At 60.0% G+C, this 56353-nt stretch carries 50 protein-coding genes, 4 tRNA genes, 2 pseudogenes and 1 riboswitch (1 of these 57 cut by a window edge); of the genes and pseudogenes, 26 read left to right on the plus strand and 30 right to left on the minus strand.

Annotated elements, in window-relative coordinates:
* Positions 1-60: 60 nt before the first annotated feature.
* Positions 61-137 (minus strand) — tRNA-Arg (locus C4J93_RS20085).
* A 322-nt stretch (positions 138-459) separates the two neighbouring features.
* Between C4J93_RS20085 and C4J93_RS20090 the strand changes: the two genes are divergently transcribed.
* From C4J93_RS20090 to C4J93_RS20100, 3 genes are all read left to right on the plus strand, one after another.
* On the plus strand, positions 460-687 hold the full coding sequence (locus tag C4J93_RS20090) for a hypothetical protein (RefSeq protein ID WP_124430302.1): 228 nt from the start codon (positions 460-462) through the stop codon (positions 685-687).
* Between the two features lie 11 nt (positions 688-698).
* Complete coding sequence (locus tag C4J93_RS27490; RefSeq protein ID WP_124430303.1) at positions 699-878, plus strand: PA3371 family protein; 180 nt, start codon at positions 699-701, stop codon at positions 876-878.
* Between the two features lie 382 nt (positions 879-1260).
* On the plus strand, positions 1261-1587 hold the full coding sequence (locus C4J93_RS20100; RefSeq protein WP_003193592.1) for an Arc family DNA-binding protein: 327 nt from the start codon (positions 1261-1263) through the stop codon (positions 1585-1587).
* A 100-nt stretch (positions 1588-1687) separates the two neighbouring features.
* Here C4J93_RS20100 and mgtE read toward each other — a convergent pair whose 3' ends face one another.
* On the minus strand, positions 1688-3130 hold the full coding sequence (mgtE, locus tag C4J93_RS20105; protein ID WP_065892684.1) for a magnesium transporter: 1443 nt from the start codon (positions 3128-3130) through the stop codon (positions 1688-1690).
* A gap of 417 nt (positions 3131-3547) precedes the next feature.
* On the opposite strand from mgtE, the gene C4J93_RS20110 reads away from it, so the two are divergent.
* Complete coding sequence (locus C4J93_RS20110) at positions 3548-4879, plus strand: IS4 family transposase (RefSeq protein WP_372238146.1); 1332 nt, start codon at positions 3548-3550, stop codon at positions 4877-4879.
* A 35-nt stretch (positions 4880-4914) separates the two neighbouring features.
* On the opposite strand, the gene C4J93_RS20115 is transcribed toward C4J93_RS20110, so the two are convergent.
* The 7 genes from C4J93_RS20115 to ltaE form a co-directional block, all read right to left on the minus strand.
* Positions 4915-4991: transfer RNA gene (locus C4J93_RS20115), tRNA-Arg, on the minus strand.
* A gap of 73 nt (positions 4992-5064) precedes the next feature.
* Positions 5065-5141 (minus strand) — tRNA-Arg (locus C4J93_RS20120).
* 108 nt (positions 5142-5249) lie between these two features.
* Positions 5250-5340, minus strand: a tRNA-Ser gene (locus C4J93_RS20125).
* A gap of 62 nt (positions 5341-5402) precedes the next feature.
* Entirely contained in the window at positions 5403-5591 is a 189-nt protein-coding gene (gene csrA / locus C4J93_RS20130; protein ID WP_003175645.1) for a carbon storage regulator CsrA, read from the minus strand.
* A gap of 174 nt (positions 5592-5765) precedes the next feature.
* A complete protein-coding gene (locus tag C4J93_RS20135; protein ID WP_124430304.1) occupies positions 5766-7007 on the minus strand; it encodes an aspartate kinase in 1242 nt (413 codons plus the stop codon).
* Between the two features lie 97 nt (positions 7008-7104).
* Positions 7105-9723 (minus strand): alanine--tRNA ligase, encoded by a 2619-nt coding sequence (gene alaS / locus C4J93_RS20140; protein WP_124430305.1) that lies wholly within the window; start codon positions 9721-9723, stop codon positions 7105-7107.
* Between the two features lie 146 nt (positions 9724-9869).
* A complete protein-coding gene (gene ltaE / locus C4J93_RS20145; protein ID WP_124430306.1) occupies positions 9870-10874 on the minus strand; it encodes a low-specificity L-threonine aldolase in 1005 nt (334 codons plus the stop codon).
* Between the two features lie 190 nt (positions 10875-11064).
* A riboswitch (FMN riboswitch) is annotated at positions 11065-11234 on the plus strand.
* Positions 11235-11348: 114 nt separating this feature from the next.
* Here ltaE and C4J93_RS20150 point away from each other — a divergent pair.
* Positions 11349-11858 (plus strand): 6,7-dimethyl-8-ribityllumazine synthase, encoded by a 510-nt coding sequence (locus C4J93_RS20150; RefSeq protein ID WP_124405042.1) that lies wholly within the window; start codon positions 11349-11351, stop codon positions 11856-11858.
* 114 nt (positions 11859-11972) lie between these two features.
* Here the strand turns inward: C4J93_RS20150 and astE are convergent, their stop codons facing one another.
* The 7 genes from astE to C4J93_RS20185 form a co-directional block, all read right to left on the minus strand.
* Positions 11973-12977 (minus strand): succinylglutamate desuccinylase, encoded by a 1005-nt coding sequence (astE, locus tag C4J93_RS20155; RefSeq protein ID WP_124430307.1) that lies wholly within the window; start codon positions 12975-12977, stop codon positions 11973-11975.
* Between the two features lie 11 nt (positions 12978-12988).
* Positions 12989-13273, minus strand: coding sequence for a topoisomerase II (locus C4J93_RS20160; protein ID WP_124364046.1), 285 nt, complete (start codon positions 13271-13273; stop codon positions 12989-12991).
* Positions 13274-13299: 26 nt separating this feature from the next.
* Entirely contained in the window at positions 13300-14646 is a 1347-nt protein-coding gene (gene astB / locus C4J93_RS20165) for an N-succinylarginine dihydrolase (protein WP_124407964.1), read from the minus strand.
* 150 nt (positions 14647-14796) lie between these two features.
* Positions 14797-16266, minus strand: a complete 1470-nt coding sequence (gene astD / locus C4J93_RS20170) for a succinylglutamate-semialdehyde dehydrogenase (RefSeq protein WP_164485294.1) — start codon at positions 16264-16266, stop codon at positions 14797-14799.
* Positions 16263-17288 carry an arginine N-succinyltransferase gene (astA, locus tag C4J93_RS20175; protein WP_124430309.1) on the minus strand — a complete coding sequence of 342 codons (1026 nt, stop codon included), beginning with the start codon at positions 17286-17288 and terminating at the stop codon, positions 16263-16265. Before astA ends, astD begins: the two co-directional genes overlap by 4 nt.
* Positions 17289-17348: 60 nt before the next feature.
* Positions 17349-18368 (minus strand): arginine/ornithine succinyltransferase subunit alpha, encoded by a 1020-nt coding sequence (gene aruF, locus C4J93_RS20180; RefSeq protein WP_124364050.1) that lies wholly within the window; start codon positions 18366-18368, stop codon positions 17349-17351.
* 187 nt (positions 18369-18555) lie between these two features.
* Positions 18556-19776 carry an aspartate aminotransferase family protein gene (locus tag C4J93_RS20185; protein ID WP_124364051.1) on the minus strand — a complete coding sequence of 407 codons (1221 nt, stop codon included), beginning with the start codon at positions 19774-19776 and terminating at the stop codon, positions 18556-18558.
* A 302-nt stretch (positions 19777-20078) separates the two neighbouring features.
* On the opposite strand from C4J93_RS20185, the gene C4J93_RS20190 reads away from it, so the two are divergent.
* On the plus strand, positions 20079-23120 hold the full coding sequence (locus C4J93_RS20190) for a dermonecrotic toxin domain-containing protein (protein WP_124430310.1): 3042 nt from the start codon (positions 20079-20081) through the stop codon (positions 23118-23120).
* 7 nt (positions 23121-23127) lie between these two features.
* A complete protein-coding gene (locus tag C4J93_RS20195; protein WP_124430311.1) occupies positions 23128-25989 on the plus strand; it encodes a hypothetical protein in 2862 nt (953 codons plus the stop codon).
* A 9-nt stretch (positions 25990-25998) separates the two neighbouring features.
* Here C4J93_RS20195 and argR read toward each other — a convergent pair whose 3' ends face one another.
* The 6 genes from argR to C4J93_RS20225 form a co-directional block, all read right to left on the minus strand.
* Complete coding sequence (gene argR / locus C4J93_RS20200) at positions 25999-26979, minus strand: transcriptional regulator ArgR (RefSeq protein ID WP_124371611.1); 981 nt, start codon at positions 26977-26979, stop codon at positions 25999-26001.
* Positions 26980-27186: 207 nt separating this feature from the next.
* Positions 27187-27951: an ABC transporter ATP-binding protein gene (locus C4J93_RS20205; protein ID WP_046069190.1), complete on the minus strand. Its 765-nt coding sequence runs from the start codon at positions 27949-27951 to the stop codon at positions 27187-27189.
* Positions 27952-27978: 27 nt separating this feature from the next.
* Positions 27979-29091, minus strand: a complete 1113-nt coding sequence (locus C4J93_RS20210; RefSeq protein ID WP_124430312.1) for a succinylglutamate desuccinylase/aspartoacylase family protein — start codon at positions 29089-29091, stop codon at positions 27979-27981.
* Between the two features lies 1 nt (position 29092).
* Complete coding sequence (locus tag C4J93_RS20215; RefSeq protein WP_124371614.1) at positions 29093-29791, minus strand: ABC transporter permease; 699 nt, start codon at positions 29789-29791, stop codon at positions 29093-29095.
* Positions 29788-30477, minus strand: a complete 690-nt coding sequence (locus tag C4J93_RS20220) for an ABC transporter permease (RefSeq protein ID WP_078738713.1) — start codon at positions 30475-30477, stop codon at positions 29788-29790. The genes C4J93_RS20215 and C4J93_RS20220 overlap by 4 nt, the downstream gene beginning before the upstream one ends.
* A gap of 92 nt (positions 30478-30569) precedes the next feature.
* A complete protein-coding gene (locus C4J93_RS20225; RefSeq protein ID WP_124430313.1) occupies positions 30570-31355 on the minus strand; it encodes an ABC transporter substrate-binding protein in 786 nt (261 codons plus the stop codon).
* Positions 31356-31397: 42 nt separating this feature from the next.
* Between C4J93_RS20225 and C4J93_RS20230 the strand changes: the two genes are divergently transcribed.
* Positions 31398-31655, plus strand: coding sequence for a hypothetical protein (locus C4J93_RS20230; protein WP_124364057.1), 258 nt, complete (start codon positions 31398-31400; stop codon positions 31653-31655).
* 385 nt (positions 31656-32040) lie between these two features.
* On the opposite strand, the gene acs is transcribed toward C4J93_RS20230, so the two are convergent.
* The gene (gene acs / locus C4J93_RS20235) at positions 32041-33996 is read right to left on the minus strand and encodes an acetate--CoA ligase (protein ID WP_124368069.1); all 1956 of its coding nucleotides are present in this window, start codon (positions 33994-33996) and stop codon (positions 32041-32043) included.
* Positions 33997-34394: 398 nt separating this feature from the next.
* On the opposite strand from acs, the gene C4J93_RS20240 reads away from it, so the two are divergent.
* The 8 genes and pseudogenes from C4J93_RS20240 to C4J93_RS20275 all read left to right on the plus strand — a co-directional run bounded on the left by C4J93_RS20240 (position 34395) and on the right by C4J93_RS20275 (position 40530).
* Complete coding sequence (locus tag C4J93_RS20240; protein ID WP_124364059.1) at positions 34395-34664, plus strand: DUF2790 domain-containing protein; 270 nt, start codon at positions 34395-34397, stop codon at positions 34662-34664.
* A gap of 483 nt (positions 34665-35147) precedes the next feature.
* Positions 35148-36398, plus strand: a complete 1251-nt coding sequence (locus C4J93_RS20245; protein ID WP_124364060.1) for a ribonucleotide-diphosphate reductase subunit beta — start codon at positions 35148-35150, stop codon at positions 36396-36398.
* A 311-nt stretch (positions 36399-36709) separates the two neighbouring features.
* A complete protein-coding gene (locus C4J93_RS20250) occupies positions 36710-37288 on the plus strand; it encodes a Bro-N domain-containing protein (RefSeq protein WP_124430314.1) in 579 nt (192 codons plus the stop codon).
* 99 nt (positions 37289-37387) lie between these two features.
* Complete coding sequence (locus C4J93_RS20255; protein ID WP_124430315.1) at positions 37388-38101, plus strand: HNH endonuclease signature motif containing protein; 714 nt, start codon at positions 37388-37390, stop codon at positions 38099-38101.
* Positions 38102-38174: 73 nt separating this feature from the next.
* Entirely contained in the window at positions 38175-38822 is a 648-nt protein-coding gene (locus C4J93_RS20260) for an HAD-IB family hydrolase (protein ID WP_124365199.1), read from the plus strand.
* Between the two features lie 81 nt (positions 38823-38903).
* Positions 38904-39038, plus strand: a pseudogene (locus C4J93_RS27495) (MFS transporter); the annotation flags it as partial.
* A 54-nt stretch (positions 39039-39092) separates the two neighbouring features.
* Positions 39093-40040 (plus strand): hypothetical protein, encoded by a 948-nt coding sequence (locus C4J93_RS20270; protein WP_124430316.1) that lies wholly within the window; start codon positions 39093-39095, stop codon positions 40038-40040.
* Between the two features lie 109 nt (positions 40041-40149).
* Positions 40150-40530, plus strand: coding sequence for a helix-turn-helix transcriptional regulator (locus tag C4J93_RS20275; protein WP_124405056.1), 381 nt, complete (start codon positions 40150-40152; stop codon positions 40528-40530).
* Between the two features lie 75 nt (positions 40531-40605).
* Here the strand turns inward: C4J93_RS20275 and C4J93_RS20280 are convergent, their stop codons facing one another.
* From C4J93_RS20280 to C4J93_RS20290, 3 genes are all read right to left on the minus strand, one after another.
* Positions 40606-42147 (minus strand): amidase family protein, encoded by a 1542-nt coding sequence (locus tag C4J93_RS20280; protein ID WP_256660097.1) that lies wholly within the window; start codon positions 42145-42147, stop codon positions 40606-40608.
* 110 nt (positions 42148-42257) lie between these two features.
* Positions 42258-42995: a hypothetical protein gene (locus C4J93_RS20285; protein ID WP_177412801.1), complete on the minus strand. Its 738-nt coding sequence runs from the start codon at positions 42993-42995 to the stop codon at positions 42258-42260.
* A 107-nt stretch (positions 42996-43102) separates the two neighbouring features.
* Complete coding sequence (locus C4J93_RS20290) at positions 43103-44161, minus strand: MBL fold metallo-hydrolase (RefSeq protein WP_124430317.1); 1059 nt, start codon at positions 44159-44161, stop codon at positions 43103-43105.
* Between the two features lie 121 nt (positions 44162-44282).
* Between C4J93_RS20290 and C4J93_RS20295 the strand changes: the two genes are divergently transcribed.
* The 3 genes from C4J93_RS20295 (at position 44283) to C4J93_RS20305 (ending at position 47020) form a co-directional block, all read left to right on the plus strand.
* Positions 44283-44903, plus strand: coding sequence for a TetR/AcrR family transcriptional regulator (locus C4J93_RS20295; RefSeq protein WP_124430318.1), 621 nt, complete (start codon positions 44283-44285; stop codon positions 44901-44903).
* Between the two features lie 208 nt (positions 44904-45111).
* The gene (locus C4J93_RS20300; RefSeq protein ID WP_124430912.1) at positions 45112-46431 is read left to right on the plus strand and encodes a PAS domain-containing methyl-accepting chemotaxis protein; all 1320 of its coding nucleotides are present in this window, start codon (positions 45112-45114) and stop codon (positions 46429-46431) included.
* Between the two features lie 73 nt (positions 46432-46504).
* A complete protein-coding gene (locus C4J93_RS20305) occupies positions 46505-47020 on the plus strand; it encodes a DUF1003 domain-containing protein (protein WP_124430319.1) in 516 nt (171 codons plus the stop codon).
* On the opposite strand, the gene C4J93_RS20310 is transcribed toward C4J93_RS20305, so the two are convergent.
* Positions 47017-47901: a LysR family transcriptional regulator gene (locus C4J93_RS20310; RefSeq protein ID WP_124430320.1), complete on the minus strand. Its 885-nt coding sequence runs from the start codon at positions 47899-47901 to the stop codon at positions 47017-47019. The genes C4J93_RS20305 and C4J93_RS20310 overlap by 4 nt on opposite strands.
* Positions 47902-47980: 79 nt before the next feature.
* On the opposite strand from C4J93_RS20310, the gene C4J93_RS20315 reads away from it, so the two are divergent.
* Both C4J93_RS20315 and C4J93_RS20320 read left to right on the plus strand, forming a co-directional pair.
* A complete protein-coding gene (locus tag C4J93_RS20315) occupies positions 47981-48688 on the plus strand; it encodes a CTP synthase (RefSeq protein ID WP_124430321.1) in 708 nt (235 codons plus the stop codon).
* The gene (locus C4J93_RS20320; protein WP_124430322.1) at positions 48685-49008 is read left to right on the plus strand and encodes an antibiotic biosynthesis monooxygenase; all 324 of its coding nucleotides are present in this window, start codon (positions 48685-48687) and stop codon (positions 49006-49008) included. Before C4J93_RS20315 ends, C4J93_RS20320 begins: the two co-directional genes overlap by 4 nt.
* 316 nt (positions 49009-49324) lie before the next feature.
* Here C4J93_RS20320 and C4J93_RS20330 read toward each other — a convergent pair whose 3' ends face one another.
* On the minus strand, positions 49325-49648 hold the full coding sequence (locus C4J93_RS20330) for a DUF2025 family protein (RefSeq protein ID WP_124371627.1): 324 nt from the start codon (positions 49646-49648) through the stop codon (positions 49325-49327).
* A gap of 232 nt (positions 49649-49880) precedes the next feature.
* On the opposite strand from C4J93_RS20330, the pseudogene C4J93_RS20335 reads away from it, so the two are divergent.
* The 4 genes and pseudogenes from C4J93_RS20335 (at position 49881) to C4J93_RS20350 (ending at position 54406) form a co-directional block, all read left to right on the plus strand.
* Positions 49881-51031 (plus strand): annotated as a pseudogene (locus C4J93_RS20335) (glycerophosphodiester phosphodiesterase family protein).
* A gap of 91 nt (positions 51032-51122) precedes the next feature.
* Complete coding sequence (locus C4J93_RS20340; RefSeq protein WP_124371629.1) at positions 51123-51428, plus strand: PepSY domain-containing protein; 306 nt, start codon at positions 51123-51125, stop codon at positions 51426-51428.
* A 149-nt stretch (positions 51429-51577) separates the two neighbouring features.
* The gene (locus C4J93_RS20345; protein WP_124364081.1) at positions 51578-52600 is read left to right on the plus strand and encodes a transporter; all 1023 of its coding nucleotides are present in this window, start codon (positions 51578-51580) and stop codon (positions 52598-52600) included.
* Between the two features lie 189 nt (positions 52601-52789).
* Positions 52790-54406: an inorganic phosphate transporter gene (locus C4J93_RS20350; RefSeq protein ID WP_124368081.1), complete on the plus strand. Its 1617-nt coding sequence runs from the start codon at positions 52790-52792 to the stop codon at positions 54404-54406.
* A gap of 13 nt (positions 54407-54419) precedes the next feature.
* Here the strand turns inward: C4J93_RS20350 and C4J93_RS20355 are convergent, their stop codons facing one another.
* On the minus strand, positions 54420-55316 hold the full coding sequence (locus tag C4J93_RS20355; protein ID WP_124430324.1) for a LysR family transcriptional regulator: 897 nt from the start codon (positions 55314-55316) through the stop codon (positions 54420-54422).
* Positions 55317-55421: 105 nt separating this feature from the next.
* Here C4J93_RS20355 and C4J93_RS20360 point away from each other — a divergent pair, with 105 nt between their 5' ends.
* Positions 55422-56183, plus strand: coding sequence for an SDR family NAD(P)-dependent oxidoreductase (locus C4J93_RS20360; protein ID WP_124430325.1), 762 nt, complete (start codon positions 55422-55424; stop codon positions 56181-56183).
* Between the two features lie 11 nt (positions 56184-56194).
* On the opposite strand, the gene C4J93_RS20365 is transcribed toward C4J93_RS20360, so the two are convergent.
* Positions 56195-56353 carry the end of a multidrug/biocide efflux PACE transporter gene (locus C4J93_RS20365; RefSeq protein WP_124410613.1) on the minus strand. Its footprint extends 279 nt past the window's final position, so the window shows 159 of its 438 coding nt (coding positions 280-438); its start codon lies off the right edge, out of view — the gene reads right to left on this strand; its stop codon occupies positions 56195-56197.

A 56353-nucleotide genomic window follows, 5' to 3' on the forward strand; every position in this document is an offset into this window, starting at 1 on the left:
GAAGCTAAGGAAGCGATGGCTTTGATATTGACGAACGCAACAAGACAACAGCTGAGGGGATGGTGTCCCAGGGCCGGTTCGAACGGCCAACCTTCCCCTTAGGAGGGGGATGCTCTATCCAATTGAGCTACTGGGACAAATCGCAATCGACAAGCCAAAGGCTCAACGACGGACGGCGTGCATGTTAACGGGCAAGGTAGTTTTTGTCATGTCATCCCTTGGCTTTTTGATCGTAAGCCAATGCTTGCAAGCATGCGGTAGCGCAGCCCAATACAATCCGGGCGACCTATGCCGTCGTGCAAAATGCACTCCCCCAAAGTGCCATCATTGCAAATTGCACTACCCGACACCCCATAAAACAAGATAACTCGTTGATTATACTGAAAAAATCAGTTGGCACGCGACCTGCAACACTTCTCCCACGACCCCATTTGGCCAAGGCATACGGAGAAGAAGACTATGAACAGCGCCCTACTACTCGCCCTCAATACAATGGCACTGGCTGCGCTGGTAACTTTTCATTTCTTCCCAGCCAAATTGCAAGACCCAGCCCAAATCACCCAGGCCGTACCGCACCACCTACAGCAACGACCACAGCTGGCGGTGATGACAGCCGACCCTCAATCCCCTGTTCGTTTAACACAAGGCACCCAAGCCACCCCAACATCCGAACACTGGATTTTCTGAGAGCGCTACTCATGTCCAAACCTGCATGGCTTTTTTTGTGCCTGACGCTCGCAACCGCCCTACTGGGCTTAAGTAATGCTATGCAAGACACTCGCACCCTGGCGTTCATCGCCAGTGCCGCTTTTGGATGCCTCCTAGTCCTGACGCTTGCCCTCGGGCGGCGGATAAAATTCGATCCCGTACTGCGCTAACCCCCCTCCAGCCCGACCTTATGTCGCTTAGCGCTAGCAAATCAGCAAACTGCCACTACTCTTATAGATGAGGGCAAAAGGCCATATCGCTAAGGCGCGCGCTCTTCAACCCGGTTTCGGATAAGGGCTACGTGAAGATCAGGAATACCCGATCCAACACGAAAACTTTTCCAACCAGTCCGCAAAAATGCAAATCAGTGCTGGCATAAAGCCTTTAGGCGGTTCAATATTTGTCACAGAATTGACGCCAAGGAAATGTCAAATCTGAGGCATGATGCGGCCTCTTTGCAATTCGGGTTGAACTTTGGTCGTGAGCCTTGTCTTAACACTCATCTTGCGGCCAATTCCAAAAACCGCTCCCCTGAACTAACCGGTTAAATATATGCGCCCATTGAAACAGGCAATTTATTCCAGCCGTACGGCTGACAAGTTCGTCGTACGTCTGCCAGACGGAATGCGGGAACGCATTGCCGAGGTGGCTCGCAATCATCATCGCAGCATGAACTCCGAAATCATCGCTCGCCTGGAACAGAGCCTTATTCAGGAAGGTGCCTTGGGTGAAGAGTTGAGCATGCGCCTGGACAGCCCAGAGCTGTCACTGCACGAACGCGAACTGCTGCAGCGTTTTCGTCAGCTTTCCCACCGCCAGCAAAATGCTCTCGTCTCGCTGATCGCGCATGACGTAGAGGCGGCCGCAGAAGCCAATTGATTTGCAGCTGAAAGCCGAAGCCAGCCATGTGCTGGCTTTTTTTTGCGTAAGATTTGAGCAAGAAAGCAATGCGAGGGCAGATTTGCCCCCGCAGGAAAGGTCAGAGCAGGAAGATCGTAGCCAAGCCCAGGAAGATGAAAAAGCCACCACTGTCAGTCATGGCCGTGATCATCACGCTGGCCCCCATGGCAGGATCGCGCCCCAGACGCGCCAGGGTCATAGGGATCAAAACCCCCATCAGGGCAGCCAGAAGTAAATTGAGGGTCATTGCAGCGGTCATCACCACACCCAGCGACCAACTGCCATATAGCAAGTAAGCCACCACGCCGATTACGCCTCCCCACACCAGGCCGTTGATGAGGCCCACAGCCAGCTCCTTGCGCAGCAGGCGCGAAGAGTTGGCGGTACTGACCTGATCCAGCGCCATGGCGCGTACGATCATGGTGATAGTCTGGTTACCGGAGTTACCGCCGATGCCGGCCACAATCGGCATCAACGCCGCCAGGGCCACCAACTTTTCAATGGAGCCCTCGAACAGCCCGATCACGCGGGACGCGATAAATGCAGTAATCAGGTTAACGGCCAACCAAGCCCAACGGTTGTGCAGCGAACGCCAGACTGACGCGAAAATATCTTCCTCTTCACGCAAACCCGCCATGTTGAGGACTTCGGTTTCACTCTCTTCGCGAATAAGGTCAACGATTTCGTCAATCGTCAAACGGCCGATCAGCTTGCCGTTCTTGTCCACCACCGGGGCCGAGATCAAGTCGTAACGCTCAAATGCCTGGGCTGCGTCGTAGGCATCTTCATCCGGGTGAAAGCTCACGGTATCGCTGGCCATCAGGTCAGCAACTCTCTTCTCCGGATCATTTACCAGCAGGCGCTTGATGGGCAATACGCCCTTGAGAATGCCTTCGTAGTCGACCACAAACAGCTTGTCGGTATGCCCCGGCAGCTCTTTGAGACGGCGCAGGTAGCGCAGCACCACTTCCAGGCTGACGTCTTCGCGGATGGTGACCATCTCGAAGTCCATCAGCGCGCCGACCTGGTCTTCATCATAAGACAGTGCGGAACGCACACGCTCACGCTGCTGGGTGTCCAACGCCTCCATCAGTTCATGAACAACATCGCGCGGCAATTCAGGCGCCAGGTCGGCCAGCTCGTCCGCATCCATCTCCTTGGCCGCAGCCAGGAGCTCATGATCGTCCATGTCGGCGATCAGGGTTTCACGGACCGAATCGGATACTTCGAGGAGAATGTCGCCGTCGCGATCAGCCTTGACCAACTGCCAGAGCGTCAGGCGATCATCCAGCGGCAAGGCTTCGAGAATATAAGCAACGTCGGCGGAGTGCAGGTCATCGAGTTTGCGTTGCAGTTCGACGAGATTTTGCCGGTGAACCAGGTTTTCGACGCGGTCGTGGTGCGGACCTTCCTGGCGGTGCGTGAGGTCTTCGACCACGCGCTGGCGCTGCAGCAGCTCGATAACTTGAGCCAGGCGATCCTGCAGGCTTTCTTGTGTTTTCTTTACTTCTACTTCGGTCATAGGCGAACTCCACTCCCAGCAGCGGAGCGCGCCGGAAGGATCAATCAGTCAATTCATGATTGGTAAAGCGGGATACTGAGTAACTACTGGGTAAGTCCATGGAGGCATTCCACAAGCCCCGGCGGGGCTGACCGGCGCATGATACACCGCTCGGCCGCTTTTAACGTCAAAAAAAACTGGAAAGAACAAGCGCTTGCAAGCCAAAGCTGAGTGTTGGCTACATCTATGAACTGCGACGACGCAGCGGGAAGGGAAAACACACAGGAAACAGAAAAAGACGTACGCCAGGATAAAACCTACACAAACCCCAGACGGCAAAAAGCCCGCACTAGGCGTAATGCTGTTCACTTAAGCATTTGAGTCCAAGCCGGGCTTTCTAGAGAATCCGATGTCAGACCCCTGGCATCGGATTTTTTTATGCCCATTCAGCAGCAGTTGCTCGACCTCGGCGATCTCTTCAATTTTTCTGACCTGAGCACCTTCACTCAGAACATCCCTATCGAGTGGGTAGCGAGTGCGCTGAACCTCTCGGCGCAAGCTACGATACGACGGCGCCGTTTGCCGAGCGATCAAGTTCTTTGGCTAGTTTTGGGCATGGCTCTGTTCCGCGATGAGCCTGTTCATGAGGTCGCCAGGCGTTTGAATATCTGCGCGCAAGGCTTGGCTTCTGATCAGTTGCTGGCCCGAAGCGGGGTAACTGAAGCTCGCAAAAGGCTGGGCGCTGACCCAGTTGAATCGCTGTTCCGTCAGACCGGTAAACATTGGGGCAACGAGCGCTACGAGGGAGATGACTGGAACGGTCTACAGGTCTTCGCGGTGGACGGTGCACTACTGCGAACTGCTGACTCACCTGAGCTCAGAGAACATTTTGGCTCCGGTAATACCGGCACCGACCGTCAGACCCCGTTTCCGATGCTGCGGCTCGTTGCGCTGATGAATGTCCGTTCGCATGTCATCCTCGATGCGCAGCTCAGCCCTTATCGGGGCAGTGAAATGCGGTTGGCCGGAACGTTTCTGGGGCAAATTCCGGACAATTCGATCACCTTGTTCGACAAAGGCTTCTGGGGCGCGGATCTACTGCTAAGCGTGGTGGGCGGCGGCGCGAACCGACACTGGCTGACACCTGCTCGCAAGAATTTGGTCATGGAGGAAGTAGAGCGCTACGGCGAGCACGACCGTCTCGTCCGGATGAAGGTTTCCCCTCAGGCACGTAAACGAAATCCTGAGTTGCCCCTGAGTTGGGAAGTGCGTGAAGTTAGCTATGAAAGCCATGGAAAAGTCAGATCGCTGCTTACCTCTTTGCCTGTCGAGGACTACGACACCGCAGCTGTGGCTGAGCTGTACCTGGAGCGATGGGAGATTGAGCTGGGCTTCAGGGATATCAAAAGCTCGATGCAACAGAACGCGGTAACGCTGCGCAGTAAGAAAGTCGAGCTGATTTATCAGGAGGTCTGGGGGCTTTTGCTGGCTTATAACATTATTCGTCGAGAGGCCAGCCAAGCCGCTGTAGCGTTCGGCCGCGCACCTTCGGATATACGGTTCAAGCCTGCCTGCCAGTACATAGCGGTGCAGTTGATAGTGATGGCAGCCGCTAATCCGGTATCGGCAACAGGAAGGAGGCTAAGCGAGCTGAGGGGAGGAGTAGGAGGAATGTTTCTGGATCACCGCCCAAGGCCGGGAAGGCCAAGGACGGTGAAGATTTCCAAAACCCGGTACCCAGTGGACCGTAAGGCTGCTCCGCTTAAGTGAACAGCATTACGCACTAGGCGGGCTTTTTGTTTGTATGGTGCACTCGACAGGATTCGAACCTGTGACCGCTCGGTTCGTAGCCGAGTACTCTATCCAGCTGAGCTACGAGTGCAGAGTGTGTTTTTTAGACCAGATCACAACTGGTTGAAACCAAGCCATCTGCATTGCTGCAACTGACTCTTAAATGGTGCACTCGACAGGATTCGAACCTGTGACCGCTCGGTTCGTAGCCGAGTACTCTATCCAGCTGAGCTACGAGTGCATTTGTTGCCGCGCATTATAGGCCGTTCAATCTCTATGTAAAGCTATTTTTTCGATCAATTTCAACAACTTACCGAAAAAACCAGATTGCAACGTACTAAGCAAATAATGGCGGAGAACGGGGGATTCGAACCCCCGACACCCTTTTGAGGTGTACTCCCTTAGCAGGGGAGCGCCTTCGGCCACTCGGCCAGCTCTCCGCAACACGGGGCGTATATTAACCACGTTCCTCCCCGTTTGCAAACATAAAAAACGATAAAAATTAAAGGCTTGGTTCTTCGTCCTTCTCTTTCTTGATCCGCAGGTAGATTTCCTCGCGATGGACCGCTACCTCTTTCGGAGCGTTAACCCCGATACGCACTTGATTGCCTTTGACGCCGAGCACGGTCACGGTGATTTCGCCATCACCGATAATCAGGCTTTCTGCGCAACGACGAGTCAGAATCAACATACCTTTCACCTCACGCAATTCATTTCAGGAACAACAGTCTGCAAAAAAAAGGCATTCGACCTACAACCAAAAGGCCGTAGCCCTACCGCCTAAGTATTGTCGAGCCCACGCAAAAGAACATGCGCCCTACAAAAAAATGAAAGGCGCGGTAAGCCGCGCCTTCCTGGCATCGCATCACTCGCCCTGTCGGGCCGGAGCGTCCAGCTCAAAAGCGGTATGCAGCGCGCGCACGGCCAGTTCCAGGTATTTTTCTTCAATCACTACCGAGACTTTGATTTCCGACGTGGAGATCATCTGGATGTTGATGCTTTCCTTGGCCAGCGCTTCGAACATGCGACTGGCAACACCGGCATGGGAGCGCATGCCCACACCCACGATCGACACCTTGGCAATCTTGGTATCGCCGATCACTTCACGGGCGCCGATCTCGCTTGCGGTGTTCTGCAGGATACGCTCGGCCGCATCGTACTCGTTGCGGTGCACGGTGAAGGTGAAATCGGTAGTGTTATCGTGCGAAACGTTCTGCACGATCATGTCGACTTCGATATTCGCGCCGCTGATAGGACCGAGGATCTTGAAGGCCACACCCGGGGTGTCTGGCACGCCACGGATCGTCAGCTTGGCTTCATCGCGGTTGAAAGCGATGCCGGAAATGATCGGCTGTTCCATGGATTCCTCTTCATCAATAGTAATGAGGGTGCCCGGACCCTCTTTGAAGCTGTGCAATACGCGCAGCGGAACGTTGTACTTGCCGGCGAATTCCACCGCACGAATCTGCAGCACCTTGGAACCGAGGCTGGCCATTTCCAGCATCTCTTCAAAGGTGATCTTGTCCAGGCGCTGGGCCACGGACACGACGCGCGGGTCGGTGGTGTAGACGCCATCCACATCGGTATAGATCTGGCACTCGTCAGCCTTGAGAGCTGCTGCCAGCGCCACGCCCGTGGTGTCCGAACCGCCACGCCCAAGCGTGGTGATATTGCCCTGCTCGTCAACACCCTGGAAACCCGCTACCACAACCACGCGCCCATCCTTCAGATCAGCTCGAATCTTCTGATCGTCGATCTGCAGGATGCGCGCCTTGGTATGTGCGCTGTCGGTAAGAATGCGCACCTGACTGCCAGTGTAGGACACCGCTGGCACACCACGCTTGTTCAGGGCCATGGCCAGCAGCGCAATGGTTACCTGCTCACCAGTGGACACAATCACGTCCAGCTCACGCGGGAGCGGTTGTTGATCACCGCTGATGGCCTTGGCCAGGTCGATCAGGCGATTGGTCTCGCCGCTCATGGCCGACAGCACCACCACCAGGTCGTCGCCGGCATCACGGAACTTCTTAACCTTGTCGGCCACCTGCTCGATTCTTTCGACAGAACCGACCGAGGTGCCTCCGAATTTCTGTACGATCAAAGCCATTTCTAAGCCGCCTCAGCCCGTAAAGGGGCGCCCAATAAACGAATCTTCCAGCAACCGAGCGAGCCCACGACTAGACCATGGGCTCATTAACAGCGCCTTAAATACCTGCCTCGACAAACGGCACGGTCAAGGCCAGCGCCGCGTCCAGGGCGCCGGCATCTACACCGCCACCTTGCGCCATGTCCGGACGACCACCGCCCTTGCCGCCCACTGCCGCAGCGGCTTGCTTCATCAAATCACCGGCTTTGAGTTGGCCAGTCAGGTCCTTGGTTACACCGGCAACCAGCACGACCTTATCCTCATGGACACTGCCGAGCAGGATCACTGCGCGGCCGAGCTTGTTCTTCAACTGATCGACCAAGGCCAGTAACGCCTTGCCGTCCTGACCGTCCAGGCGCGCCGCCAGGACTTTTACGTCCTTGACGTCAACCGCCGAGGCCGACAGATCGTCGCCCGCAGCACTGGCCGCCTTGGCTTGCAACTGCTCCAGCTGTTTCTCCAGCGCACGGTTGCGCTCAAGCACGGCGGACAGCTTGTCGATCAGATTGTCGCGGCTACCCTTGACCAGGCCGGCCGCTTCCTTGAGTTGTTCTTCGGCTGCATTGAGGTAGGCCAGCGCCGCGGCACCGGTGACTGCCTCGATACGACGCACACCGGAGGCCACACCGCCTTCGCTGATGATTTTCAACAGGCCGATGTCGCCGGTGCGGTTGGCGTGGATACCGCCACACAGTTCCACCGAGAAACTGCCGCCCATGCTCAGCACGCGCACTTCATCGCCATACTTCTCGCCAAACAGCGCCATGGCGCCCTTGTTCCTGGCGGTTTCGATATCCGTCTCCTCGGTTTCAACCGGGGTGTTCTTACGGATTTCGGCGTTGACGATATCTTCCAGCGCCTTTATCTGATCAGGCTTGATCGCTTCGAAGTGGCTGAAGTCGAAACGCAGGCGCTGGCTGTCGACCAACGAGCCCTTCTGCTGCACATGCTCGCCCAGCACCTGACGCAATGCAGCGTGCAGCAAGTGAGTAGCCGAGTGGTTCAACGCGGTTGCATGCCGTACATCGGCATCAACCTGAGTCTCGACTGGCGCGCCGACGACCAGGTTGCCCAGCACCAACACACCATGGTGCAGGAACGCGCCACCGGTCTTGGTGGTGTCGCGCACGTCGAAACGACCGGACGTCGAACTGAGGAAACCACAGTCACCGATTTGCCCGCCCGACTCCGCGTAGAACGGCGTCTGGTCCAGGACCACCACCGCTTCATCGCCCTCGTTCAGCACATCGACTGACTTGCCGTCTTTATAAATGGCAACGATTTTGGCCGCGCCAGCGGTAGCTTTGTAGCCGATGAACTCGGTAGGCACATCAACCTTGACCAGGGTGTTGTAGTCCAGGCCAAACGAGCTGGCGGAACGCGCACGTACACGCTGGGCTTCCATCTCACGCTCGAAACCGGCCTCATCGACGGTCAGCTCACGCTCACGGGCGATGTCGGCGGTCAGGTCCATCGGGAAGCCATAGGTGTCGTAGAGCTTGAACACCACATCGCCCGGCACCACGGTGCCTTTGAGTTCAGCCAGGTCCTGCTCGAGAATTTTCAGGCCGTGCTCCAGGGTCTTGGAGAACTGCTCTTCCTCAGCCTTGAGCACCCGCTCGATGTTGGCTTGTTGCTGCTTCAGTTCCGGGAAGGCATCGCCCATCTCGGCTACCAGGGCAGCCACGATCTTGTAGAAGAAGCTGCCGGTAGCGCCCAGTTTGTTACCGTGACGGCAGGCGCGACGGATAATGCGGCGCAGCACATAGCCACGGCCTTCGTTGGACGGCAGCACCCCATCGGCAATCAGGAAGCCGCAGGAGCGGATGTGGTCCGATACGACCTTGAGCGAAGACTGGCCTTCATTGGCGCAGCCAATGGCCGCAGCCGATGCACTCAACAGATTGGTGAACAGATCGATTTCATAGTTGGAATGAACGTGCTGCATGACCGCACTGATCCGTTCCAGCCCCATGCCGGTGTCCACCGACGGTGCCGGCAACGGATGCAACACGCCATCAGCGGTGCGGTTGAACTGCATGAACACGTTGTTCCAGATTTCGATGTAGCGGTCGCCGTCTTCATCCGGCGAACCCGGCGGGCCACCCCAGATGTCGGCGCCGTGATCGTAGAAAATCTCGGTGCAGGGGCCGCAGGGGCCGGTGTCGCCCATGGTCCAGAAGTTATCGGAGGCGTACGGCGCGCCTTTGTTGTCGCCGATGCGGATCATGCGCTCGGCGGGCACGCCGATTTGCTGGGTCCAGATGTCATACGCTTCGTCATCCGTGGCATAGACGGTTACCCAGAGCTTTTCCTCGGGCAGTTTCAGCACGCCGGTCAGGAAGGTCCAGGCGAAGGTGATCGCATCTTTCTTGAAATAGTCGCCGAAACTGAAATTACCCAGCATTTCGAAGAAGGTGTGGTGGCGCGCGGTGTAACCCACGTTTTCCAGGTCACTGTTCTTGCCGCCGGCGCGTACGCACTTCTGACTGCTGGTGGCGCGGGTGTAGGCGCGTTTTTCCTGGCCCAGGAAACAGTCCTTAAACTGGTTCATCCCCGCGTTAGTGAACAGCAGGGTGGGGTCATTGCCTGGGATCAAGGAGCTTGAGGCTACACGGGTGTGGCCTTGCTCTTCGAAGAAGCGAAGGAAGGCTTCACGGATTTCTGCGCTTTTCATTAGGTTCTTCCACGGAGGCTGCGGCCAAAGGCCAGTGCGCAACATCATCAGACGAAGCGACGGCAAAGGGCCGCATTATATCGGCCCTTTGCCGGTGGTACAGCGTGTTTATGTGATAGAAGCAGTCAATTAGACGGCCTGCACTGTCATTTCTGCGAAAATGCGACGAATGTCTGCACGACTTGCTCAATCTGCGCCCGGCTGACGTCCAGGTGCGTCACCATGCGCAGGCGCGGAGCGGCGCTCAACTTGATCCCGCGCTCGGCGGCAAACGCTTTCAACGCCTGAGCCCGGTCACCGATCTGCACATAGACCATGTTGGTCTGCACCGGCTCCACCGTATAACCCGCCTGGCGCAACTCATCCCCCAGCCACTGCGCATTGGCGTGGTCATCGGCCAAACGCTGCACCTGGTGATCCAGAGCATACAGGCCTGCCGCCGCCAGTGAGCCGGCCTGGCGCATGCCGCCGCCGACCATCTTGCGCAGACGCCGCGCCTTGGCGATCAATGCCGTGGAACCGCACAGCACCGAACCGACCGGCGCACCGAGCCCCTTGGACAGGCACACCGACACCGAATCGAAATGCCCGGCAATCTCCCGCGCGTCCACGCCCAGCTTGACCGCTGCGTTGTAGAGCCGCGCGCCGTCCAGATGCAACGCCAGGCCGTGTTCGCGAGTAAACGCCCGCGCCCTGGCCAGGTATGCCAATGGCAGCACATTGCCTTGCATGGTGTTTTCCAGCGCCAGCAAGCGCGTGCGGGCGAAGTGGAAATCATCAGGTTTGATCGCCGCCAGCACCTGGTCGAGGTCCAGGGAACCGTCTGGCTGCACCTCCAGCGGCTGCGGCTGGATCGAACCCAGCACGGCCGCCCCGCCCCCTTCGTATTTGTAGGTATGGGCCTGTTGCCCGACGATGTATTCCTCACCGCGCTCACAGTGGGCCATCAACGCGAGCAGGTTACTCATGGTGCCAGTGGGCACGAACAGCGCGGCCGCAAAGCCCAGGCGCCTGGCCAACTCAGCCTCCAGTCGGTTGACGCTGGGGTCTTCGCCGTAGACGTCATCACCGCTGACGGCGCTGGCCATCGCATCGAGCATACCGGGGGTGGGTTGGGTCACGGTGTCGCTGCGCAGGTCGATCACGGTCATGAAGGGGGCCTCTAACGGAATGGATAAGTCCTTTTGTGAGTGATTACTGCGGGCAAAGCCACGCAATATCAAGTCCCCGCTGCATTCAATCGAATACCCACCAAACAAACCGATATAGCTTATCGATACGGCAACCGTGCAGTTTTTGAAAAAGCATGTTAAAAACTCTCCGCCGCCAGGGTTCTGGTGGCAACGTTCTCAGGGCGGGGTGCAATTCCCCACCGGCGGTAATTGCGCGCAATGTGCATAGCCCGCGAGCGCTTGGCGCCTCGAACTGCTCAGGCAGGACGGCGACAAGGTCAGCAGACCCGGTGTGATCCCGGGGCCGACGGTCATAGTCCGGATGAAGAGAGAACGGGATTGGCACCTAAGGGCCGCGCGTTGAATTCATGCCTGCATGAAAACAGCGGTGCATACCCTTAAATCCCATTCGATTCATAACGCCCTGTTTTTTTCTTAAACAGGAGTCAGAACATGCAACCCACCGCAATCGACAGCAAAAGCAAAAACCACCACGGCGAGCGCGTCGCATTTATCCAGGCCTGCTGGCACAAGGATATTGTCGACCAGTCGCGTAAAGGTTTCCTCGCCGAAATGATCGCCCAAGGCTACCAGGAATCGGATATCGACTTCTTCGAAGTCGGCGGCGCCTTTGAAATGCCTCTGCACGCCAAACTGCTGGCCAAGACCGGCCGTTACGCCGGTATCGTCGCCGCCGCGCTGGTGGTGGATGGCGGCATCTACCGTCACGAATTCGTCGCCCAATCAGTGGTCAGCGGCCTGATGCAGGTGCAGCTCGAAACCGAAGTGCCGGTATTTTCGGTGTCGCTGACCCCGCACCACTTCCATGGCGGCAGCGAACACACCACGTTCTTCTACGAGCACTTCGTGCACAAGGGTCAGGAAGCGGCACGTACGTGTGCTGACACGCTGCACAAAGTGCGGGCGATCCGCCGCAGCGAGCCACGCGCCTTAGCCGTCTAAGCCACCCTGCAAAACCAATGTGGGAGGGGGCTTGCTCCCGATAATAGTGTGTCAGTCAGCTCATCTGTAACTGATACACCGCTATCGGGAGCAAGCCCCCTCCCACATTTTCATCTATGCCAGGTTGGCGTCCGTGGTCGGCACAATCAATATCCCCGCGCGCAAACCATTCTTCACCTTCGGGTTGGGGAAGATGATGCGTGCGCCCTCTTCCTCGATCACCCAGCGGGTCTTGGCTACGTCTTCGGCCAGCAGGTAGCCTTTTTCCAACTCCGAAAAGTTTTCCACATCCGCCGGCAGGTGCAGCAGGAAGGCGTCACTGTGCTTGATCACTTCACGCGCAACGGCGAACAGCTGCATACCGTCGAGGCTGTCCGTAGCAGGCTCGGTGCCTTCGATGATCTGCTTGAGGCGCAACTCCAGACGTGAAACATCCACGCCCTGGTTATGCCCGAACGGCCGCGCCTTGCCCAATTCCAGGGTGAAGGCCTCGGCGTCCAGCTGCTCGTAGGTAAACGCAGTGAAGGTGATCGAGGCCTTGTTCTGCAGCAGCACGGCCTGCATCCCGGCGGCGCAAAGGCGGGCCAGTTCGTGGCGCGAATGCTGGCGCCCTTCCTTCCACGGGTACAGCGCAAACTGCTCGATCTTCGAGCCACGAATCGCGGTGTGCAGGTCGTAATGCAGGCGCGAACGGCCAGGCTGGCTGAAAAAGCTGCGGGCCAGCTGTTCCAGTTCGGCGGCGCGCATGGCTTCGGGGCCGATGTTGCTTTCATGCCGGCCGTTGAACAGCCGGTTGACGTCCAGTTCAAGGTAACGCTCGCCGCGACGCATGGCCTCGGGGTTGCCGAACAGGAACAGAATACGGGTGCGGGGTTTGATTTCCCCACGGGCGATGCCATGCAACAGACGGTCGAGCAACTCGATCGGCGCGGTTTCGTTGCCATGGATGCCGGACGACAACAGCAGGTCGCTGCCATTGTCCCGTGCTTCAGGAGGACGCACTTCAAGCGCGCCCTCGCTGAGCCAGCGCATCTGCACGCCGTCGACAGTCAGTTGAATTTTTTGCGCCGGTTCGCGACCGGCGAGGGTCAGTTCAAGCAGTTTGCCGAGGGCGAGCATAAGCAGCTTCCTTAGTGGTTGCAGCCAGGGCCATGGACGTGATCGTCGTCGCCTTCAACCTCGGCCGGTTCCATTTCCAGTTGCAGGCTCATCAGGTTGGTTGCCAATGGGCGCATCAGCAGGTTGGCGTACTCGGCATCACCCTCCTCCACATCCACACCGATCAGCAGTTGGCCACGGCCGTCGTGCTGAATCCAGATCTCCTTGCCCTGCCAGACCACGGCGACGCGGGTGCAGGAGGTTTCCAGCTGGGTGCCGTCGGTGTCTTCAAGGATCAGCTTAAGGGTGTCGGTCATAAATAAAATATCTCAGCCGTAGGGCGTTAATGGGTCTGGAAAGGATAAACCGAGCCTAGTTTAAGGATTTGCGTCAGCTCATCCAGTGCCGTCCGGCACTCAAGCAGCAGTTGCGGGTCAGCCAGGTCGGTTTCGCGCAGGCTGTCGCGGTAGTGCTTGTTGACCCACTGGGTCAGGGTGTCGTACAGCGGCGCGGTCATGATAACGCCTGGATTCACCGCCGCCAGTTCGGTTTCGTTCAGCGCCACACGCAACCGCAGGCACGCCGGGCCGCCGCCGTTCTGCATGCTTTGCTTGAGGTCGAATACCTTCACTTCGCGGATCAAGCCGCCAGAGGCCGTGAGCTGTTGCAGGTACTGCCAGACGCGCTCGTTGGCGCGGCATTCTTCCGGCACGATCAGCAGCATCGAGCCGTCAGGACGGGTCAGCAACTGGCTGTTGAACAGGTAGGAGCGCACCGCGTCCTCCACACTGACCTGGGCACGCGGCACGCAGACCGACTGGAAGTTGCCGCCCAACTTGCCCAGTTTGCCCTGCAACTCAGCGAGCATCTGTTCGGTATGGAGGAACGCGTCCTCGTGGTAGAACAGCACTTCGCCGTTACCTACCGCAATCACGTCGTTGTGGAACACACCGGCATCGATCACCGCCGGGTTCTGCTGGGCGTAGACCACGCCTTCATCCTTCAGGCCGTGCAAACGCGCAACCGCCTGGGACGCCTCGAGCGTCTGGCGCGCCGGGTATTTCTGCGGCGCCGGGTAACGAGCGTCAAACGCACTGCGGCCGAATACAAAGAACTCTACGCCCGCCTCGCCATAGTCACGGCAAAAACGCGTGTGGTTCGCCGCGCCTTCATCACCGAACTGCGCCACTGCCGGCAACGCGGCGTGGTGCGCGAAGTGCTGCTGATCGGCAAACATCGCCCCCAGCACGCGGCTGGTGGTCGGGTGTTCGATGCTGCGGTGGTATTTGCAGTTGAGGTTGGCAGCGGTGAAGTGCACGCGGCCGTCCGCCGTATCGGCGCTGGGGCTGACCGTGGCCGCGTTGGCCACCCACATGCTCGATGCCGAGCAACTCGCCACCAGCAACGGCATGGCTTGCTTGGCCGCCTGCTGAATGACCTGCGCGTCGGTGCCGCTGAAACCGAGGCTGCGCAAGGCGGCCACGTCCGGACGTTCCTGGGGTGCAAGCACGCCTTGCACAAAGCCCATGTCCATCAGCGCTTTCATTTTCTGCAGCCCCTGCAACGCCGCTTCCTTGGGGTTGGAGTGTTGCTGGCTGTTGCTCTGGGACGCGACGTTGCCGAAGGACAAACCGCCGTAGTTATGGGTCGGCCCCACTAGACCGTCAAAATTGACTTCATAGGATTTCATCGGCGAGGCTCCACGAACATCTGTTTTTATAAGCAATCTTCAACACATCACAGATCCAGTGTGGGAGGGGGCTTGCTCCCGATAGCAGTCTGTCTGTTGATAAATCAGGTGACTGGTCCACCGCTATCGGGGGCAAGCCCCCTCCCACATTTAGACCAGTGTTATGCCCGGGGTCAGAGTGGCTGGAACCACCAGGCTCGGGGTTTCCAGCGACGCCACCGGATACGCGCAATAATCCGCCGCGTAATACGCACTGGCGCGGTGGTTGCCCGAAGCCCCTACCCCGCCGAACGGTGCGGTGCTGGCGGCGCCGGTCAGCTGTTTGTTCCAGTTGACGATGCCGGCACGGCTTTCCAGCCAGAACTGCTGGTAACGCTCCTCGGAATCCGAGAGCAAACCAGCGGCCAAGCCGTACTGGGTGTTATTGGCCTCAGTGATTGCCGCAGCAAAATCCGCGTAGCGAATCACCTGCAACAGCGGGCCGAACAGTTCTTCGTCTTCGCGCTCGGCCACCGCCGTCACGTCGATGATGCCTGGGGTCAGCAAGGCGGCCTGGTCCCGGGGTTGGGTCATTTCCAGCAGTGCCACGGCGCCATTGGCCAACATCAGTTCCTGGGCGTCCATCAAGGCTTTGGCGGCCGCCAGGGAAATCACCGAGCCCATGAACGGCGCCGGTTGCTGGTCGAACGCGCCCACTTCAATGGCCGCGCTGACCGCCACCAGACGCGCCAGCAACGCATCACCCCAGGCGCCTTGCGGCACCAGCAAGCGACGGGCGCAGGTGCAGCGTTGGCCGGCGGAGATAAACGCCGACTGGATGATGGTGTACACCGCCGCATCCATGTCGGCCACTTCGTCCACTACCAGCGGGTTGTTGCCGCCCATCTCCAGGGCCAGGATCTTGTCCGGACGCCCGGAAAACTGCTGGTGCAGATGGTTGCCGGTGCGGCTGGAACCGGTGAAGAACAACCCGTCGATGCCTGGGTTGGCCGCCAACGCGATGCCGGTTTCCCGCGCACCTTGCAGCAGGTTCAACACGCCCGCCGGCAAACCCGCTTCGACCCAGCACTGCACGGTCAACTCGGCCACTTTCGGCGTGAGCTCGCTCGGCTTGAACAGTACGGTATTGCCCGCCAGCAGCGCCGGGACGATATGCCCGTTCGGCAAGTGGCCAGGAAAGTTGTAAGGGCCGAACACCGCCACCACGCCGTGGGGCTTGTGGCGCAGCACAGCGGTGGCGTCGCCCAAGGGGCCGCTCTTCTCGCCGGTACGCTCGCGATAGCTTTGCACCGAGATCGCGATCTTGTTGGCCATGCTGGTGACTTCGGTGGCCGATTCCCACAGCGGCTTACCAGTTTCCTCACCGATGCAGCGGGCGATTTCATCGGCGCGGCTTTTCAGGGTACTGGCGAAGGTTTCGAGCACACTGATGCGCTCTTCCAGCGAACGCCGGGCCCAGCCTGGAAATGCCTGGCGTGCGGCCTGCACGGCGGACTCGACCTGCTCGGCCGTCGCACCGTTGCCGCTCCACAGCACCTGCTGGGTCACCGGGTTACGCGATTCAAACAGTTCACCCTGGCCGGCCAGCCAGCTACCTGCGATGTACAACGAATTCATTATTTCGACTCCCGGGCTGCAGACAACGGTACGGCACGCACTTGATCACCGACCACAAGCTGCAGACGCTTGGCGGTCAGCGGATCAACCACCAACGTGCCCGCCGCCAAGCGAGCCGGGGCAGCAGTGATGCGGCAGTCTTCGCGTTTGCGGTTATGGATCAGGAACGGCGTGGCGTCGTCCCCCGGCGTGCCGATGGCCAGCACCAGCGCCTGGCTGTCGCGCACCGCACGAATCTTGCTGGTTTCAGACTCCACCGCCGGGCCGGCGTCGAAGATATCCACATAGCCCTGGTAGCTGAAGCCTTCGCTCTTGAGCATGCTCAGCGCCGGCTCGGTATCCGGATGGACCTTGCCGATCACGTTGCGCGCGTCTTCGGAAAGGAAGCAGCTGTACAGCGGAAACTTGGGCATCAGCTCGGCGATAAACGCTTTGTTGCCGACACCGGTGAGGTAGTCGGCCTGGCTGAATTCCATTTTGAAGAAGTGCCGGCCCAGGCTCTCCCAGAACGGCGAGCGCCCCGCTTCGTTGGACACGCCGCGCATCTCGGCGATGATCTTGTTGCCGAACAGTTGCGGGAACTCGGCAATGAACAGCATGCGCGCCTTGGCCAGCATGCGGCCGTTGAGGCCGTTGCGGTAATCGGCGTGCAGGAACAACGAACACAGCTCAGAGTTGCCGGTGAGGTCGTTGGCCAGGAACAGCGTTGGAATTTCGCGGTAGATGTTCAATTCCTGGGAGGCGCTGACCGTCAGGCCGACCCGGAAGTTGTACCACGGCTCGCGCAGGCCGACGGCGCCGGCGATGGCCGAAATGCCCACCACGCGGCCTTCGTCGTTCTCCAGCACGAACAGGTAGTCGGCATCGCCGCGCCCGGCTTCGCCGCGAAAGGTTTTCTCGGCCCAGCCCACGCGGTGGGTCAGGCGCTCTTCGTTGGCCGGCAAGGTGGTGAGGCCGGTGCCGGTGCTGCGCGCCAGATCAATCAGGGCCGGTAAATCGCTGCTGCGTACGGGACGAACGATCATGCTATCTCCTCGAACGGGCCGCTTTGCAGCCACCCGCGAAACTCTGTTTTGTACCGGCTCTCACACTGCAACAAGACGCACGCTCGCGCCTTCGCCAACGCCCAGGGCTTCGGCGGCGGCGAGGTCCAGGGTCACCGGTTTGCCAGGCGCGTAGTCCAGCTCCAGCATCACCGCACGGTAATCCTGCAACTGCGCGTTGCTCACCAGGTACTGGCGGCCGACACCCTTGAGCATCTCGCCGATCTTCACCGGCACCACGCGGCTCTGGGCGATCGAGCGGATACCCGAAACCCGCGCGTGCAGCGTTGGGCCGCCGTCGAAGATGTCGATGTAATGGTCGGTTTCGAAGCCCTCGCGCATGAGGATATCGAAGGTGATCTGCGCACGCGGGTGCACCTGGCCCATGGCTTCCTGGGCTTCGTCCGGCAGAAGCGGCACGTAGATCGGGTAATGCGGCATCAGCTCGGCGAGGAACGTACGGCTTTTCAGCCCGCACAGGCGCTCGGCGGCGGCGTAATTGAGGTCGAAGAAGTTGCGACCGATGGCGTCCCAGAACGGCGAATCACCGTTCTCGTCGCTGTAGCCGACGATCTCGGTCACCACTGAATCGGCAAAGCGCTCGGGGTGGCTGGCGACGAACAACAGGCGGCCACGGGAGTTGAGCTCCGACCACGGCGAACCGACCAGCTCAGGCACCACGTAGAAACTGGTGAGCAGGCTGTTACCGGTGAGGTCGTGACACTGGGACAACACATGGATCTTGTTGTGGATCTTCAGCTCGCGGGAGGCGTGCACGAAGGTTTCGTTACGGAAACTGTAGAAGGGCTCCGAGTAGCCGGCCGACGCGACGATGGCCGAACAGCCCGCGAGCTTGCCCGTCTCGGTGTCTTCGAGCACGAAGAAATAGCTTTCTTCACCGTTGAAACTCACCTCGGCCGCGAAGGACGCTTCGCTGGCCGCGATCTTGTCGCTCAGGCGTTCCACATCATCCGGCAAGGAGGTGACACCAATCGGGCTGTCCGCAGCCAGACGCTGTACCTCGCCCAGATCAGCCATTTGCGCGGGGCGCATCACCAGCATGGTGTCACTCCTTAACTCTAGAACTCATAGGAAAAAATACCGGACACGTCAGGCACAACCCATATCCAATGTGGGAGGGGGCTTGCTCCCGATGGCGGTGGTTCAGTACCAGTTGCATCAACTGACCGTCCGCTATCGGGAGCAAGCCCCCTCCCACATTTGATCCGGTCCGGCAGAAAGATGTGTATCAGGCTTGGGTCAGCGTTTTTACGGCACGTTCGAAGCGATCCAGACCTTCGTTGATGTCCGCCTCTTCCACCACCAGGCTCGGCGCGAAACGCACCACGTCCGGGCCGGCTTGCAGGATCATCAGGTTTTCTTTCTCGGCGGCGTTGAACACGTCCTTGGCCTTGCCCTTGAACGCATCGCTCAATACGCAACCGATCAGCAGGCCCATGCCACGCACTTGGGTGAAGATGCCGTACTGCTCGCCGATCTGCTCCAGGCGCGCCTTGAACAGGTCGTGCTTGGCATTCACGCCGGCCAGCACCTCGGGAGTGTTGATCACGTCGATCACCGCTTCAGCCACCGCGCACGCCAGCGGGTTGCCGCCGTAGGTGGTGCCGTGGGTACCGACCACCAAGTGCTTGGCCAGGTCTTCACGGGTGAGCATCGCGGCAATCGGGAAACCGCCGCCCAGGCTCTTGGCGCTGGTGAGGATGTCCGGCACCACGCCGTAGTGTTGGTAAGCAAACAGGTGACCGCTGCGGCCCATGCCGGTTTGCACTTCGTCGAACACCAGCAGCGCGTTGTTCGCGTCGCACAATTCGCGGGCGCCTTGCAGGTAAGCAAGCTCGGCCGGCAGTACGCCGCCTTCGCCCTGGATCGGCTCCAGCACCACGGCGCAGGTCTTGTCCGACACGGCGGCTTTCAAAGCCTCCAGGTCGTTATAAGGAACGTGGGTGATGCCGGTGATTTTAGGCCCGAAACCATCGGAGTACTTGGACTGACCACCGACGTTGACGGTGAACAAGGTACGGCCGTGGAAGCTGTTCAGCGCGGCGATGATCTCGTACTTCTCGCTGCCGAAACGGTCGAACGCCACGCGACGGGCCAGCTTGAAGGCGGCCTCGTTGGCTTCGGCGCCGGAGTTGCAGAAGAACACACGCTCGGCAAACGTGGCGTCGATCAGCTTGTGCGCCAGGCGCAGCGCCGGCTCATTGGTGAACACGTTGGAGACATGCCACAGCTTGTTGGCCTGCTCGGTCAGTGCGCCGACCAGCGCCGGGTGGGCGTGGCCCAATACGTTGACCGCGATACCGCCGGCAAAGTCGATCAGCTCGCGACCGGCCTGGTCCCACACGCGCGAACCTGCGCCACGCACGGGAATGAAGGCGGCAGGCGCGTAGTTAGGCACCATGACCTGGTCGAAATCGGCACGTTGCACCGGGGCTTGCTCAACGGACATCGGAGTCTCCTGAAGAGGAACGCCTGCCTGGAACTGGCGGGCGATGCAGGGATTGTAAGGACAGTTTTCAGTGCAGCCTTGCCGCCAAGCGACAACTTCTTATAGCGCCAACCCGCGTTTTACGCGGGTTTACGCCAATGCGACAAATAGCGTCGCAATGGCGCAGTTTAAACCGTGCGCCCGCTCCGTGCGCAGGGGATCTTCGCAAATTGGCGCGGGCGTGGCGCGCCACGTATTTACCGCCGTCGATCGGGCGTGGACTGGTCTGCTGGATAAACACCTGTACCTCAAGGACCGATCCAATGCGCCAACGCCCCGTCCCCGTCGCACCCGACATCCACCACGCAATTCTCACGCAGGCCATCCCCCACTGGCTGGGGGATGCCGCGCCCGCCAGGCGTTCGGCCCTTGGCGAACACGCGCCGAGTATTCCCGACTGGTACAAGCACGCCTGCGACGCCCAACACGCAGAACTCAAGCGCCTGAACGGCGAAGCCTGGACCCGGCAGAACCAAGTGGACAAGGCCCTGGCCGAGCTCAAGAGCCCGGAGATGTTTGGCGCCGAGTTGCTGCAAGCGGCGCTCAAGCGCCAATATGCGCTGGACCTGGATGTGCGCAGCACCTGGCTGCAACTCTACGTGCCCTTGACCCTCGCCGGGGTTCGCGTCAGGGCCGGGGCTTCGCGCACCTGGAGCGTATCGCTGCTGAAGGCCGCCCTGCACAACTTCGAGCCGGCTGAAGCCGAGCCCGATGCCTACGAGCAGAACTCCGGCTTCAGCACCCAGCCCAATGCCGCCGGACACTTCCAGAGCCTGCCGGCGATTGCAGCGCGCATCAGCGTCGCGCAATTCGCCACCCTGTGCCGCGAACTCGATATCGGTGGTCGCTACCAGCGTTATCTCGAGGATTACCTGGGGCTGGGCAACCCCGTGGCCGAAGCGGTGCTTCAGGCCCGCGTCGAGCAAAGCCAGGCCAGCGCGCTCAAGCTGTCGCTGTACATGGCGCTGCTCAAGGGCGACATCCCGCAGGCCGGGTATGACGCGGTGCACAGCCTGATCAGCCACGCCAGCCAGCGCCCGGCATTGATGGCCCATGAGCTGGTCATCATGTCCAGTCGCCTGGTCGGGATTGTGGTGTTTTCGCCGCACCTGGACTCAAGCCGCGCGGTGGCGCCGGTCATCGCCTATATCCCCGACGACCCGCAGCACCCGATCAAGCAATACCCCAGCGCGCAGGCGTTTATGCAGGCGCTCACGGCACGGCTGCGTTCGACGGACTTTCAACACTTTTTCAGCCGTTTTGTCAGCCATGCCGATATCGGCAGCTTCTTCGCCGACCTCAACCGCCGCCTGAGCGAAGTGACCTGGCACCTCCATACGCCGGGCGACCCGCTGCCGAGCTGGCGCGAGACCGAGGTGGACCGGCCGAAACTGGAGTTTCGTGGCCTGCCCATCAAGCAACCCCTGTTCCAGCACCTGTACCAGATGAAGTTGAGTAAGTTGCGCGATGACGCGAGCAGCCAGGCGGTGTCCACCGCCGCCGTCAACCGCAAGGCCCGTTGGGAGCGCTGGGATCTGGTGCAGAAAATCGGCTCGGCGCTGCTGCAAGTGGCAGCCCTGATTGCCAGCCCTTTTGTTCCACCGCTTGGGCTGCTGATGCTGGGCTACACCGCTTACCAACTGCTGGACGAGGCCTTCGAGGGCGTTATCGACTGGGCTGAAGGCCTGACGCGGGAAGCGTTCGGGCACACTATGGGGTTTGTCGAGCAACTGGTGCAACTGGGCTTGTTTGCCACCGGAATCCCTATCGCCCAAGGCCTGTTGCGCAAGGTACTGCCCGGCGAGTGCCTGGGTTTTCTCAACGGCCTGACCCCCGTGACCACAGCCGAGGGCGGTCAGCGCCTGTGGAAACCCGACCTTGCGCCCTATCGTGTCAAGTTCACACCGCCCAAGACAGTACGTCCCGACCCACAAGGCCTGTACCGCTATAATGGCAAAATCCTGCTGCCCTTGGATGGCGATTACTACAGCCTGCAACAAGACCCCGCCAGCCTGCGCTATTCCCTACGCCATCCCAGCCGCCCAGCCGCCTACGCTCCACGGTTACTGAACAACGGCCAGGGCGCCTGGATAACCGAAATGGAGCGCCCGCTGAACTGGGACAATGCCACCCTGATGCGTCGCCTCGGCTACCGGGCGGACGGGCTCAGCGACGCCCGCCTGCGCCAGGCACATAGCGTCAGCGGCACCCACGACAATGCCTTGCGCAAGATGCACATGCGCCAGCAAACGCTCCCCCCGCTGCTGGCCGACACCCTCAAGCGCTTCAAGATTGACCAGGCGCTGCAAGACTTCATCACGCAAATGAACAGCGATGACCCCGGAATTTACCGGCAGGCCGATATCCAGACTCAGTTGCAGGTACTGACCAGCAACGGCCTATGGCCGGTATCCAGGACACTGCGTCTTGTCGACTCCAACGGCAATACCCAGTGGGAGTTCGCCGGGCAATCCGGTGCGCACGTGGTGCAGGTGCGCGAAAGCCAGCTGAAAAACGGTGAATTGCTGCGCATCCTGATCGACAGCCTGGATGAACCCGAGCGCAAGCTGCTGCTGGAGGAACCCGCCGACCTGCCCGCCCGCACACTCACCTGCGCGCCGGCGCCCTGCGCAAAAAAATCGCCCGGCTTGCCCACGACAAACGCTTCAACCTGTTCGACTCCCGCTACCGCAGCGAAGAACGCAGCCCCATTGCCTCGCTGCAAAAAATCATTGATGCCGCCCCGGAACGCGGGCTGCCCACCAGCGTGGCCGAGGAACTGCTGGCCAGTGCCAGCGGCGCGGAGTGGCGGGCCATTGACCTCGGCAAGGTGCCCGCCCGTATCGTCGAGCAGGCCGCCTCGGCCCAGTTGGAGGTACGCACCACCCGTGCTTACGAAGGGTTGTACCTGGACGCCGTCGACAACCCGGACACCTATCTGCTGGTCCTGCAGTCCCTTGAACGCCTGCCCGGATGGTCGACCGACCTGCGCCTGGAACTGCGCGAGTACCACGCCAACGGCCCACTGCTGCAAGCCATCGGCGCCGAAGGCGCCACACTCAAGAGGACCCTGGTGCGCACCGAAACGGGCCACTACACCCCGGTCGATGAAACGGGGCCGGTGTTCGCCGACACCGATTTCTACACCGCCATCCTCCAGGCTATCCCGGACAGCCAGCGCGACGCCCTGGACATCCATATCGGCCAGGGCGAACGCCTGCGCCAGGCGGTTGCCGAACATGTACTGGACCGCGAGCAATTGCGCGCCCTGCTCGGCAAGGACACCTATCGCGACCCCCCTATGATCCCGAAGTGATGCGCCTGCGTGGCGGCATGGAAGGCTACCAGGCCGCCGGACCGTCACAGGCGCAGCTCTCCCTCGAGCAGCGCGCCCACCACCTGCTGCCTCGGCTCAACCGCGAGCAGATCAGCGAACTGGTGCAAACCCTGGAAGACCGACCGGGCGGCGCCCTGCCCAGCCTGATCACGCTGCAGGCCGAGTACGACAAAATGGACACCGACCTTGCCGTGTGGGAGCATGCGACGCCGCCGTTCCACCCCATTACCGAGGCACCACTGACGACCCAGGAGTATCAATACGCCCGCCGCGATCGCGGGCTGTGGGCCGAAGAAATCAGGCGTAGCTGGCGTCAGGAAACCGAGATTGATGAGTTTCACGAACAGCCGGCTCTCAGCGGCCATAAGCTGCAATTGACGATGCCCATCTACGGCGAACTGCCGGTACTCACCGCGCATTTCGAGCACATCACCCTGCTGGAGTTGAGCGGTGCGCACACCCCGCTGGAGGTGGACAGATTTGTGCAAATGTTTCAACGCCTGCGTCACTTGACCATCAGCAAATTTTCCCTCGGCCGCCTTGCGCCGAGCATCACCCGACTGCCCGCCCTCAACACCCTGATCCTGAGCGACTGCAACATTATCTTGAGCGAAGAAAGCCGTGCAGTCCTCGGCGGCATGACCCGCCTGGTGACCCTGGACCTGTACAACAACCCGCTGGGCCTGACCCCCAGCGTCGCCAATATGCCCCGGCTGCAGCACCTGGATTTAAGCTATACCGGCATTCGCGAGCTGCCGCCGGGCATGCTCGACCGCCCGCAGCTGGAACTGGCGGTGCTGTCGAACAACCAGATCGGCGAGCTGCCGGCAGCGCTCTTCGATTTGCCGGTGGCCACAAGCCGCAAGTTCGACCTCAGCGCCAACCCGCTCTCGCGGGCGACCCTGCAGCGCGTCAAGGCTTACTATCAAAGGACCACAGGCCGCTGGGATATCGATGCGCCCAGTGCGGACATCGAGCAGGCCAAACGCCTGTTCCCCACCCTGAGCGACGATGACATCAATCAGCTCATTTTTGATGTTCCAGGTGACCTCGACGCCACCCAGGCCGCGCTGGAGCAGCTTGGCGCCGATTACCGCAGCATTCGCCAGGACCTGAGTCCCTGGGCCGAAGACCCGCTGGCCTCGGTCCAGGCGCGCGCCGCCCGCGCACGGTTGGTGGACACCCTCGAGGCTGTCTGGCGCCGGGAAGCCGAGCAGGATGAGCAGGCCCAGGGCGATCAGCCATGCTTCACACTCAGGCTGACGCACCCCGTCAGCGGCGAGCTTCCCGCCCTGAGCCGGCCACTCAAGCAGGTCTCATCCCTGCTGCTGAGCGGCGATGGTTCCGACCTGCTGTTGGGGGCGTTCCTGCGCAGTTTTCCCAACCTGGAACGGCTGTCCGTTGAGCACTATGCCCTCAATCACTTTCCCAAGACCTTGCCGCACTTGCTGCGATTGACCCACCTGCGCCTGGACGACTGCGGCCTCACCCTCAACCCCGTCAGCACCCAGGTGCTGTCCGGCATGGTTCACCTCAAGCACCTGGACTTGGCGAACAACCGCCTGAGCTGGATGCCGGACTTCAACCGCCTGAGCAACCTCGCCAGCCTGTCGCTCAGTAACACAGGCCTGCGCGAAATTCCGCCGGCGCTGCTCTCCGGCAGTGTTTATCGAACACGGGTCGACCTGAGCCACAACGTCATCGAGGACATTCCCGATCAGGGGTTTGCATTGCCCGCCGTCTTCGGCGCGTCGTTCGACCTGGCGGGCAACCCGTTGTCGCGGCAAACATTGGCGCGTATCAAGACCTACTGCCAGGCCAGCGGCGAACACTGGAACGTCGAGGCGCCCCCAGTGCACGTGCAGCAGCTCCAGGCACTGTACCCAAGCCTGGGCGCCCGCGAAATCAACCGCCTGTATTTTCAGTTGCCCGGCGACCTGGACGCCGCCGCGCTTGAAATCACGCGCCGGGGCGTCGAATACCGCCAGTTGCAGCGCCAGTTGCTGGCCTGGGCCACGGACATCCCGCAACGGGATCCGCTGCTCGACACGGTGCTGGACGAAGACACCCGCGCACGTGAACAACTGCGCCGACTGGCCTTCAAAAGCCTGCTCGAACGTTGCTGGCGCCGGGAGGGCGAACTGGACGACTCCAGCGTGTTTATCCGACGCAGCTTCAAGCTGGTGTTCGAGGGGCAACTGTTGGGGGACATGCCGACGCTGACCGCGCGCTTCGACCACGTCACCCTGCTGGAAATCATCGGCGACGGCACCAATCAACAGGTCGACGGGTTGCTCAGGTGTTTTCCCAACCTGATCAACCTGACCATCGAGAACCACACGCTGGGCGACCTGCCCGCCTCGTTGTTGCACCTGGGACGCCTGCGCTACCTGAAGCTGGCGCAAAACCACATCCGCTTGACGCCCGCCGCCAATGAGCTGCTGTCGGGCCTGGTCCAGCTGGAATACCTGGACCTGAGCAACAACCCCCTGACCCTGACGCCTGACCTGCGTCATTTCCGGCGGTTGGTATCGGTTTACCTGCACAGCTGTGAGCTGACAAACGTACCGGAAGGGATCTTCAGCCTGCGCCGCCTGCGGGTCGTGGACCTGAGCGACAACCAGATCATGGAGCTGCCCAGCGACCTGTTGGAAATGCCCATGCCGCTGGATGACGACTCTGATTTGAGCGGCAATCCGTTGTCTGCGCAAAGCCTGGAACTGCTGCGCAGTTACTACCGCCAGACGGGCTACGAATTAGGCGTGGAAGACGCGATGTTCGACGGCGCCGGCGTTCCCCTGTCGGCGCCCGGCACGCCCCAGCCGATGGAGGAATAACGGCGCGACTCAACCGCGCTCGGACGGCACCGACGACAGTTCGAACGGGCTGCTGCTGCGCCGCTGGTTGCGGTCTTCACGCGGGGTGGCGCCGAAGAAGTTGCGGTAGGCGCTGGAGAAATGCGGCCCCGAGGAGAAGCCGCAGGACAGGCCGATCTGGATGATCGACTTGCTGGTCTGCATGAGCATCTGGCGCGCCTTGTTCAGGCGCAGCTCCAGGTAGTACTGGCTGGGGACGCGATTGAGGTACTGCTTGAAGATCCGCTCCAGTTGTCGTCGCGACACACACACGTGCTGGGCGATTTCATCGGTGGTCAGCGGCTCCTCGATATTGGCTTCCATCAGCAACACCGCCTGGGTCAGCTTCGGATGGCTGGAGCCCAGGCGGTTTTGCAGCGGAATGCGCTGGCGCTCGCCGCCTTCGCGGATGCGCTCCACCACCAATTCCTCGGAAACGGCGCCGGCCAGTTCGGCGCCGTGGTCACGGGCCAGCACCGCCAGCAGCAGGTCGAGTACCGACATGCCACCGCAGGCGGTCAGGCGGTCGCGATCCCAGTCGAACAGATGGCTGGTGGCGATGACCTTGGGGAAACGCTCGGCAAAATCATCCTGCCAACGCCAGTGCACGGCGGCGCGGTAGCCGTCGAGCAGGCCGAGCTGGGCTAACGGGTAGACACCGGCCGACAAACCGCCGATCACACAACCGGCGCGCACCAGTTGCTTGAGGGCGGAGCTCAGTTGCGAAGCGATAACGGTGGGCGGCTCGTCGGCCAGCAGGAACAGTTTCTGAAAGCCTTCCAGCTTACCGGCCCACGGTTCGCCCGGCAGTTGCCAGGCGCCTTCGGTGGCCGGCTCTGCGAGCAAAAACGACAGCTCGTAGACCACGTCCGGATGCACCCGCTGAGCAACGCGCAAGGCCTCCTCAGCCAGCGCAAGCGTGAGGGCTTTTGTGCTGGGCCAAATCAGGAAACCAATTTTATGGGCGGTCATGGAAGGCTATCCGAAGCGAGTAACGGTAATGAAGACAAAGGCCAATGCTAGCCCGTAAGTGAATAGAAATCTCAAAACGATGAAGATCCCAATGTGGGAGGGGGCTTGCTCCCGATAGCGGCGGATCAGTCAGCAAATGTGTATCTGATGTACCGCTATCGGGAGCAAGCCCCCTCCCACAGGGTGCAGCGTCTCCAGTGAAGTGGGTTATTTCAAGCTGCCGGAGAGGAACTGCTGAAGGCGCACAGACTGCGGATTCACCAGCACTTCACGCGGATTGCCGCGCTCTTCGACGATGCCTTTGTGCAAGAACACCAACTGGTTCGACACTTCACGGGCAAAGCCCATTTCGTGGGTCACCACCACCATGGTGCGACCTTCCTGGGCCAGGTCCTGCATCACCTTGAGCACTTCGCCGACCAGTTCCGGGTCGAGCGCCGAGGTGGGTTCGTCGAACAGCATCACCTCCGGCTCCATCGCCAGGGCACGGGCGATCGCCACGCGCTGCTGCTCGCCGCCGGACATGTGGCCGGGGAACGCGTCCTTGCGATGGCCCACGCCAACCTTGGCCAGATAATGCTCGGCCTTTTCACGGGCGTCTTTTTTCGACATGCCCAGCACGTGCACCGGCGCTTCCATCACGTTTTCCAGCGCGGTCATGTGCGACCACAGGTTGAAATGCTGGAACACCATGGACAGGCGCGAACGCATGCGTTGCAGTTGTTTAGGGTCGGCGGCCTTCATGGCGCCATCTTTGTTCGCGACCAGTTTCAGCTCTTCGTTATTGAGCAGAATCTTGCCGGCGTGAGGTTGCTCCAGCAGGTTGATACAGCGCAAAAAGGTACTTTTGCCCGAACCGCTGGAGCCGATGATGCTGATCACATCACCGGCAGCGGCGGCCAGGGACACGCCTTTGAGCACTTCATGACTGCCATAGCGTTTATGCAGGTCTTGGACTTCAAGTTTGTACATGCGGTCGGTTCTCACAAAAACAGGTGGTCAGTCGTTGAGCAAGCGCCCGTGACGCAGCGCTTCGCGCCCCGCCACCTTGGCCAGCCAGAAACCCGCTTGGGCATAACGCAGCCGTTCAACGGCGAACAACACCCCGGACGTGCCCGCGCAGACAATGCTGACGCGGTCGGTCAGAGGATCAATCACTTCAAAAATCGGTTCGCCGGTTTCAACCCAGTCACCGGCTTTACGCAGATAACTGATCACCCCGGCGTGGGGTGCGAACAGCAGCTCGGTGCCTTCGAAGGGCATGCCTTCACACGCCTCGTGCTGCGGCGCGGGCCATTCGCCCTTGATCAAGCCTTGTTCGGCGAGGAACGCCAGGATGCCCTCGGCGTGGAAGATCGCCTCGTCGCGGCCGGTGTCGGCCTGGCCGCCCAACTCCAGGGTTGTCGCCAGACAGGCCAGCGCAATCTGCGCCTCGGGGAACGCCCGGGACAAACGCAGCCACGGCAACGAACACGCTTCGTCAAACGAACTGCCGCCGGAATCTTCCGCCAGCAGGCCGACCTTCACATTCAAATGCGCCGACAGCGAACGCCACTGCGGCCAGTGCTGGGGCAGCGCATACATGTGCAGCGCGGCTTCGGCGTCGCAATGCAGGTCGAGGACGATGTCGGCGGTGCAGGCATGGCTCAGCAGAATGCGCTGCATGCCTTGCAACTGGCTGCTCGGCGGCGGCAAGGCGCTGAGCACGTCGCTCATGGCCTGGCGGATCAGGCGCACATTGGCGTGGGGGTCATCGCCCAGCTTGCCGTGCAGACGCTCGGCGACGGGCACGCTCAACTCGACGAAATCGCGGTTGAAATTCTTGCCGCTGCCAATCTCGAAACGCCCCTGGTGGCTGCCTTGCAGCAATTGGCCCAGGCCCATCGGGTTGGCGACTGGCACCAACTCGATCACGCCATTGAGCGCCCCTTGGCGTTCCAGGGCGGTAAGGCGTTTTTTCAACTCCCAGGCGGCGCGCATGCCGGGCAACTCATCGGCGTGCAGGCTGGCCTGGATGTAGGCCTTGCGCTCGCCACTGCCGAAACGGAACACACTCAGCTGGCGCTCACAACCCAGGTGGCCCCAGGGCAACAGGTGATCGATACGTTCCATATCAATGCTTCCGTGGCGCCAGGTAGCTCAGCCAGCGGCGCTCGGCCAACTTGAACAGGCGCACCAGGATGAACGTCAGGCACAGGTAGAACGCGCCAGCGGTGATATAGGCTTCGAACGGCAGGTAGTACTGGGCATTCACCGTGCGCGCGGCACCGGTGATGTCGATCAAGGTGACGATGGAGGCCAGGCTGGTGGTCTGCAGCATCATGATCACTTCGTTGCTGTACTGCGGCAGCGCGCGGCGCAGGGCCGAGGGCAGCAGGATGCGGCGGTACAGCTTGTAGCGCGACATGCCCATGGCCTTGGCCGCTTCGATCTCGCCATTGGGCGTGGCCTTGAGGCTGCCGGCGATGATCTCGGCGGTGTAGGCGCTGGTGTTGATCGCGAACGCCAGGCACGCGCAGAAGGTGGCGCTGGACAGCAACGGCCACAGGAAGCTTTCCCGCACGGCCTCGAACTGGGCCAAGCCGTAGTAGATCAAAAACAGCTGCACCAGCATCGGTGTGCCGCGGATCACATAGGTGTAGAGCCATGCCACGCCGTTGACGATCGGCTGTTTGGACACGCGCATCAAGCCCAGGGGCAAGGCGGCGAGCAAGCCGAAGAACAGCGAAATGGCGAGCAGTTTCAGGGTGGTCAGCAAGCCGCCAAGGTACAGCGGCATGGCCTCCCAGATGACGTTGTAGTCGAAGATCATAGATCAGCCGCCCTTACGCCTACCGAGTAGCGCTTCTCAAGATAGCGCAGGGCCAGCAACGACACGCTGGTGATCACCAGGTACATCGCCGCCACTGCGAGGAAGAAGGTAAAAGGCTCGCGGGTGGCGTCGGCCGCCTGCTTGGCCTTGAACATCATGTCTTGCAGGCCCACCACTGAAATCAGCGCGGTGGCCTTGGTGAGTACCAGCCAGTTATTGGTGAAACCGGGGATCGCCAGCCGGATCATCTGCGGCACCATCACCCGGAAAAACACCTGGAAGCTACTCATGCCATACGCCAGGCCGGCTTCCGCCTGACCCTTGGGAATGGCCATGAAGGCGCCGCGGAAGGTTTCCGACAGGTAGGCGCCAAAGATGAAACCCAGGGTGCCGATACCGGCGGCCAGGGGGTTCAGGTCAATATAGTCGTCAAAGCCGAGCATCGGCGCGACGCGGTTAAGCAAGTCCTGGCCACCGTAGAAAATCAGCAGGATCAGCACCAGGTCGGGGATCCCGCGGATCACCGTGGAGTACAGGTCGCCCAGCCACGCCAGCCAGCGCACCGGCGACAGGCGCAACGCGACCCCGATCAGCCCCAGAACAATGGCCAGGGCCATGGACGACAAGGCGAGCTGAAGCGTCAACCATGCGCCATCGAGGATGACGGCCCCGTAGCCTTTCAACATGATTCAGGTCCTCGAAAAGGGGGATGAAAAAATGGCGCAAACTTCAGAGTGTTCTGTTGCTTGCGCCATTTCGGACAGACAGCTGCGACTATTTACTTGGCATCAGCGCCGTAAATATCGAAGTCGAAGTACTTGTCCTGGATCTTCTTGTATTCGCCGTTGGCGCGGATCGCGGCAATAGCGGCGTTGATGCGCTCCAGGTTTTCCTTGTCGCCTTTGCGAACCGCGATGCCTACGCCGTCGCCGAAGTATTTGACGTCGGTGAACGCGGGACCTGTGAACGCGTAGCCTTTGCCGGCGTCGGTTTTCAGGAAACCGTCCTGCAGCAGGGTGGCGTCGGCCACGGTGCCGTCGAGGCGACCGGCTTGCACGTCCAGGTAGATTTCGTTCTGGGTGCCGTAAGGAACGATGGTCGCGCCCTTCGGAGCCAGGACTTCCTTGGCGAAACGGTCATGGATCGAACCGCGCTGCACGCCGATCTTCTTGCTTTTCAATTCATCCAGGCTGTCGCTGACGGCAGTGCCTTCCTTCATCACCAGGCGAGCTGGGGTCAGGTAGTAGCGGGTGGTGAAGTCCACGGACTTCTTGCGGTCTTCAGTAATGGACATGGATGACAGGATCGCGTCGATCTTGCGCACTTTCAGCGCCGGGATCAAACCGTCGAATTCCTGCTCGACCCACGTGCACTTCACGTCCATCTGCTTGCACAGGGCATTGCCGATGTCGTAGTCAAAACCGACGATGCTGCCATCCGGCGCCTTCGAGGCAAACGGAGGGTAAGCGGCTTCGATACCAATTTTCAGCGGTTTGCCTTCAGCGAAAGCCTGCATGGACAGCACGGACAGCGCCAGGGCGCCCAACAGCACGAGTTTCTTCATCTTGGGACTCCATCGGTATAGGGCAAAACAGCAGTATGAGCCATGGCCCACGATGCGGCGAAGGTGAAACCGAAAGCGGTGCAGCGTCCTGCGCCAGTGCGTGCCAGCGACGACGAGCGAGTGATCGGCATTCTAACGACAGGCTGGAAGCCGATATTTCCTCAATGCGACAACAATTTACAGAAGCACCGAGAAAGCGGTTCCAACTCATTGACAGCCTCTGAATTTTATGCAGAGACAAAAGATATTAAACCAGCTGATGCTGCAAATTGCGGGCCTATTATTCGCAAACCCTTCTAGCACGGCAAGTGTGGCGTTTAATCTTATTTCAAAGGGTGTCTAAAACGCGGTTTTCCTGGGCGCGAGCGTAGCCGTTTGCCTCATGCCTGGGCGCGGGGTTACACATTTGCGTTAACCGGTAACATTCAGAAACGTCCTACTGTGAAAACCGATATTTATTTGTCAGCTGGCTATGCAGGCAGCAGCTGTACAGGCCTTGAAATGCAATCCAAATGTGGGAGGGGGCTTGCTCCCGATAGCGGCAGGTCAGTGACAGCTGTATCAACTGACCCAACGCTATCGGGAGCAAGCCCCCTCCCACAATAGAGCTTCAGTGGTCTCGAGAGCCCACAAAAAAGCCCCACCCGGCTCACACCGAATGGGGCTCTTTCCCACCAACCCCGCCTTACGCGACGTTCATGGTCTTGTGCGTCTCGATCAAATGCGCCACCACCCCTGGGTCGGCCAGGGTGGAGATATCCCCCAACCCGTCATACTCAGCCGTGGCAATCTTGCGCAGAATCCGCCGCATGATTTTCCCCGAACGCGTCTTCGGCAAGCCCGGCGCCCACTGGATCACGTCCGGTGAGGCAATCGGGCCGATTTCCTTGCGCACCCAGTTTTTCAGCTCCAGGCGCAATTGTTCGGTCGGCTCTTCGCCACCGATCAAAGTGACATAGACATAAATGCCCTGCCCCTTGATGTCATGCGGCACGCCGACCACCGCCGCTTCCGCGACTTTCGGGTGTGCCACCATCGCGCTTTCGATCTCGGCCGTGCCCATGCGGTGGCCCGACACGTTCAACACGTCGTCCACACGCCCGGTGATCCAGTAGTAGCCGTCCTCGTCGCGCCGCGCACCGTCGCCGGTGAAATACATGCCACGGAAGGTCTTGAAGTAGGTATCGACGAAACGGTCATGATCGCCAAACAGCGTACGCGCCTGGCCCGGCCACGAATCGAGGATCACCAGGTTGCCCTCGGCAGCGCCTTCGATCAGGTTGCCGAGGTTGTCCACCAACGCCGGCACCACACCGAAGAACGGCCGCGCCGCTGAACCCGGCTTGAGCGCATGGGCGCCCGGCAGCGGGCTCATCATGTTGCCGCCGGTTTCGGTCTGCCACCAGGTGTCGACAATCGGGCAACGGGATTGGCCGACATTCTTGTAGTACCAGTCCCAGGCTTCCGGGTTGATCGGCTCGCCTACCGAGCCCAACAGGCGCAGGCTGCTGCCATCGGCGCCTTCAACGGCGGCGGTGCCCGATGCCATCATGGCGCGGATCGCGGTGGGTGCGGTATAGAGGATATTGACCTTGTGCTTGTCGACGATTTTCGCCACCCGGGTGATGTCCGGATAGTTCGGCACACCTTCGAACAGCAAGGTGGTCGCGCCATTCGCCAGCGGGCCGTAGACAATATAAGTGTGGCCGGTGACCCAGCCCACGTCGGCGGTGCACCAGTAGATTTCGCCTGGGCGGTAGTCGAACACGCGCTCATGGGTCAGGGCCGCATACAGCAGGTAGCCGCCGGTGGTGTGTTGCACACCCTTCGGCTTGCCGGTGGAACCGGAGGTGTAGAGGATGAACAGCGCTTCTTCGGCGCCCATCTCTTTGGGCGCACACACGGTGCCCGCCACTTTCATCAGGTCTTCGTACCAGATGTCGCGATGCTGGTTCCACTTGATCGTGCCATTGGTGCGCTTGCACACGATGACCTTCTGGATGCTGCTGGTTTCCGGGTTGGTCAGTGCGTCATCGACGTTGGCCTTCAGCGGAATCTTCTTACCGGCGCGAATGCCTTCGTCGGCAGTGATCACCACCTTCGACTTACAGTCGATGATGCGACCGGCCAGGGCTTCCGGCGAGAAACCGCCGAACACCACGGAATGAATCGCACCGATGCGGGTACAGGCCAGCATGGCGACCACGGCTTCGGGGATCATCGGCATATAGATAGTCACCACGTCGCCGCGATGCACGTCCTGGCCGCGCAGGGCGTTGGCAAACTTGCAGACTTGTTCATGCAGCTCGCGGTACGTGATGTTGCGGCTCTCGGCAGGGTCATCGCCCTCCCAGATGATCGCGATCTGGTCGCCACGCTCGGCGAGGTGACGGTCCAGGCAGTTGTAGGAAACGTTCAGGGTGCCATCGGCGAACCACTTGATGTCGACATGGTGATCGTCGAACGACGTCTGCTTCACCGTGGTGAAAGGCTTGATCCAGTCAAGACGCTTGGCTTGCTCGCGCCAGAAACCATCGGGATTGACCACCGATTGCTGGTACATCGCCTTGTAGGTCGCCTCGTCGGTCAGCGTGTTGGCTGCTACTTCGGGGCGAACGGGGTACAGGGAAGCCGCACTCATCTTTCTTACCTCGGTGACATAGTTGTTGTTGTATGGCCCCTGTTGTAGCCGGGGTGGGCCTATAGAACCATTCGACGATGGTAGTAACAAGACCCTACAAATTACCCAGCTATGCCCGGCTGCCGCTCTGGCCCGCGCCCCGTGGCGCTTCGCGGGATTCTGAAAAAACCTTCATCAGGGGATTGTTACAAAAACTGCCAAAAGTGTTTATCAAAACCACGGGTATATGAATATAAGCCGCAGGCCTAGAATCAACCCCGTCAACACGACACCGAGATTAACACCGCAACAGCCCCCACGAAGGCAACGTTAATCCGAACTTCCCAACTCTCAAGTTACACACGCGGCCTCACAAGGGCCCCGTGACCCCTTTCGCCCTGAAGAAGGTAAATAGAGAAATGAAAGCGTTATTAGTTTTAGCCCTCAGCAGCCTGTGCGCCACCGCCGCCCTGGCCGACGAAGCCCCGACCGAGCTGGCTGGCCAGAACGCCCCGATTGTTGAGGACTATACCTACAGCACCCACTTGGACGTCGCTAAAGTAGTCTCCATGAGCAACATCCCGGAAGTATGCGAAGTTGTACCGGCAAAGATGGAATATGAAGATTCCCAAGGTCAGCGTCATATTCTTAATTATCATGTAATGGGTAACGGCTGCTCTAACGGCTGATTATTGGTTAGTGGATTCTTGTTCGCCGCAAGAAATCGTTCTTGCGGCAAAGAGCCGGTCCTTAATCCACCGCCCTCCCCTCCACAAAAAAACATCCCACCGCCCGTCAAAAACTTCCTACCCCGCCAACCCCCTGCAAACCCTCGCCCTGGCCCAAATAGCAGCCTTTTTGTCCGCTCACCGGGACAATCCGCCACAACACAAACCCGAATTTTTCCCTATAATGCGCGGGTAAATCGGGCCTGCAATATCCCTTTACACAGGGACGAAGAGCCAGACCTGAGGCCTCCGCTGGAGCAAGCCCCCGCCGCTCCGCACCTCAAGCCTCATGCAGAACCCGTAACCCAATTGCGTTTAATGCCTGCGCTAGCTGCTGCAACAAACGATTCCTTAAGATCCACCGCGGCCCGAGGGCCGTGTGAACACCCAACCATCCGGTTTCACACGGGCACCTTTGAGCCCTCACGCAGGAGACGACACGTCATGCTGAGCTGGGACGAATTCGACAAAGAAGAAGAAGGCGAAGTAGCCACCAAAGGCGCCAACGCCGGCCACGCCACCGAAGCCAACATGGACCGCCTTGACGGTGCCGGCGCTGCTGCCGCCATCGAAGCCCGCGCCGTCACCGCCAATGACTCCGCCGCCATCGTGCGCGCCAAGGCCGCCCTGGACAAACTCGACGTCGCCGAAGGCCTCGCCGAACTAGAAGGCGCCTCCGCCCGCGTCGCCGTTGACGAAAAACGCATGATCAACTGCCGCGCCGACCTCAACCAACTCGTGCCCTTCAAGTACGACTGGGCCTGGCAGAAATACCTCGACGGCTGCGCCAACCACTGGATGCCGCAAGAGGTCAACATGACCGCCGACATCGCCCTGTGGAAAGACCCCGAAGGCCTGACCGACGACGAACGACGCATCGTCATGCGCAACCTCGGCTTCTTCTCCACCGCCGACTCCCTGGTCGCCAACAACCTGGTGCTGGCCGTGTACCGCCTGATCACCAACCCGGAGTGCCGCCAGTACATCCTGCGCCAGGCCTTCGAAGAAGCGATCCACACCCACGCCTACCAGTACTGCATCGAATCCCTGGCCATGGATGAAGGCGAGATCTTCAACATGTACCACGAGATTCCATCGGTGGCCAAAAAGGCCGCCTGGGGCCTGAAGTACACCCGTTCGATCTCCGATCCCAAGTTCGAAACCGGCACCGTCGACACCGACAAGGAACTGCTGCGCAACCTGGTCGCCTACTACTGCGTGCTGGAAGGCATCTTCTTCTATTGCGGCTTCACCCAGATCCTCTCCATGGGCCGCCGCAACAAAATGACCGGCGTGGCCGAGCAGTTCCAGTACATCCTGCGCGATGAGTCGATGCACCTGAACTTCGGTATCGATGTGATCAACCAGATCAAAATCGAAAACCCGCATTTGTGGGATGCCGAGATGAAGGAAGAAGCGACCCAGATGATCCTGCAAGGTACGCAGCTGGAGATTGAATATGCGCGCGATACCATGCCGCGTGGGGTGCTGGGGATGAATGCGGCGATGATGGAGGATTACCTCAAGTTCATCGCTAACCGTCGTTTGTCGCAGATTGGGTTGAAGGAAGAGTATCCAGGGACGACTAACCCTTTCCCGTGGATGAGCGAGATCATGGACTTGAAGAAAGAGAAGAATTTCTTTGAGACTCGGGTGATTGAGTATCAGACTGGCGGCGCGCTGAGCTGGGATTGATTCCCAAGCTAAGCAAACTTGAGAAGCCCTGACTTGTTCAGGGCTTTTTTACGCCTCCATGAATAGGAAGTGTCTTACACCTTGATCATCCACAAAATGATTGATGCGAATTTCGATACTGATAGCCTCGTCTGCCGGTGCCTAAGAAACGCCCAACGTAGAAGCTAGCCCTGATCGAACAGTAGAAATCCGACTGATCTTTGGTCATGTGGGTGTAATGCTGCATTGATGGCGAGCCTGTTGGAGTTTCTTGAATCCGCTCTCTACGTTGGGCCCTAGCCCTCCTGAAAATCACGTAGAGGTCATAGGAAATGCCTAACCCATATCCGCTCGACTTACCGGCGGCCAAGAATGCAGTAATGCCTGAGCCTTCTATTGCTGTCGTGTTCACCAGACATCATCTTCCTCTACACGCCCTCCTTTTAGAAAACCAACCATGGTTCTGTGCGCGGGATCTCGGGCGCTTGATGGGTTACTGCTTGGATGAACGAACGACTCGTAAGCTCGATGCCGATCAACGGCAATACCTGAAGTTACTGCTCCACGGTCAACCGGAAGAAATGCTGATGATCAGCGAATCCGGTGCGTATGCACTGTTGGTCTATCACTACGCCCCGGAAAACAGGCTGTTACGTAGCTGGCTCACCCATGAAGTCGTTCCGACGTTGCGCGACGAGCGTCAGCCGCGAACGGTGGAGCGACCGCTACTGAGCATGCTGGATTGGCCTGAGATGTCGTTGAACCTGCTGCACTGGCAGGATGAAGGCTGGATTCGCCTTCGAGACATGCCGTATCTGTTGGTCAATCGAACCTATCGGAAAGAGTCCGCAAGGACTTCATGGTGGCGCAAGGTCACTCAACCTTTCCGAATGAAGCAGCGAATCTACTAACTCTGACGACCGCCGAATCCTACCAATGCGTAGGAAATTTCGTAGACGCAATAATGGCTACTCAGTATCGTCCGAGGGTTTTCTACCCTCGGCGGCTGTATGGATATTACGAAAGACAAAACGGACTGGAGCGACGCGGAGCTGGCAGCTGCGGTCGAGGCATACCTAAAGATGTTGGCCTGGGAAAAGAATGGCCACCCTTTCAACAAAGCCCTCGAAAACCGCCTTCTACGTGAAGGCCCAGTGGCAGGCCGCGCGAAGGGCTCCATCGAATTTCGCATGCAAAATATCTCAACCGTTCTGGTACGTATGGGCAGGGACCGCATCGAAGGCTATAAGCCTGCGAAGAACGTGGGCACAGGCGTGGAGCAACGCATCCGCCAAGCGCTGGCCGCGCAGGGTGTATTCGAATCCGAAGACGCTGCCCAAACAGCAGACGAGCAAACGCTCATCCGCCGCGCGTCCAAACTGCAGCAACAACCTTTCACTAAGCTACCGGACGGCATTGCCCAGCCGCAGAAGGTCTCGACCATCAGCACCGCTTTTGTTCGCGACCCAAAGGTACGCGCCTGGGTACTGAAAGAGGCCGAGGGCATCTGCGAAGGCTGCGGCTCTAACGCGCCGTTTGAGGTCGACGGTTTGCCATTTCTTGAAGTACATCACGTCAAGCACCTAGCCCAGAAGGGTTCGGATCGCATCACCAATGCTGTAGCCTTGTGCCCCAATTGCCATCAGCGTTGTCACCGGTCGAGTGACCGGGAGTCGTTCACCGAAGGGCTTTACGCCAAGATCGGAAGATTGGCACGGGAGTAGACTCCTGCTGTCACACCTGATGCACATTCAAAAAAATACTAGATAGGACCGAGGCCAACCCGTGAACCCAGACATGCTCGAAGCCGGCCCCGTTGACGCCAAAGTACTTTCCGTCTTTGACTTCGACGGCACCCTCACCCACCACGACAGTTTCGTGCCCTTCCTCAAGTTTGCCTTCGGCACTGGCGCGTTTTATGGCCGGATGGTCAAGCTGGCGGTGCCGGGGCTGCGCTTTTTGGTGCGGCAGATCAGCCGGGATGAATTGAAGGCGCAGTTGATCCGCACTTTCATGACCGGGGTGGAGAAGGCGTGGGTGCAGCGCAAGGCCGAGGAGTATTGCCAGCGCAATTGGGCGCGGTTGATGCGCCCGGCGGGCGTGTTGTCGGTGGAACAGGAGTTGGGCTCGGGAGCGGTGGTGACGCTGTGTTCGGCGTCGCCGGCGCTGGTGTTGCAGCCGTTTGCCGATCGGCTGGGGATCCGCTTGATCGGGACTGAGCTTGAGGTGGTCGACGGGGTGTTGACCGGTAAGCTCACCGGGAATAATTGCCGCTGTGAGAATAAGGTGCTGCGGCTTGAGGCGGTGTATGGGGATCTGGGCGAGTATCGGCTCCGGGCCTGGGGCGATACGCGCGGGGATCGGGAGTTGCTGGCGGCGGCTCAGGATGCGCATTTTCGACATTTTCATGCGAAGAAGAAAAGGCGGGCTCGGTTGCAACGGTGATGCGGGCACAGGGGTGGCTGGGAGACTGAGTGATCCCATCGGAGCCTCGCTAAAGCTCGACACCTCCCACATTTGATTGTCATCGGTCCGTTGATTTGCGTGTACCTGCTGATCAACGCCGCGCCGGCCAGCATGTTTTATGCCTTGGCGGCATTGACCACAGCCGGGGGCACACTGTGCTTCCTGAGTGGGCGGCGGGTTGCAGGTTCTTGCTGATATTTGCGCAGGTTCTCGCTATTAATAGCCAAACCTCTCACGGACCCGAGCCCCATGAAATTCGACACGGCCTACAGCCTGAGTCTCGATGACAAACTGTCAATCTATGACGTACGAGACCTGAATTTCGACGAAACCGCCGATTTCGATTCCGACAACGACCGCTTTCTCTGCCCCAACGATGTGTGCCGTGCGGCATTTGATACGGGCAATACGCTGAGCACCTTCAACGCGAAAAACGTCAACTACCAGCGCACGCCGCATTTCAAGAACAAGACCAGCACCCGGCATATTGATGGTTGCCGCTACGCCAGCACCCATAAGAGCGCGATCGGTGAAAGCGATGACGAGCGCGAGGAAAATTTCCCGTCGGAGTTTGTGCTCACACGACGTCAATACACACGCAGGAGCCTTCTGACAGGCGCCGAGAACGTCGCCCTGCAAGACCCGGTGAAAGCCCCAGCGGATCGCGTCTCTACATCCCACGCCAACAACGACACTACCCCAGATAAAACCAGCGTATTCGCCCACCCGGTGGAATGCTACGTGTCGAATATCGACGACAAGGACAAGCTCAAATCAATGCCGTTGAAAATCGGCGAGCACACGGCGACGTACTGGACGTTTTTCAAGAAAATCGAATACCTGCAAGACAACCAGGGCCTGATCTATTGGGGCAAGATCAAAGCCATCAAGGACTACACCAACAGTGTTCGCATCGATTTCGAAAAGAAGGTATGGCTCGACAAGAAGCCCTACTCCGTCAACGTCTACCTGAGCAAGAAACTGCTCGATAGCTACCGCAAGCGCACGGCATTCCTGGCGCAGATCAAGGCTGCGGCGGGCAGCGAACGACCGTTGTATTGCTTTTTCTATGGCGTGACGCCGCAGCTCAAGCAGGTACCGAGCCAGAAGAACCCCGAACAGACGTTCGGGGTATTCAGCGCGAATATTGAAAACCTGGATCATCTGATCATCCGGGAGGCGCCGGGGATGGAGTAAACGCACACTGAAAAACACCACCCATTGCCCTGAGTTGATGAGCGGTACAAACAACTGTATAAAAAAACAGTATAGTTGTGCCTCCCCTGTCGAACCTGGAGAAATCCCCATGTCCTCTCTGGCAATGAGCTCTTACGTAGAACAGCAGATCGTCCTTCATCAATTCACCGCCAAACACTGCGCCCAGGCGCGCATCATGTTGGGCTGGAGCCGCGAAGAGCTGGCCCGCGAGGCCGGCGTGGCGGTGCAAGCCATTCAACAATTGGAAAGCCACGGCGACGTGGATGATGACACTCGATTGGCCCTGGCATTTTGCCTGGAAGCGCAAGGGCTGGTGTTTTTCCCAGGGTTCGCACCGGGGTGGGGGATGAGTAAACGCCGGTTCGACAGCATATCGGCCGAACCGGCAGCGCCAGGCCTCCTCTCTCGGTTGCTGGGCTCACCCGCTGCATCAAATGAGTCACCCACTCCCCAACCGAATGGTGCGTAGAGTCCAGCCTGATCAGCGGCAATGCAATGGATTAACCCGCTTTCATGCTGCTTTCAAGCAGAGGCTGAATCACATTCAGACGTTGCCTGCAGGCCCCTCAACCGCGTTATCTGCCATTACGGGTGCTGGCGTAAAGGGAGCGCCAGGGCGGAATGCCGGCTGTTTAATCGCCCGTGTGGCTTGCTCATAAACATAGGCCGCCGACAGCACTGTGGCATCGTTGTTAGCCGACCCGTAAAGGTAAAGCGCCGTTGGCATCCCCTCATCATCAAGGCCGGACGGAATGGACATTCCCGGATAACCTGCCGCAGCGCTGAAAAAATAGTTGTTTGAGAGGAAGTTCGACACCATCGCATCGAGCCTGTGCTTTTTCATCGGATCATCGATGGTTTTCTGGAAAACCGGAATGACGGCCGCCCACAGCTTATCGCGCTGGTCCTGAGTGCTCACCAGGCCATTGATAAGCTCCAACACTTTCTGGTCGGGCTCACCGGGCTGCTGGTGACGCTTATTGAAAGCAATCAGCTCCGAAAGCGATTTGACAGGCAAACCCTCGCGCCCGGCGAGATACTCTTCCAGTTGGTGCTTGACGTCTGAAAATAATGCTTCGTTGTAATCGGCGTAGGTTTGCTCAGCGACGCCATCCTCCAGCGTTCCCACGGGCACCAGGATCGCACCTTGAGACTTCAACACCTCAAGCGCATCCGCGTAATGCTTACGGTCCGCCCGCTTCGCGGGGTCTTTGGCCTCCTCTACGGACAATTCAGGCACAGGTGTGTAGCCAATTCGCTTGCCTTTCAAGGCATCGGAGCGCAGTCCCTCGGTGTAAAGCGTGGTCTGGGTCATGGCGTTGAGCGCTTCTGCCGCATCGCAGACATTGCGCGTGAACGTGCCAATCGTATCCATGCGTGAACTGGTCATGACACCCTCGGTACTCAGCAAGCCCACGGAGGTTTTCAAGCCAAAAACGCCGTTGTAGGCCGCGGGAGTAGTGATCGATCCGTTGGTTTCCACCCCTAACGCCAGCGGCACATGCCCCTGGGCTACCGCCACGGCAGAACCTGAGCTCGAACCCGCTACCGCCCCGCCCAGGCGATGCGGGTTCAGCGTCTGGCCGCCTCGGGAGCTCCAGCCATCCACCGGTGATTCAGAACGGAAGTTAGACAGTTCGCTCATGTTGGTTTTACCTACAACCACCACGCCGGCCTTCAGCAAGTTGTCCACGACCTTGGCATTTTGAATGGCGGCCTTGCCCACCAGAGCCTTGGAACCGGCGCTTGTCTGCATACGGTCCTTGGTTTCGAATACATCCTTGAGCGCGATCGGAACGCCGTGCAAATACCCGCGCACCTGGCCTTTTTCACGTTCAAGGTCCAGCGCCCTGGCTTGCTGGAGCGCATCCGGGTTGGTTTCTATGAACGCGTTACCGCCCTGCAGCCCATGATCAATATTGGCAATTTGTCGGAACGTGTCTTTCACCAGCGATTCTGAGGTGACCCCGTCGCGGCAGGCCATCTCCACAGACATTTGACATACGCCCTTGAAGCCCTGCGGCAGATTTGAAAGCGCTTGCAACAGGCCTGTCGCCCACCCACCTGCCGAAACTGGTCCGATCATGGAAATACCCCTGTAGTTGACTGAAAGAGAGCTATCGGCCGATAACCCAACACCAGTCTAAGAGGCTGTTCCGGCGTCGCTATGCAGGCTAATCCTGCTGCCCGGTATGATCATTCCGTACCCGGTGTGGGCGCGACAGTTGATAGTAGCTGGCGGTAAGTTTGCAGCAGGACCTGCACGCGATCAGCCGCCCAGCGGGCCCCGTAAAACCAGAGTTGGGTGCCATCCTCCAGTGCCTGACAGGCGCTGGGGTATCCACTTCTGCGCGCTGCATGAAACGCCGCACTCTGAGCGTCTGACACCAGGGCATCCAAACGATGGCTGGCCACGAGCGCATCGATGGCCGTACCGGATTCGAGAGGGTCGTCCGTACGCTGCGCGTCCACTGCGACTAATTGCACACCCGCTTGGCCGAGGATAACGAAGGCACGGTGCAAGGTTGCACGCTGGTCCGTGGGTTCAACATGCCCACCGCGTACGTAGCGGATGGCATAGCCGATGCGCCACCCCGCCAGCACAGGGGAGGCAGTAAAAGCGCTGTTGTTTTGCACCAGGGGCACTTCAACCATCACGGGCCCAGTGGGGTCGACACCACTGAGGGCAACCAGTGATAACGCGGGGTCTCGTGTGGGCTTGATCATTGGAGGCAAGGCGTTATAGCCGGGTATGAGTACCGTCCCCTCAGCGCGTCCGGCACCGAAAACGATAGCACCGGTGCTGGCGTTATCGGTTCGCGCCTGGGTGACGGTTGAAGAACCAGGATCGGCATGCTCGCCTGATACGGCGAGCGACGATGCCGAGAGGCACGGCATGCCCAGTCGCCAGAGTTTCTTGCAGTCCTCGTTCATTGCAACGCCCCTCGAAATTAACTTTCCGACGGATCATCGCACTCTCTTCTGACGTTTGTCGCAGAGTCGAAACACCCTGAAAAACACCTTTCTCACAGGCTCTTCAGCTAACCCGCAGCCTGTTCTTTCACATCCTGAGTCTCTACCTCCAACCACCACGCATGCCCTCGTTCGGGCTGGTTAAGCCGGAACGCTTGCCCCATCGCCGGCGTAGTAATCGACACGTTGCGCTCCCAGGCCAGCGCCATGATGCGGTCGAACGGCTCGTGCCAGGCGTGAAACGCCAAGTCGAACGTACCGTTGTGAATCGGTAGCAACCAGCGGCCCCTGAGGTCGATATGCGCCTGTAACGTTTGCTCCGGCTGCATATGCACATGAGGCCAGTCGACGTTATAGGCGCCGGTTTCCATCAGGGTCAGGTCAAACGGTCCGTATTGCTCGCCGATCCGCTTGAAGCCGTCGAAATAACCCGTGTCGCCGCTGAAAAAGATCCGCCGCGCGTCATCGATCATCACCCAGGAACACCACAGGGTCTGGTTGCCGTCAAACAGTCCACGCCCGGAAAAATGCTGCGCCGGCGTGGCAACAAAACGAATGCCATCGACCTCGGTGCCCTGCCACCAATCCAGTTGCCGCACCTTGGCGGCGTCCACCCCCCATTTGACCAGGGTGTCTCCCACCCCTAAGGGCGCAAGAAAGTACCGCGTCTTGGCGGCCAATTGGATGACCGCCGTGCGGTCGAGGTGGTCGTAGTGATTGTGGGAAAGGATCACCGCTTCCAACGGCGGCAGCTCCTCCAGACTGATCGGGGGTTGGTGAAAGCGCTTGGGGCCGGCCCAACTGAACGGTGAGGCGCGTTCGGCGAACACGGGGTCGGTGATCCAGAATTTACCGCGCATTTTCAACAACACGGTTGAATGGCCCAGGCGGAACACGCTGTGATCGGGGGCTGCCGCCAAGTGCTCGCGGGTCAGGGGTTGTACCGGGATGTTGCCCACAGGCCTTGTGGTGCGCGGCTTGTTAAACAACATGTTCCAAAAAATACGCAAGGTCTTGCCAAAGCCACCGTGGGGCACCGGCGCGTCGTTGGTGAAATGCCCCTGGTCGCGCTCGGCAGGCCTGGGCGCAGTGGATGTCGGGCCAACACGGGTTGAAATCGTAGCCATTACAGAGTGACTCCTGCGTCCGCTCATAAATTACACTGCACAGTGTAGTTTCTACATTGCAACAAAACCCGAAGCAAGTAAACTGCCGAGTGTAATTTCATTTTTGAGCCGAACCTCCTCCATGACTGCCTCCCAACGCCTCACCGACCGTAAACGCGAAGCCATCGTGGCAGCGGCCATCGTCGAATTTCGCGAGCATGGCTTCGAGGTCACCAGCATGGACAGGATCGCCGCCACGGCCGGGGTTTCCAAGCGCACGGTCTACAACCACTTCCCCAGTAAAGAAGAGCTGTTCGCCGAAATACTCCACCAATTGTGGGCCAGCAGCGCCGCGCAACTGGATGTGGCGTACAGCCGCGACCAACCACTGCGCAATCAACTGCGCGGGTTGCTGGAAGCGAAAATGAAGATGATGGCGGATGCCAACTTCCTCGACCTGGCACGCGTGGCCATCGCGGCCACTATTCATTCGCCTGAACGGGCCCAAGACATGGTCAACCGCTTGAGCGAGCGCGAAGAAGGCTTTACCCAGTGGGTTCGCGCCGCCCAGGAAGATGGCCGCCTGAGTTGCAAAGACCCGGCGTTCGCGGCTCACCAGATACAAAGCCTGCTCAAAGCCTTTGCGTTCTGGCCGCAGATCACCCTTGGCCAACCCACCCTCGACGCAACGTCCCAGGCTCATGTGATCGAATCGGCGATTGATCTGTTCCTTGCAGGCTATGAGGTCAGTCCGCCGCAGTAGCACAATGCCGCCATTGGTCGCCTCGCTAGAAATGTGCCGCCCGAAGGCGAACTTCCTGGCAGGCCGATCACTCTGAACCCGTTGTTCCCCCCCTCTGTCAGCACAAGGAGCTGGCAATGAGCAAGTCAACCGTGAGGCCCAGGTGCCCTACGGGGTCAGGCGCATTTACATGGATACCTCATACGCATGCCTGCTCGAGCTTCCGATCATGCTATTCAACGCTTACAAAAAAACCATCACCGCCTTGCAACACACCACTGCACAACAGGCCAGCCTGCTGGATGCGATCGAGCGCTCGATGGCGGTTATCGAATTCGATGTGCAGGGCACCGTGCTGCGCGCCAATGACAATTTCTTCAAGACCTTGGGCTACCGCGCCGACCAGATCCTGGGCCAGCCCCACCGGATGTTCTGCACACCGGCGTTTGCGCGCAGCGCCGACTACAACCAGCTGTGGACACACCTGCGCAACGGCCAATTCCAGTCCGGCACCTTTGAACGGGTAGGCGCCAACGGCGCATCGGTGTGGCTGGAAGCCAGCTACAACCCGGTACGCGATGAAGCCGGTCGCGTGATCAAAGTGGTGAAGTACGCCATGGACGTCACCCCCCGCCTGCAAGCCGAAAGTGAAGCCAATGCCAAGCTGCAAGCCATCGACCGCGCCATGGCGATGATCGAATTCAACCTCGATGGCACCATCATCACCGCCAATGCCAACTTCCTGCAGCGCATGGGTTACAGCCTGGCGCAGATCCAGGGCAAGCATCACCGCCTGTTCTGCACCCCGGCGCTGGCCAGCAGTCCAGCCTATAGCGAGTTCTGGAAGCGCCTGAACCAGGGTGAACTGTTCAGCGGCCAGTTCGAACGGGTGGACAAGCACGGCAATACGCTGTGGCTCGAGGCCAACTACAACCCGGTGTACGACGCCAGCGGGCGCCTGTGCAAAGTGGTGAAGTTCGCCTCGGACGTCACGGCCCGTGTGCAACAGCATGCGGCCGACGCGCAAAGCGCTGCGCAGGCTTATCACCTGTCGCTGAACACCCAGGACATGGCCGAAAAAGGCGCCGAGGTGATTCAGAAAACCGCCACCGGCATGCGCGACATCGCCGTTGATATCGACGCCTCTTCGCAACTGATCGCCAAGCTGGGCGAGCGGTCGCAACAGATCACCACCATCGTCAACACCATTCGCGGCATCGCCGACCAGACCAACCTGCTGGCCCTCAACGCCGCCATCGAAGCGGCCCGCGCGGGCGAGCAAGGCCGCGGCTTTGCGGTGGTGGCCGATGAAGTACGCCAATTGGCGGCGCGTACCAGCGGCTCCACGGCGGAAATTTCCGGCATGATCGCCATGATCCAGGACGAAACCCGCCAGGCCATCGACAGCATGGACGCCACCCGCGACCGTGCGGCCCAGGGCGTGGAACTGGCCAACCAGGCCGGTACGGTGATCCTGCAGATCCGTGAAGGCACCAGCGAGGCGGTACAGGCGATGAGCGCGTTTGCCAACGCGCGGGGCAACCGCTGACGGCTTCTTCATGTGCGGGCCGAGGGCTGGGTCTATAGTGCGTGATGCCTCACGCCACCGACTCGAGCCCGCCATGACCGATAAACCTGACCCAACCCCTGTCGACCCCTTGCGCTTCCACCGACATCACGCCCACCTGGCACCGACCTTTGGCAACGATACCTTTGCCCTCAAGGCCGAAGCCTTTGCGCGGTTCTTTGGCACACCGACCTTCCTCGGCGCGCAAACCGCCATTGTGGTGCTGTGGGTGGTGCTGAACGCGACCGGCATCACCCACTTCGATGTATACCCATTCATCCTGCTCAACCTGGCCTTCAGCCTGCAATCCGCTTACGCCGCGCCGTTGATCCTGCTGGCCCAGACGCGCCAGGCTGCGCGCGACAAAGCCCAGTCTGACGCCGACGCACAACACCGCGAAGCCCTGGCCACCGCCAACACCGCCCGCCAGGCCCAGGCCGCACAAACCACCAAACAGTTGCTGGAGCTACTGGAACAAAACACGCGGCTGACGGAAATGACTAAACAGCTGACCGAACGGATCGAAACCCTGACGTGCGAAATGCATGCGCAGTTTGTGCGAAAAACTTAACTGCGCAACCCGCTTACATGTCGCCCCAGTTCATCAAACAGGGTCACCACTGAACGCAACGCCCGGCAATCAGGACGCGTCAGCAGCCACAGCGCCGTGTCATGCCCTGCCAATGCGCAGCCCAGTGGTTGCAGGCCATCGTCTATCAGAAAATCCGGCAGCGCCGCCACCCCCAGCCCGGCGCGCACCAACTCGGTCACCGACTGCATGCTGTTGCAACGATAACCGGGACGCACGCCCGGCAGATACTCACGGCGCCAGGCCACCGTGGGATGGTCAGGTAAAAAGTCGTCCGGCGCGATCCAGGCCAGGTCAGCCAGCTCCTGGCCTGCATGCCGACGCGCATAGTCGGCGCTGGCGCACACCTGATACGTCACCGTCCCCAGGCAACGTCCGACAAGATGCTCCGGCGGCTTGCTGGTCAGACGCAGCGCGATATCGGCATCGCGGCGGCTGAGGTTGGCGAAATCATTGGAGGTGCTCAGTTCCAGGATCAGCGCCGGATAATTCGCCATGAACCTGGCCAGGGCCGGCAGCAGCAGACCTTGCAGCACAGCGTCGGTGCAGGTCAGGCGCACCGTGCCGCTGATCACTTCCCCGCCCTGCTCCACACCGATGCGCGCGGCCTCCAGGGCAAGTTCTGCGCGCTCGGCCTGTTGCGCCAAGTGGGTGGCCAATCCGGTGGGCAGATAACCGGCACGGTTTTTTTCAAACAACGTCTGGCCAAGAGCAGCTTCCAGGCGCCGCACCGCCCGGAACACGGTGGACACATCCACCCGCAGCAGCCCGGCGGCCCGCGCCAGGGTGCCGCCGCGAACCAGGGCGAGGACCAGCGACAGGTCGTTATAGTCGACTTGATAGTGCACGGCTGCATTGAGCATGTGGGCAAATGCCAATATTGATTGCGTGAGCGCCAATCTATAGTGCCCCTCAGGACACCACAAGCCATGGGATCACACGATGAAAGACGCCCCGCTGCACCTCGCTCTGATCGGCGATTACAACCCTGACGTGATTACGCACCAGGCCATTCCCGTGGCGCTGCAACAAGCAGCCCAAGTCTTGAAGCTGAGCGTCAAGGTGCAATGGCTCGACACCGACACCATCACCGCCACGGCCTCGCTGCATGGGTTCGACGGTTTCTGGTGCGTGCCCGCCAGCCCGTACCGCGACACCGAAGGCGCACTGCGAGCCATCCGGTTCGCCCGCGAACAGCGGCGACCTTTCCTCGGCACTTGCGGTGGTTTTCAACACGCGGTGCTGGAATATGCCCGCAACGTGCTGGGCTGGGCGGATGCCGAACACGGCGAGTTGGTACCGGGCGCTAAACGTGCCGTCATCACGCCGTTGAGTTGTGCGCTGGTGGAGGCCGACGACACCGTGCGCCTGGAGCCCTACACCCGTATCGCGCAAGCCTATGGCAGCCTGGATATCCACGAAGGTTATCGGTGCCGCTACGGCATCAACCCCGAGTTCGCTCATGCACTGCTTGAAGGAGAGATGATTGCCAGCGGTCACGACGCTGCAAACGACCTTCGAGCGGTGGAGCTGCTGAACCACCCCTTTTTCGTCGCCACCCTGTTCCAACCCGAACGCGCCGCCCTCAAAGGCATCACACCGCCGCTGGCGATTGCCCTGCTCACGGCGTGCCGGGAGGCCTCGGCATGATCGCCAAGACACCGGCGCCGCCCTACTACGCGGTAATCTTCAGCTCACTGCGCACCGATGGCGACCAGGGCTACGGTCAGGCCGCCGCGCGCATGCTGGAACTGGCGCATGAACAGCCGGGATTTCTGGGCGTGGAATCGGTGCGGGAAGAAGGCCTGGGGATCACCGTGTCTTATTGGAGCAGCGAAGCGGCGATCCTGGCCTGGAAACAGCAGGCCGAACATCAGCAGGTGCGCGAGCAAGGACGCTCCCTCTGGTACACAGCGTTTCATACCCGCGTGTGCAAGGTGGAGCGGGCCTATAGCTTCCACACTGAATGATCGCGCGTCTGCAAAATGCATAGGTATCTACACAACTTTGTAGCAGCGGCCTACGCTAACCACGATGCGAAGCGAGCCGCTCTTGATCTTGCTCTTAGGCGCCCAGTTAAACCACGCCAGCCGCCGTTACCGCAGCAACGGATATGTACTCGCTCTGATCCAACATCCTGGTCGGCTGTCAGGCCGCCATCGGGGGCAAGCCCCCTCCCACATTTTGGGCGCGGGGCGTCAGTTAGAGAGGCTTCGGCTCGCGAGTCGTCACAGGTTCAGGTTCGTGCCAAGTTGTGTAGATACCTACGCTGCAAATGGCCTGCGCTTAACTGACCAAACTACGCAACGCACTGATCTGCGGGATTTCAACCCGGCGCATATACACCCGCAGCGGTTCGCTGATGTTGATGCGATCGTCAATGTTTTGTGCGAGCAGCAACTGAATGCGCGCGCGGGACAGGATCATGCTGTGGTCGGCAGCCGGTTCCCAGACGAACTCGGCTGTGGGGATGATGCCGTCATCGGCCACGTCCATGCCGAAGGCATCTTCGCTGAAACGTACGATGTACTGGCCCGTCTTGCGGTTCAGGCCGACAAAACCGTGGAGTTGGTCGGCGGCCTGGCAGATAAGTTCGGAAGTGATGCGCATGGTAAACCTCACTGAAAAGTCCTACTGGGACTGGAAAGATGGTTTACACGCGTGGCAGAAAATACCGTCCTCTAACGGGACAGCTTCGGTTAAGGGTACTGCAATGCATCACAAAAAAACCGACAAAAATGGCCCGTGCACACGTTAATGTCGGTTTGGTGATAGCGCCTTTCGCAATCAATTGTTAAAAAGGACACCTTCTCAAAGTTACCTCCATGAAAGGACTTCGCTTATGCCTGTCACGTTAACCAACGGCCCGGTGCACGCCACGCTAGGGAGTGCCTTGCTGCTGGCGCTGATGCTTGGCATTGGCCCTGTACAGGCTGCCGACCCGATCAGTCCGGCTGAACTGGCGACAAACGAAGGCATTCCCTACCCTGCCGTGATCGCCCACCGTGGCGCCTCCTATGACGCCCCGAGTCCACCGCCGCCGCTTACAAGGTCGCGCGCGACCTGGGCGCCGACTATCTGGAGCTGGACCTGCAGCGCAGCAAGGACGGCGTATTGTTCGCCCTGCACGACAACAACCTGCAACGCACCACCGACGTGGCGACCAAGTTCCCCGAGCGCAAAGACGCGCCGGCCAACGAATTCACCTGGAAAGAGCTGCAAACCCTCGACGCCGGCAGCTGGTTCAACGCCGCCTACCCGGACCGCGCGCGCCCTGGTTTCGTCGGCCTGAAAATTCAGAGCCTGGATGACATCATCAAAATCGCCGAAGGCAATCCGCAACACAAACCCGGCTTGTACATCGAGACCAAGGAGCCCAAGCAATTTCCGGGCATCGAGGCCGACCTGAAAAACAAGCTGCTGGACAAGGGCTGGTTGAGTTCCGCCGGCTCCAAGCTGGGCAAGAGCAACACCGGTGTCGGCCAAGGCAAGGGCCGCGTGGTGCTGCAAACCTTCGAGGTGGCCAGCCTGAAAGAACTGCAGAAAGAAATGCCCAACACACCGAAGATCCTGCTGCTGTGGGTCGGTGAAGGCAGCATCGAACCGAAATCCAAAGTGCCCTTCGCCGAGTCCGGCGAGCCGACCAAAGCCGCCTATTACGCCAAGCAGGAACCAAAGGATGCGGCCGAGTTCGAAAAATGGGTCGACCAGGCCAAGAGCCTGGGCGCCATCGGCACTGGCCCTTCGGCGGAGCTGACCGACCACGGCGACCAAAGCTACACCGACCTGGTCAAGCCTGACATGAACAAGCTGACCCACGACAAGGGCCTGCTGGTGCATGTGTACACCGTGGATGAACCGGTTGATTTCGACAAGGTGATGAAGGCCGGCGTCGATGGCATCTTTACCAACCGCGCTGCCGAACTGCTGAAGTTCTACAAGCGCTGGCCGTCGTCCAGCGTGCAGGACCTGCTGAACGACCATAAGTACTGAGGCGTTTGTGGCAGTCAGCCATTAAGCATGAGTTAAGTTGCGCCGGTTAATCTGGCGCCACTTAAACAGTTCAACCAGAAGGACACACACCATGAAAACCTTGACCACTCTGTTCGCCGCCACTGCCCTGACTCTGACTGCCGGTTTGGCACAGGCTGATGTTCGTCCGGACCAGATTCCAGGCCTGCTCAAATCCGGTGACGTGATGGCGTTTGAAAAACTCAACGCTGCCGCCGTCGCCAAGCATGCCGGCGCCACCATCAACGACACCGAACTGGATCACGAAGCCGGCAAGCTGGTCTACGAAGTGGACCTGACCGACACCACCGGCAAGAAGTGGGACGTGAAGCTCGACGCCAAAACAGGCGCCGTACTGGAAGACAAGCAAGACACCTGAGTTCGATCCCCAAAAAACGCGCCACCTCCGGGTGGCGCGTTTTTTTATGGGCGCTCGCCAGACCGTCACATAACCGTCATCGCGCCTTGCAATGATTCGCGCATGCGAACCTGTGAAACGTCCTACAGGCGCTTTGTCTGCGAGCCTCCATGAACCACAGCATCGATCACGCCCATCAGGATCCCGATCTGTTTGGCCTGCTTTACGGTTTCCGCTTTCTGCCCGGCGAAAAGGGCGAGCAGATTGACTCGGCCACCGCGCTTGCGTATCTGCAACAACCCGGCGATCCGCAAGCCTTTCTCTGGCTGCACCTGAACCTGGCCCACGCCGCCTGTGAGCGCTGGATGCAAGCCCACCTGGAATTGCCCGAAGAGTTCTTCGAAGCATTGCACGAAGGCTCGCGCTCCACGCGCATCGAGCACGTCGATTCCGCCCTGTTGGCGGTGGTCAACGACGTGGTGTTCAACTTCAGCAGCATGGTGTCGTCGGATATTTCCACGTTGTGGGTGTGCGCGCGCAGTCGCCTGCTGATCAGTGCGCGCCTGCAACCGCTGCACTCGGTGGATAAATTGCGCTCGTCGGTGAAAGCCGGTGAACGCTTCCGCTCGCCGCTGGAGTTGCTGGTGCATTTGCTGCGCGACCAGGGCGAAGTACTGACGCAAATCGTGCGCAAGACCAGCCTCAGCGTCGACCAGATCGAAGACCAGTTGCTGTCCTCGCGCCTGTCCACCAACCGCGCCGAACTCGGTGCCGCACGCCGCGTGCTGGTGCGTTTGCAACGCCTGCTGGCGCTGGAGCCGGGCTCGCTGTTGCGCCTGCTCAACCGGCCGCCGCAATGGCTGCAAAAGGAAGACGTGAAGGAGTTGCGCAAATCCACCGAAGAGTTCGCGCTGATCATCAACGACCTGACGGCCCTGGGCGAGCGCATCAAGCTGTTGCAGGAGGAGATCGCCGCCAACCTCAACGAACAGAGCAACCGCACCCTGTTCACCCTCACGGTGGTGACGGTGCTGGCGCTGCCGATCAATATCATCGCCGGTTTTTTTGGCATGAATGTGGGTGGGGTACCGCTGTCCACCGACCCGGAGGGCTTCTGGATCCTGGTAGCGCTGGTGGCGACCTTTACCTTGATTGCCGGGCGCTGGGCATTCAGAAAGCGCAAGGATTACTGAATGACGATCGTTCCCACGCTCCCGCGTGGGAATTCAGCCCGTGACGCTCTGCGTCCCCGTGCGCGGTTTTGGCTGTGCCTAATAGACCAGCGGCACCCGCATATCCCTTAAACACTGACCTGCCGCAGCATCTCTGTAACATTCTACAATGATCATGGGCGACATCCTCATCACACTGGATGCTCCGGCATGGCCACCCCTTCCCTGACTGCCTCGCCCCACGCCTCACCCACCGCCTCAACACCCCGCCTGGACACCAAGCCCGGCCTGGTGACGGTGATCATGTTCTTCGCCGTACTCGCCATGGGCCTGTTGTTCACCGCCTATAGCCTGATGCATGACATGCACGAACTGGGCACGGTGGTTACCACCTGGACGCCGTTCCTGCTGCTCGGCGTGGCGCTGTTGATCGCCCTGGGCTTCGAATTCGTCAACGGCTTCCACGACACCGCCAACGCGGTGGCGACGGTGATCTACACCAACTCGCTGCCGCCGCATTTTGCGGTGGTGTGGTCGGGCTTTTTCAACTTTCTCGGCGTGCTGCTTTCCAGCGGTGCGGTGGCGTTCGGCATCATCGCGCTGCTGCCGGTCGAGCTGATCCTGCAGGTAGGTTCATCGGCCGGCTTCGCCATGATCTTCGCCCTGCTGATCGCCGCGATCCTGTGGAACCTCGGCACCTGGTGGCTGGGCTTACCGGCGTCGTCGTCCCACACCCTGATCGGTTCGATCATTGGCGTGGGCGTGGCGAATGCCTTGATGCATGGCCGCGACGGCACCAGCGGTGTCGACTGGAGCCAGGCCACCAAAATCGGCTACGCCTTGCTGTTGTCGCCGCTGATCGGCTTCGCATTTGCCGCCTTGCTGTTGCTGGCCCTGCGCGCCTTCGTGAAAAACCGCTCGCTGTATAAAGCGCCCCAAGGCGATACCCCACCGCCCTGGTGGATTCGCGGCATGCTGATCGTGACCTGCACCGGTGTGTCGTTCGCCCACGGCTCCAACGATGGGCAAAAAGGCATGGGCCTGATCATGCTGATCCTGGTGGGCACCCTGCCGATGGCCTACGCGCTGAACCGCACCATGCCCGCCGACCAGTCGCTGCAATTCGCGGCAGTCGCCGAGGTAACCCAGGCTGCATTGGTGAAGGCGGTGCCGCAGCCGGCACCCGCCGACTCCCGCGCAACCTTGTCGACCTATGTACGTACCAAGGAAGCCACACCGGAACTGGTGCCCGCCCTCGCCGCCATCACCGGCCATATCGGTGCCGAGGTCAAAGGCTATGGCTCCCTGGCCGCGGTACCGGCTGAAGCGGTGGGCAACGTGCGTAACGACATGTACCTGACCAGCGAAACCATTCGCTTGATGGACAAGGGCAAGGTCGGCGGTTTCGACGCCGATACCCAAGACAAGCTGCAGCTGTTCAAGCAACAGATCGACAGCGCCACGCGCTTTATCCCGCTGTGGGTCAAGATCGCAGTGGCCATTGCCCTGGGGCTTGGCACCATGGTCGGCTGGAAGCGCATCGTGGTGACGGTGGGCGAAAAGATCGGCAAGACCCATCTGACCTACGCCCAAGGCGCCTCGGCCGAAACCGTGGCGATGCTGACCATCGGCGCGGCCGACATGTTCGGTCTGCCGGTGTCGACCACCCACGTATTGTCATCGGGTGTGGCGGGAACCATGGTGGCCAACGGTGGCGGCTTGCAGATGCGCACCATCCGCAATTTGCTGATGGCCTGGGTGCTGACGTTGCCGGCGGCGATTGTGTTGTCGGGCAGCCTTTACTGGCTGTTCACGCAACTGTTCTGAGCCACGTTCGCCTCTAGAGATGCGCGTGCAGCGTGGCCGCCAGCCACTCCATGAACACCCGCACGCGCAAGGGCAAATGCCGCTGGCCGGCGTAGAGCAACGACACGTCCAGCGGCGGCGCCGGGTAATCCGGCAGCACCGCTACCAGCTCGCCGCTGCCCAACAATTCGCAGATGCCCAGCCGTGGCACTTGAATGATGCCAAAGCCCCCCAGGCACGCCGCTTGATACGCATCGGTGCTGTTGACGGTCACGCGCCCGGCCATCGGCAGCCGCTGCACCTTACCGCCCTCCACGTATTCGAACCCCGCCGAGCGTGCGCCCAGCGGGCGTACGTAATGCACCAGTTGATGGTGCTCAAGGTCAGCCAGGGTTTCGGGCCTGCCGTAGCGCTGCACATACGCCGCGCTCACACAGTTGACCATGGGCAGGCTGCACACCCGCCGCGCCACCACGCTTTGATCGGGCTGGGCGCCCACGCGCACGACACAGTCGAAGCCTTCGGCGATCAGGTCCACCTGGCGGTCCGAGCTACTGATCTGCATGTCGATCAGCGGATGCCGCTCCATGAACGGGGGCAAGTTGGGCACGATCAAGGTGCGCGCCATCGCGTTGGGCATGTCCACCCGGATGCTGCCGGCCAATTGGGTTTCGTCCTGTCGGAACAGCCCTTCCAGTTCCTCCATATGCGCCAGCAAATCCTTGCTGCGCTCATACAAAACCCGGCCGTCCTGGGTGGCCTGCACCCTGCGCGTGGTGCGTTGCAACAGGCGCGCACCGAGCAGTTCTTCTAGAGTCCGCACCTGCTCGGACACGGTGGAGCGCGGCAGGCCAAGGCTCTCGCCAGCCTGGGTGAAACTCGACAGTTCGGTGACACGCACGAACGTGCGCAGCAGCTCCAGTTTATTCATGGGATTGTTCGCCTTGCCCGACCAGTGATTCCGATATAGCCATGTTTATCACGTTGCCGGCGTACAAATACACTCAGTCCCACCATCACCTCAGAGGACTGCAGCATGACCACACGTAAAATCGCACTGATCACCGGCGCCAGCCGCGGCTTGGGCAAAAGCGCTGCACTGCATCTGGCAGCCCAAGGCGTCGATATCATCGGTACCTACCACAGCAAGGCCGATGAGGCCCAGGCGTTAGTGGCGCAGATCGAACAACTGGGCGGCCGCGCTGCCATGGTGCAACTGGACGTGAGCCAGAGCGCGACCTTCGCAGGTTTCATCAATGAAGTTACCGGCGCGCTCAAGGATGTTTTCGCACAGGACCGCTTTGATTTTCTGATCAACAATGCCGGTATCGGCCTGCATGCAAGCTTTGCCGAAACCACCGAAGCCCAGTTCGACCAACTGGTGGCGATTCATTTCAAGGGACCGTTTTTTCTCACACAGAAGCTGTTGCCGTTGATTCGCGACGGTGGGCGCATTCTCAATGTGTCCAGCGGCCTGGCGCGTTTCAGCCTGCCGGGCTACGCCGCCTACGCGGCCATGAAAGGCGCGATGGAAGTGCTGACCCGCTACCAGGCCAAGGAACTGGGCGCGCGTGGCATCAGCGTCAATATCCTAGCCCCCGGCGCGATTGAAACCGACTTCGGCGGTGGTGCGGTGCGCGACAACGCTGACATCAATGCCATGGTCGCCAACAACACCGCCCTGGGCCGCGCCGGTTTACCCGACGACATTGGCGGCGCCATCGCGCTGCTGCTGGCCGATGGCAGTCATTGGATCACCGGCCAGCGCATTGAGGCTTCCGGCGGCATGTTCCTGTAGGCGCCTGGCGCTCACAGGGAAATCGGGGTCTTGCTGGCAATTCTGTCGCGTATCACGTCATAGCCCCAGTGATAGACGTAGGTGTACGGCAGGAAAAACAGCAGCACCCCGATGTCGAGGATGAAGGCGTCCAACAGGCTGATCTTCATCAAGGCGGCAATCAAGGGCAC

Origin of the sequence: Pseudomonas sp. R2-37-08W (genome assembly GCF_003851705.1) — a bacterium.
Classification (GTDB): domain Bacteria; phylum Pseudomonadota; class Gammaproteobacteria; order Pseudomonadales; family Pseudomonadaceae; genus Aquipseudomonas.

Bases quoted from the DNA above. Each gene is read 5' to 3' on its own strand.
- C4J93_RS20090 (WP_124430302.1), top strand. From the start codon at position 460: ATGAACAGCGCCCTACTACTCGCCCTCAATACAATGGCACTGGCTGCG.
- C4J93_RS27490 (WP_124430303.1), top strand. From the start codon at position 699: ATGTCCAAACCTGCATGGCTTTTTTTGTGCCTGACGCTCGCAACCGCC.
- C4J93_RS20100 (WP_003193592.1), top strand. From the start codon at position 1,261: ATGCGCCCATTGAAACAGGCAATTTATTCCAGCCGTACGGCTGACAAG.
- mgtE (WP_065892684.1), bottom strand. From the start codon at position 3,130: ATGACCGAAGTAGAAGTAAAGAAAACACAAGAAAGCCTGCAGGATCGC.
- C4J93_RS20110 (WP_372238146.1), top strand. From the start codon at position 3,548: ATGCCCATTCAGCAGCAGTTGCTCGACCTCGGCGATCTCTTCAATTTT.
- csrA (WP_003175645.1), bottom strand. From the start codon at position 5,591: ATGTTGATTCTGACTCGTCGTTGCGCAGAAAGCCTGATTATCGGTGAT.
- C4J93_RS20135 (WP_124430304.1), bottom strand. From the start codon at position 7,007: ATGGCTTTGATCGTACAGAAATTCGGAGGCACCTCGGTCGGTTCTGTC.
- alaS (WP_124430305.1), bottom strand. From the start codon at position 9,723: ATGAAAAGCGCAGAAATCCGTGAAGCCTTCCTTCGCTTCTTCGAAGAG.
- ltaE (WP_124430306.1), bottom strand. From the start codon at position 10,874: ATGACCGTGATCGACCTGCGCAGCGACACCGTGACCCAACCCACCCCC.
- C4J93_RS20150 (WP_124405042.1), top strand. From the start codon at position 11,349: ATGCAACCCACCGCAATCGACAGCAAAAGCAAAAACCACCACGGCGAG.
- astE (WP_124430307.1), bottom strand. From the start codon at position 12,977: ATGCTCGCCCTCGGCAAACTGCTTGAACTGACCCTCGCCGGTCGCGAA.
- C4J93_RS20160 (WP_124364046.1), bottom strand. From the start codon at position 13,273: ATGACCGACACCCTTAAGCTGATCCTTGAAGACACCGACGGCACCCAG.
- astB (WP_124407964.1), bottom strand. From the start codon at position 14,646: ATGAAATCCTATGAAGTCAATTTTGACGGTCTAGTGGGGCCGACCCAT.
- astA (WP_124430309.1), bottom strand. From the start codon at position 17,288: ATGATCGTTCGTCCCGTACGCAGCAGCGATTTACCGGCCCTGATTGAT.
- aruF (WP_124364050.1), bottom strand. From the start codon at position 18,368: ATGCTGGTGATGCGCCCCGCGCAAATGGCTGATCTGGGCGAGGTACAG.
- C4J93_RS20185 (WP_124364051.1), bottom strand. From the start codon at position 19,776: ATGTCCGTTGAGCAAGCCCCGGTGCAACGTGCCGATTTCGACCAGGTC.
- C4J93_RS20190 (WP_124430310.1), top strand. From the start codon at position 20,079: ATGCGCCAACGCCCCGTCCCCGTCGCACCCGACATCCACCACGCAATT.
- argR (WP_124371611.1), bottom strand. From the start codon at position 26,979: ATGACCGCCCATAAAATTGGTTTCCTGATTTGGCCCAGCACAAAAGCC.
- C4J93_RS20205 (WP_046069190.1), bottom strand. From the start codon at position 27,951: ATGTACAAACTTGAAGTCCAAGACCTGCATAAACGCTATGGCAGTCAT.
- C4J93_RS20210 (WP_124430312.1), bottom strand. From the start codon at position 29,091: ATGGAACGTATCGATCACCTGTTGCCCTGGGGCCACCTGGGTTGTGAG.
- C4J93_RS20215 (WP_124371614.1), bottom strand. From the start codon at position 29,791: ATGATCTTCGACTACAACGTCATCTGGGAGGCCATGCCGCTGTACCTT.
- C4J93_RS20220 (WP_078738713.1), bottom strand. From the start codon at position 30,477: ATGTTGAAAGGCTACGGGGCCGTCATCCTCGATGGCGCATGGTTGACG.
- C4J93_RS20225 (WP_124430313.1), bottom strand. From the start codon at position 31,355: ATGAAGAAACTCGTGCTGTTGGGCGCCCTGGCGCTGTCCGTGCTGTCC.
- C4J93_RS20230 (WP_124364057.1), top strand. From the start codon at position 31,398: ATGGCCCACGATGCGGCGAAGGTGAAACCGAAAGCGGTGCAGCGTCCT.
- acs (WP_124368069.1), bottom strand. From the start codon at position 33,996: ATGAGTGCGGCTTCCCTGTACCCCGTTCGCCCCGAAGTAGCAGCCAAC.
- C4J93_RS20240 (WP_124364059.1), top strand. From the start codon at position 34,395: ATGAAAGCGTTATTAGTTTTAGCCCTCAGCAGCCTGTGCGCCACCGCC.
- C4J93_RS20245 (WP_124364060.1), top strand. From the start codon at position 35,148: ATGCTGAGCTGGGACGAATTCGACAAAGAAGAAGAAGGCGAAGTAGCC.
- C4J93_RS20250 (WP_124430314.1), top strand. From the start codon at position 36,710: ATGCCTAACCCATATCCGCTCGACTTACCGGCGGCCAAGAATGCAGTA.
- C4J93_RS20255 (WP_124430315.1), top strand. From the start codon at position 37,388: ATGGATATTACGAAAGACAAAACGGACTGGAGCGACGCGGAGCTGGCA.
- C4J93_RS20260 (WP_124365199.1), top strand. From the start codon at position 38,175: ATGCTCGAAGCCGGCCCCGTTGACGCCAAAGTACTTTCCGTCTTTGAC.
- C4J93_RS20270 (WP_124430316.1), top strand. From the start codon at position 39,093: ATGAAATTCGACACGGCCTACAGCCTGAGTCTCGATGACAAACTGTCA.
- C4J93_RS20275 (WP_124405056.1), top strand. From the start codon at position 40,150: ATGTCCTCTCTGGCAATGAGCTCTTACGTAGAACAGCAGATCGTCCTT.
- C4J93_RS20280 (WP_256660097.1), bottom strand. From the start codon at position 42,147: ATGATCGGACCAGTTTCGGCAGGTGGGTGGGCGACAGGCCTGTTGCAA.
- C4J93_RS20285 (WP_177412801.1), bottom strand. From the start codon at position 42,995: ATGAACGAGGACTGCAAGAAACTCTGGCGACTGGGCATGCCGTGCCTC.
- C4J93_RS20290 (WP_124430317.1), bottom strand. From the start codon at position 44,161: ATGGCTACGATTTCAACCCGTGTTGGCCCGACATCCACTGCGCCCAGG.
- C4J93_RS20295 (WP_124430318.1), top strand. From the start codon at position 44,283: ATGACTGCCTCCCAACGCCTCACCGACCGTAAACGCGAAGCCATCGTG.
- C4J93_RS20300 (WP_124430912.1), top strand. From the start codon at position 45,112: ATGCTATTCAACGCTTACAAAAAAACCATCACCGCCTTGCAACACACC.
- C4J93_RS20305 (WP_124430319.1), top strand. From the start codon at position 46,505: ATGACCGATAAACCTGACCCAACCCCTGTCGACCCCTTGCGCTTCCAC.
- C4J93_RS20310 (WP_124430320.1), bottom strand. From the start codon at position 47,901: ATGCTCAATGCAGCCGTGCACTATCAAGTCGACTATAACGACCTGTCG.
- C4J93_RS20315 (WP_124430321.1), top strand. From the start codon at position 47,981: ATGAAAGACGCCCCGCTGCACCTCGCTCTGATCGGCGATTACAACCCT.
- C4J93_RS20320 (WP_124430322.1), top strand. From the start codon at position 48,685: ATGATCGCCAAGACACCGGCGCCGCCCTACTACGCGGTAATCTTCAGC.
- C4J93_RS20330 (WP_124371627.1), bottom strand. From the start codon at position 49,648: ATGCGCATCACTTCCGAACTTATCTGCCAGGCCGCCGACCAACTCCAC.
- C4J93_RS20340 (WP_124371629.1), top strand. From the start codon at position 51,123: ATGAAAACCTTGACCACTCTGTTCGCCGCCACTGCCCTGACTCTGACT.
- C4J93_RS20345 (WP_124364081.1), top strand. From the start codon at position 51,578: ATGAACCACAGCATCGATCACGCCCATCAGGATCCCGATCTGTTTGGC.
- C4J93_RS20350 (WP_124368081.1), top strand. From the start codon at position 52,790: ATGGCCACCCCTTCCCTGACTGCCTCGCCCCACGCCTCACCCACCGCC.
- C4J93_RS20355 (WP_124430324.1), bottom strand. From the start codon at position 55,316: ATGAATAAACTGGAGCTGCTGCGCACGTTCGTGCGTGTCACCGAACTG.
- C4J93_RS20360 (WP_124430325.1), top strand. From the start codon at position 55,422: ATGACCACACGTAAAATCGCACTGATCACCGGCGCCAGCCGCGGCTTG.